Raw genomic sequence first — 46,930 nt, 5'->3', positions numbered from 1 at the left:
CAGCTTCGTGCCCGCGGGGCGGTGGTGTGTCCGGGTGGCTCCGGCACCTACGGCTTGGGCGCCTGGGGGTCCGGCGGTGTCGGCGTCGGCTTCGACGGGGTCGGGGTCGGCGTCGGCTTCGACGGGGTGGGGGTCGGCTTCGACGGCGTCGGGGTCGGCTTCGACGGGGTCGGAGTCGGGGACGACGGCGTGTTGCCGGACGGCGGCGCCGGGGTGGTCGCGGACTGGCTCGGCGTGTTCGACGGGGAGATGCTGGCGCTCGGCGACTGGACCTTGCCCATGTCGGCCTCGTCCAGGTCGAAGGAGCCGGTCTTGCCGCCCTTGAGCGCGTCGAGGGTGTACTGCTTCCAGATCGACGCCGGGAAGCTGGAACCGCCCGCGCGGCCGCCGCCGGCGGTACCGGTCAGGCTGGTCTGCTTGTGGGTGCCGGGCTCGTCGCCGAACATCGCGACGACGGTGACGAGTTCGGGCGTGAAGCCGGTGAACCAGGCGGAGAAGTTGTTCTCGGAGGTGCCGGTCTTGCCCGCGGCCTCGTAGGCCGAGCTCTTCACGGCCTTGCCGGAGCCGTCCTCGACGACGCCGGTGAGCACCTTGGTGACGGTGTCGGCGGTCTTGCGGCTGATGGCCGTGTCGCCGACGGCGCGGACCGGCTTGTACTCGCGGTCCGCGTGCTTGGCGGATTTGATGATGCTCGGCGTGACCTTCTTGCCGTGGCTGTCGAAGGTGGCGTAGACGCCGGCCATCTCGACGGTGTCGGCTGTCATGGTGCCGAGCGACATGGCGGGCTTGTCCTCGGGCCAGCCGTCGCGGTCGACCATGCCGAGCTGCAGGGCGGTCTTCTTCACGTTCCTCGGCTTGACGTCCACGATCATCTGGGCGTACACGGAGTTCACCGAGGAGTTCGTGGCGGACTGCACCGTCATCATCGGGTCGCCGTAGTTGCGGTCGTCCTGGTTCTGCGGGTTGAACGGGACGTCGCTGCCGACCACGGGGCGCTTGCTCGTGCCGTCGTAGAGGGTGTTGGGCGTGATCGGCTTCCCGTCCTGCGTGCTCGCCTTGCCCTCCAGGGCGGAGGCGAGCACGACCGGCTTGAAGGTCGAGCCCGGCTGGAAGTCCTTGCGCAGGGCGTTGCTGGCCCACTGCTCGCTCTGCCCGGTGCCGCCGTACATCGCGACGATCGCGCCGGTCTTCGGGTCCACGGAGGTGGCACCGGCCTGCACGGCGGCGTCGACGGGGCGGCCCTTGCGGTCGAGCTTGGACTCCAGCTCGTCCTGGACGGCCTTCTCCAGCGCCGCCTGCTTCTTCGGGTCGATGGAGAGGGTGATCTCCCAGCCGCCGGCCTTGAGCTGGCCGTCGTTCATGCCGGTCTGGCGCTTGAGCTCCTCGTCGGCGGCCTGGATCAGGTAGCCCTTCTGGCCTTCCATGCCGCTGGGCGCCTTGGGCTTGATCGGCTCCTGGAACTTCATTTCCTTGCGCTTGGCCGGGTCCAGCTTGCCCATCTCGACCATGTTGTCGAGGACGGCGTTGAAGCGGATCATGACCAGGTTCTTGCCGTTCGGGCCGGCGGTCGCCCAGTCGTACTGGCTGGGGGCCTGGAGGACGGCGGCGAGGTACGCACCCTGCTCCAGGGTCAGCTTGTCGGCGTCGACCCCGTAGTAGGCCTGGGCCGCGGCCTGGATGCCGTAGGCGTTGCGGCCGTAGAAGTTGGTGTTCAGGTAACCCGCGAGGATCTGGGGCTTCTCCATCTCCTGGTCGACCTTGAGGGAGATGATCAGCTCCTTCAGCTTGCGGGTCGCCGTCTGGTCCTGCGTCAGGTAGAAGTTCTTGACGTACTGCTGGGTGATCGTCGAACCGCCGGCCTTGCCCTTGCCGGTGACGGTGTTGAACACGCCTCGGGCGATGCCCTTGAGGTCGACGCCCCGGTCGCTGTAGAAGGACTTGTTCTCGATGGCGATGAAGGCCGTCTGCACGTCCTGCGGGATCTTGTCGATCGACACGATCTGGCGGTTCGTGGTGCCGACGCGGGCCATGACCGTGCCGTCGGAGAGCTTGTAGACGTTGTTCTGCGTCAGCGCCTCGGCGTTGGGGTCCGGCGGTTCCACGTAGAAGTAGAGGCCGATCAGGGCCGCCATGCCGAGCAGCACCGCCCCGAAGAAGGTGCCGAGCACCTTCCTCCAGGTGAAGAAGCGGCGTATGCCGGTCGGCTTGCCGCCCGAGGTCCCGCCCTTGCCCTTGACGCGCCCGCGCGGCGCGCGTCGCGCACCGCGCTGCTGCTGCGCCTTTCGCGCTTCTGCTCGGCCCATCGCTCCCGCTCCGCTCGATAACCCCCCGACGTCAGCTCAGAAAGCTAACACCGCAGGCTGTGACAAAAACCGGCCAACGGGCTCTCATACCGGGCAATTCGGACGTGACAATGAGCACCCATCCCACAGGAACCGACGCAGCCGGAGCCCCGGAGGTTGCCGGGCCCCGCACCGCTTTCCCGCCACCTGCCCCGATCCCGCTCCCATCCCGCCGTCACCCGGCTCCCGTTCGCCCCAAAAAAGTGATATCACTTTGCTAAGCGGCTCGACCGGCCGTCACTGAACGAAACGGGGCACATGATGACGAACACCACGGGTGGCACCGAAGCCGGCGTACGGGAGTTCCCCGCGCGGAGCGTGGGCGGCGGGCTCGCGCTGCTGCTCGGCCTGGCGGGAGTGGCCGCCGGGGCGGGCCTGATCGCGCTCGGCGCGGTGTCCGGGAGCGACGGAGCCAAGGCGGGCCTGATCGCGGCGGGCGTCCTCCTGACCATCACCGCCGTCGTCGCCATGAGCGGCCTGAACACGGTCGCGCCGGGCGAGGCCCGCGTGGTCCAGCTGTTCGGCCGCTACCGCGGCACCGTCCGCACCGACGGGCTGCGCTGGGTCAACCCGCTGACCTCCCGCCGCCCCCTGTCCACCCGGGTCCGGAACCACGAGACGGCCGTCATGAAGGTCAACGACGCGTACGGCAACCCGATCGAGCTGGCGGCCGTGGTGGTGTGGCGGGTCGAGGACACCGCGCGGGCCGTCTTCGAGGTCGAGGACTTCACCGAGTTCGTCGAGACCCAGACCGAGGCGGCCGTCCGGCACATCGCGATCGAGTACCCCTACGACGCCCACGAGGACGGCGGCCTGTCGCTGCGCGGCAACGCCGAGGAGATCACCGAGAAGCTCGCCGCCGAACTGTCCACCCGCGTCGAGGCCGCCGGCGTCCACATCATCGAGTCCCGCTTCACCCACCTCGCGTACGCCCCGGAGATCGCCTCCGCGATGCTCCAGCGCCAGCAGGCGGGTGCGATCGTCGCGGCGCGCAAACAGATCGTCGAGGGCGCGGTCGGTATGGTCGAGCTCGCCCTGACCCGCCTCGCGGAGCAGGAGATCGTGGACCTCGACCCGGAACGGAAGGCGGCGATGGTGTCCAACCTGATGGTGGTCCTGTGCGGCGACCGCGCGGCCCAGCCGGTGGTCAACACGGGCACCCTCTACCAGTGAGCCCCGACGAAGGCACGGACTCCCCCGCCGACCGGGCCTCCGGCGACCGGGCCTCCGGCGGCCCGGCCGAGGGACCGGCGGCGGCCCCCAAGGCCGCTCGGCAGGCCCGCAAGCAGGTGCTGCTGCGGCTCGACCCGCAGGTGCACGACGCGCTCGCGCGGTGGGCGGGGGAGGAACTCCGCAGCGCCAACGCGCAGATCGAGTTCCTGCTCCGCCGCGCCCTGTCCGAAGCCGGCCGCCTTCCCGGCGGGGCGGGCCCCATCCCTCCCCGGGGCCGCCCCCGTAACGCACCGGATTCCTGAGGGGTTTCCGCCTGAATTGCACGGCGTGTGCCGCACGCCCGCCTTCGTACGACTGGATACGCTCACCGCGTCATATACGGCCGCTCACCGAATTCGAGGCTCGTATGAATCTGACCAGTGGGACAAAATCCGGCGGACGACGGGCGGGCCGGAAAGCGGCCATCGCGATCGCGGTGGTCGCCACGTGTTCCGGACTCACGTGGACGGCGCTCTCCCTCACCGGTGGCCTCACGGATTCCAAACCGCCCGTCACGTGCGCCTACACGCCCTCCGACAGCGGAAACAAGGCCGCCGCCCCGGGATTCGACGCCGTGGCGGCGGCCCGGCCGTACACGGTGAGAATCGACACCGAGGAGGGCCCCGTCACCATCGAGGCCCTCACCAAGGACGCGCCGTGCACCACCAACTCGTTCTCCTTCCTGGCCGGAAGGAAATACTTCGACGGCAGCAAATGCCACCGGGTCACAACTCGGGGGATTTTCGTATTGGAATGCGGCGACCCCACCGGGGAGGGTAATTCGGACCCCGGGTACTGGTTCAAGGATGAAAATCTGGCCGGCGCCGCCTATCCGGCGGGCACCGTCGCCATGTCCAAGGCCGAGCCCGGAAAGAACGGCAGCCAGTTCTTCATCAGTTACGCCGATCCCACCTTCCGCATGCCGCCCAGCTGGACCCCCTTCGGGAAGGTCGTCGGCGGGCTGGACGCGGTGGCGAAGATCGCCGCCAAGGGGACGGCGGACGGATCGACCGACGGAAGGCCCAAGGAGCCCGTCGTCATCAAGTCGGTCACGGTGCAGCGCCCGGTCAAGTGACCCCGGCCAAGTGACCCCGGTCCAGTGACCCCGGCCAAATGACGGTGGGCGACTGACCACCGCGAACAGCCGCGTGGGGCGCCGGCGGCTACCCCGTGCGACTCAGCAGGACGAAGCCGTCCCTGTCGTCCACCGTGTGGTACCCCCGGGCCCGGGCCTCGTCCAGGGAGATCTGCTCCTGGATGACCGACATCGGCCACCGCAGATGCGGCTGCACTTGGGTGTCGACCATGATCCACTCGGGGTTGGGGCGGCTGTCCCCCCATCCGTAGAGGCTCACGCTGGTGCGGTCGGCGAGGTGGGGCACGAGATAGTGCGATGCCTGGACCGTGGCGTCGTCCGGGATCTCGTCCATCACGCTGTGGGCCACCGCGATGCGGGGATCCTTCACCCAGGTCTCCGGCCGGGTCAGCTGCCAGAGCGGATAGTGCGGCAGCAGCAACAAGGTGACCGCCGCGGAGCCCGCCAGGTAGCGGTACAGGCTGCGGCCGCTCGCCCCCCGTCGCTGCAGGGTGTCGACGAAAGCCACGAAGACGACCGGCATGACCAGCAGCGAGTAGTGGTAGCCGGTGCCCCAGTGGGGCGGGTAGTTCGAGGCGAGGCGCCACAGCACGGACGGCAGTGCGATCAGCGCGAGTGGCGAGCGCAGGGCCAGGAAGAGGGTGGGGGCCAGGATGAGGAGGAGGGTGGTGACCTTCTCCTGCGGGGTGATCAGACCGAGCGTCAGCTGGTGGAGGAGTTCCAGCACGCCGCCCTGCGTTTCCCCCACCAGCGCGCCGCCCGAGCCGCCCGAGCCGCCACCGGGGTTGTGGGAGACGAGATAGCCGTCGAACCCGCCCGGATGGAAGGAGGCCAGCACCAGCAGGGCCAGCCCGGTCCCGGCCACCCCGGCCGCTGCCGTGAGGAGCCCCGGCCTGCGCCCGCCGCGCCCGCCCCGCCAGGCGATGACCAGGCCGATCGCGGCCACCGTGAGACCGAGGTCCTCCTTCACCAGCAGGAGCGGCAACGCCCAGTACGCGGCGGCGCGCAGCCGGCCGCTGCCGAGGGCCGTCAGGGAGAGGGTGAGCAGCGGAAGAGCGAAGGCCCACTCGTGGAAGTCGGAGGAGACCCCGCTCGCGATGCCCCACGAGACCCCGTAACAGGTGCCGATGACCGCGGCGGCCGCGGAGCCCAGCGTCCGGCGGGCCCAGAAGGCCAGCGGCAGCACGCTCCCGGCGACCAGCGCGGCCTGCGCCACGAGCAGCACCTTCACCGACGGCCACAGCCAGTACAGGGGTGCCAGCAGGGCCAGGATCGGGGAGAAGTGGTCTCCCAGGACCGGGAAGTCGGGCCCCTTGACCTCGGAGACGGGCAGGTGCCCCGATGCGTAGGAACGCACGACCTGTACGAAGATCCCCAGATCGAAGCTGCGGGAGAGCAGGCGTTCGTGGATCCGCAGGGACAGGGCCATGTAGGCGAAGAACAGCGCCCCCGCCATGCCCCAGATCCACCAGTCGGCTTGGGGACGGCTTTCCGCGGACGGCGTCGGCGCCGTCCGTTCCTCGACGCCCGTCTGCTGCGGTGGGAGGGCGGCGGTATTGCCGGTGGGTGCTCGCATGAACCTTCAAGATGCCAGCAACGTCCCGGCCGGGCCCGGAGCCGCCTCCTCCGTGGGCGGATTCCCTTCGAATGGCGGACTCCGCCAGCTATGCACTCCACGTATACATCGAGCGTATACACCGTGTGTATAGTCGTCGACATGTCCATCAGTCACGCACTCCTCGGCCTCCTGGAGGCCGGCCCCCGTCACGGCTACGACCTCAAGCGGACCTTCGACGAGAGATTCGGCCACGACAAGCCCCTCGCCTACGGCCAGGTCTACTCGACCATGTCCCGGCTGCTGAAGAACGGTCTCGTCGAGGTCGACGGCGTGGAGAGCGGCGGCGGTCCCGAGCGCAAGCGGTACGCGATCACCGAGGCGGGCGTCACCGACGTCGAGGGCTGGCTCACCCAGCCCGAGAAGCCCGAGCCGTACCTCCATTCGACCCTCTACACGAAGGTCGTCCTCGCCCTGCTGACCGGCCGCAGCGCCCAGGAGCTGCTGGACACCCAGCGCTCCGAGCACCTGCGCCTGATGCGCATCCTCACCCAGCGCAAGCGCAAGGGGGACCTCGCCGACCAGTTGGTCTGCGACCACGCCCTGTTCCACCTCGAAGCGGATCTGCGGTGGCTCGAACTCACCGCCGCCCGTCTCGACCAGCTCGCCCAGGAGATACAGCGATGACCCCGGCCGGCACTCTGCTCAGCGCCACGGACCTCCGCAAGACCTACGGCACCACCCACGCCCTCGACGGCGCCGAATTCTCCATCCACGCCGGCGAGATCGTCGCCATCATGGGTCCGTCCGGGTCCGGCAAGTCGACCTTGCTGCACTGCCTCGCCGGGATCGTCACCCCCGACTCCGGCACCATCACCTACGCCGGACGCGAGCTCTCCGCCATGAACGACGGCGAGCGCAGCGCCCTGCGCCGCGGCGAGTTCGGCTTCGTCTTCCAGTTCGGCCAGCTCGTCCCCGAGCTCACCTGCGTCGAGAACGTCGCCCTGCCGCTCCGCCTCACCGGCGCGAAGCGCAAGCAGGCCGAACGGACCGCCCTGGAATGGATGGAGCGGCTCCAGGTCGACGACCTCGGCCGCAAGCGCCCCGGCGAGGTCTCCGGCGGCCAGGGGCAGCGCGTCGCCGTCGCCCGCGCCCTCGTCACCAACCCCCGGCTGATCTTCGCCGACGAGCCCACCGGCGCCCTCGACTCCCTCAACGGCGAGCTCGTCATGCAGCTGCTCACCGAGGCCGCCCGGTCCACGAACGCCGCCGTCGTCCTCGTCACGCACGAGACCCGCGTCGCCGCCTACTCCGACCGCGAGATCGTCGTGCGCGACGGCAAGTCCCGCGACATGGAGCGCGCGGTATGAGTCTCGGAACCGCCGGCAAGCACGGCAAGCAGGGCGGGCGCAGCCCTCAGGGCCGGCGCAGCGGACACGACGGCCCCGGCGCCCCGGGCGCGGAGCGCGCGTTCCGCGTCTGGCTGCGCGACCTCGGGCTCGGCGCCCGCTTCGCCTTCGGCGGCGGCCGCGAGGGCTGGACCCGTACCCTCCTGACCGGTGTCGGCGTGGGCCTCGGTGTGGCCCTGCTGCTCATCACCAGCGCCGTCCCGAGCGCCATGGCCGCCCGCGACGCGCGCGGCGACGCACGCATGACGTTCACCTCGCCCACCGCCGAGCAGCCCGGCCGCGACACGCTGCTGATCGCCGAAGTGGACCAGTCCTACCGCTCCTACGGGGTCGACGGACGGCTCGTACAGCCCGAGGGGCCGGACGCCCCGCTGCCGCCCGGCGTGAAGAAGTTCCCCGGCGCCGGTGAACTGGTCGTCTCCCCCGCCCTCGACCGGCTGATGAAGACCGGTGAGGGCAGGCTGCTGCGCGACCGCCTTGACGGGAAGATCGTCGCGACCATTGGCGACGCGGGCCTGGTGGGCCCCGGCGACCTCTACTTCTACGCGGGCAGCGACCGGCTCACGGAACTCCAGAAGACCTTGCCCGACGAGGTCAAGCGGATCACGGCCTTCGCGAACACCATCGAGAAGCAGGCGCTCGATCCCGTCCTCACGCTCCTCGTGGTGCTGACGTTCGTCGCCCTGCTGATGCCGGTCGCCGTGTTCATCGGCGCCGCCGTCCGCTTCGGCGGAGACCGGCGCGACCGCCGGCTCGCCGCACTGCGCCTGGTCGGCGCCGACGGCCGGATGGTCCGCCGGATCGCGGCGGGCGAGGCGGCCGCCGGATCGCTGATCGGCCTGGCCCTGGGCACCGGGTTCTTCCTGGCCGCCCGGCAACTCGCCCCGGCCATGGACCTCGACCAGCGCAGCGTCTTCCCCGCCGACCTCAACCCGGCGCCCTGGCTGGCCGCGCTCATCGCGGTCGCCGTGCCCGCCGCGGCCGTCGCCGTGACCCTGTTCGCCCTGCGCGGCGTGGTCATCGAGCCGCTCGGTGTGGTCCGTACGACGACCCCGCGCAAGCGCCGGATCTGGTGGCGACTGCTGCTCCCGCTGGCCGGACTCGGCCTGCTGGCCCCGTTGATCGGCAAGGGCAACGACAGCGGGCAGTTCAACCAGTGGCAGGTCTCGGGCGGCGTGGTCCTGCTCCTCGTCGGCATCACCGTCCTGCTCCCCTGGGTGCTGGAACGGGTCGTCGGCCGGATCGGCGGCGCCGGATCGGTCTCCTGGCAGCTCGCCGCCCGCCGGCTCCAGCTCACCAGCGGCAGCGCCGCCCGGCTGGTCAACGGCATCGCGGTGGCGGTCGCCGGAGCGATCGCCCTGCAGATGCTCTTCGCCGGCACCTCGGACTCGTACACCGAGGACACCGGCCAGGACCCCACCCGCGCCTCGATCTCCGTCATGTCGCGCTCCCCCGCCGGGGGCGAGCCCCTGGCCCGGGCCCTGGACGGGGCCAAGGGCGTCACGCAGGCCGTGGCCCTCGGCTCCACCTTCGCCGGGCGCAGCACGGGCATGGAGTACGAGGACGCCACGAGCATGGTGACGATGGGCACCTGCGCCGCCCTCGCGGAGGTGGCGCAGCTGCCCTCCTGCAAGGACGGCGACGTCTTCGTCATCGCCGGCGCCGACGCGAACCGCACCATGGGCGGCGACGCCGCCCGGCCCGGCGACGCACTGTTCACGGGCAACATCTACGGCGGCGAGGGCGGCGCCCCGGTCCCGTGGACCGTGCCCGCCGACGCCCGGACCGTCACGGCCCGCCAGGACCCCGTCGGCAGAACGGCCACCGGCCTGCTCGCCACCCCGGCCGCCGCCCCGAAGGGCATGGGCAGGTACCAGTCCACGCAGGTGTTCGTGAAGCTGGACCCGAAGATGCCCGACGCGGTGGAGCTGGCCCGGAACGCCGTCTTCAAGGCCGATCCGCTGGCCGTCCCGCTGACCCTGCGGGCCACCGAGGTCAACGACCGCTACTCCTCCATCCGCACCGGCCTGTTCGTGGGCTCCGCCCTCGTGCTGATGCTGATCGGCGCCAGCCTGCTGGTCTCCCAGCTGGAGCAGCTGCGCGAGCGCAAGAAGCTGCTGTCCGCGCTGGTCGCCTTCGGCACGAAGCGCTCCACGCTCAGCCTGTCCGTGCTGTGGCAGACCGCCCTGCCGATCGGCCTGGGCCTGGCCTTGGCCACGGTGGTCGGGCTCGCGCTCGGCACGGTGCTGATGCAGATGGCGTCCGTTCCCTTCCGGATCGACTGGGCCTCGGTCCTGTCGATGATCGGCATCGGCGCGGGCGTGGCCGTCCTGGTCACCCTGCTCAGCCTGCCGCCCCTGCTGCGGCTGATGCGCCCGGACGGGCTGCGCACGGAGTAACCGCGCGCACGCAGTAACCGCCGCACGCAGCCCCGTACGCCCGCTAGTCCGTCAGCCAGACGGGGAGCGGGCGTACGGCTTCGCGCAGTGCGTCGGCGACGGCGCGGAACTCCTCCTCGCGGGCCGTTCCCGTCCGCATGGCCAGCGCGATCCGCCGCGAGGGCGCCGGTTCGGCGAAGTAGCCGGTGGCCAGGTGCTCGTTGCGGGCGGTCTCCAGGCGCAGCGCGGTGCGCGGCAGCAGCGTGACGCCGAGCCCGCCGGCGACCAGTTGGACGAGGGTGGACAGGCCGGCGGCCGTCGTGGTGACGTCCGCCCCGGCGGTGCGTCCCGCGTCGTGGCAGATGTCGAGGGCCTGGTCGCGCAGGCAGTGCCCCTCGTCGAGGAGGAGCAGCCGCAGCCCGCGCAGTTCCTCGCGCGGGATGTCCTTGCGGCCGGCGAGCGGGTGATCGCGCGGCGCGAGCAGGACGAAGTCCTCGTCGAAGAGCGGCAGTTCGGTGACCCCGGGCACCCCGAGCGGTACGGCGAGCAGCAGCAGGTCGAGCCGGCCGCCGGCCAGACCTTCCAGCAGCGAGGCCGTCTGCTCCTCGTGCACCTGGAGGTCGAGCCGGGGGTAGCGCCGGTGGAAGAGCCCGAGCACGGTCGGCAGCAGGTACGGGGCCACGGTGGGGATCACCCCGAGCCGCAGCGCCCCGGTGAAGGGGGCCCGTACGGCCTCGGCCTCCTCCAGCAGCCCGTCCATCGCGTCGAGCACGGCCCGCGCGCGGCCCGCGATCCGCTCCCCGGCGGGCGTGAGCAGCACCTTGCGCGTGGTCCGCTCCAGCAGCCGCACCCCGAGCGCCTCCTCCAGCACGGACACGGCCCCGGAGAGCGCGGGCTGGCTCATCCCGATGGCGGCGGCCGCGTCCCGGAAGTGCAGCTGCTCGGCGACGGCGGCGAAGGCCCGCAGCTGCGCGAGCGTCGCCTGTTTCGGTCCTCTATGACCCACAGCCACTGATAGGCACCTCCGATCACTGCGCACCAGGCTAGCTATTTCTGCAATCAATGCGGCTATGTCAGCATGTGAGATACGTCCAACCCCCCGGAAAGCCCCCAAAAGGGTCACTTTCCTTTGCGCAAGGAGAGCACGTGCTCACTGTCGGCGACCAGTTCCCCACCTACGACCTGACCGCTTGCGTCTCGCTGGAGGCCGGAGCCGAGTTCGCGCAGATCGACCACAAGACCTACGAGGGCAAGTGGAAGATCATGTTCTCGTGGCCGCTCGACTTCACCTTCGTGTGCCCGACGGAGATCGCCGCCTTCGGCAAGCTGAACGACGAGTTCGCCGATCGTGACGCCCAGATCCTCGGCTTCTCGCTCGACTCCGAGTACGTCCACCACGCCTGGCGCAAGGACCACGCCGACCTGCGCGACCTGCCCTTCCCGATGATGTCCGACATCAAGCGCGAGCTCTGCGCCGACCTCGGCATCCTCGGCTCGGACGGTCTCCCGATGCGCGCCGTCTTCATCGTGGACCCGAACAACGAGATCCAGTTCTCCATGGTGACCGCCGGTTCCGTCGGCCGGAACCCCAAGGAGGTCCTGCGGGTGCTCGACGCCCTGCAGACCGACGAGCTGTGCCCCTGCAACTGGAACAAGGGCGAGAGCACCATCGACGCCGGCGCGCTGCTGGCCGGTGAGTGAGCGATGTCCCTCGACGCGCTCAAGTCCGCCCTGCCGGACTTCGCCAAGGACCTGAAGCTGAACCTCGGCTCGGTCATCGGCAATCAGGACACCCTGACGCAGCAGCAGCTGTGGGGCACGGTCCTGTCCTGCGCCATCGCCGCCCGTTCCCCGCGCGTCCTGCGTGAGCTGGAGCCGGAGGCCAAGGCGGCCCTGTCGCCCGAGGCGTACACCGCCGCCAAGGCGGCCGCCGCGGTCATGGCGATGAACAACGTCTTCTACCGCACCCGCCACCTGCTCTCCGACCCGGAGTACGGCAACCTGCGCGCGGGCCTGCGGATGAACGTCATCGGCAACCCCGGCGTGGAGAAGGTCGACTTCGAGCTGTGGTCGCTCGCCGTCTCCGCGATCAACGGCTGCGGCCAGTGCCTGGACTCGCACGAGCAGGTCCTGCGCAAGGCCGGCGTGGACCGCGAGGCGGTCCAGGAGGCCTTCAAGATCGCCGCGGTGATCCAGGCCGTCGCCGTCACCCTCGACTCCGAGGCCGCGCTCGCGGGCGAGTGACACCCCGCCATACCCACCGCAGGGCCCCGCGACTCCGGTCGCGGGGCCCTGCGTGCGTACACGTCCGCGGCTACCGCTCCAGCTTCGCCATCAGCGCCCGCATGTCCTCGATCATCGCCGCGTCCATCGCGTTCTCGTCGATGCCGGCGGGCTCTTCGTCGCGCGCGTTGAACCACTGCACGGTGAGGGTGAAGACCGCCCCTCCGTCGAGCACCATGAGCCGCGATCCGCCGTGCGCGTAGTACCGGTCGAGCACCGCCCGGTCGCCGAGGCCCTGCACCTCTTGGCGCTCGTCGAGGTCCAGCCGGGTCGCCGGGTCCGTCCCGGCGCCGGTGGCGAACTCCGCCTCCGGGTCGCCCTTCTTGTGCAGCTCGACCAGCAGCTGGGCGCCGTACATCATGGTCCCCTCCACGTACTGCGTGGAGACCGTGCAGTACGACCAGTCCTGCGCGAGGTGCACGCCCTCGGCGCTCTGGCGTCCCTCGAACTTCCGGCCGGCGGCCTGGCCGATCGTCTTGAGCTCGAACTCCTTGCACAGGTCGGAAGAGTGCCGGTAGTCGAGCCGCGGAACATCAGGGAAGCGTTCCTGCACGGCCAGCGTGCCCGCCCACACCGCCGAGGCCGCCACCATCCCGCCCAGCGCCCACAGCCACGGTCTCCGCGCGCCCCGTACGCCCTCTCGCCCGGGCTCGCCCGGAAGGGCCTCCGCGGCCCCCTCCGCCCCGCTCGCCGTGGCCCAGCCCCCGTCGATCTCGGGCTCGCCGATCATCCCCGTGTCCCCCGTCCCCCGCGCCCCGGCACCTACCGCGCCTACCTGCGCAGCGCCTTCATCAGGCCGTGCATGTCGTCGATCATCGCAGCCTGGACCGCGTCGGAATCGGGCTTCGGCGGATCCTCCGGGACGACCTCGCCGGTGCTCGGCTCGCCCTCGCCCCCCGACCACACCGCCACGTCCATGGTGAACACCGCGCCCCCGTCGAGCACGGTCAGCCGCCACCCGCTCCCGTACTCCGTCTCGGAGATCAGCGCCCGCTCCCCGAGCCCGGGCACCGAGCGGAGGTCCGGTTTGCCCAGGCCGATCCAGCCCACCGCTCCGGGATCCGCCCCGAACTCGGGCGCGGGGTCGGTGCGCTTGTGCAGCTCCATCGAGACCTGGGCCTCGTACGCGAGCCAGCGCCGGGGCCCCTCCGAATCGACCGGCGGTGTGCGCAGCATGCACATCGCCCGGTCCACGCCCGGGTGCTCCCACAGCCGCGGGGTGTGGTCCCACCCGATGACCTCCGCCAGCCGGGCGATCCCCGGCAGCTTCGCCGAGTCGCACAGGCTCAGGGGCAGCGCGTACCGCAGCGGCGGGCTGTGGTCCTGCGGGGTCGCGGCCCACCAGGCGCCCGCCCACAGCGCGGAGGCGAGGAGGGCCCCGCCGAGCGCCCACCGCCAGGGTCGGCGGCCCTGCGGCGGGGAGCCGCCGTAGCCCTCCCGCCCCTGCGGCCCCTCTGGCCCCTCCAGTGCCTCCGGGCCCTCAAGGCCCTCCGGCCCCGGCAGACCGGACGAGCCGCCGTCGAACTCAGGCTCCGTTATCACCCGTACGTGTCTCCTCCGCCTCGGATGCCGTCTGACCCAGGGCCGTCGCACCGTGCGGCCCGGGGCCGACCGGGGAGAGTCCGTGGTGGAGCTGTTCGCGCGAGTAGGCCCGCAGGTAGCCGACCACGGTGTTGGTGACGGCGACCAACGGAACGGCGACCACCGCTCCGCCGATGCCGGCGACCAGGCCGCCGGCCGCCACGGAGAGCACCACCGCGAGCGGGTGGACCCGTACCGCCCGGCCCAGGATGAAGGGCTGGAGCACGTGGCCCTCGATCTGCTGCACGGCCAGCACCACCAGCAGCACCATCAGCGCCGTGAACGGCCCCTGCGTCACCAGGGCCACGACCACGGCGAGGGCGCCGGAGATCACGGCGCCGACGAGCGGGATGAAGGCGAACAGGAAGATGAAGACGGCGAGCGGGACGGCCATCGTCACGTCGAGGAAGTAGAGGCCGAGGCCGATGAACACGGCATCGATGAGGGCCACGAGGACCGTGCCGCGCACGTACGCGGTCAGGGTGCGCCAGGCGCGCGGACCGGCGCCGGCGACGCCGGGGCGGGCGGCGGCCGGGAGCAGGCCCGTCGCCCAGGTCCAGATCCGCTTGCCGTCGTAGAGCAGGAAGAGCGTGGAGAACATCGCGAGCAGCATGCCCGTCAGCACTTCGACCAGGACGGTGACGCCTTGCAGGCCGGCGGAGGTGATCTGCTCGGTGTTGGTGCCGATGGTCTCGCTGAGGTTCTTGGCGATCTCGTTGATCTGCTTCTCGGTCACGTGGAACGGACTGTCCAGCGCGGCGAGTTTGAGGTCGTTGATGCCTTCGCGCAGCCGGGCCGAGAGATCGTCGAGGTTGTCCATGACCTGCCAGACCACGAACCAGCCGACCAGCCCGATGACCACGAACCCGAGGATCGCGGTGACGGCCGTGGCCAGGCCGCGGGGCATCCCGAGCCGGCGCAACCGGACCACGAAGGGCTGGAGCAGTGCGGTGACCAGGAGGGCGGCGGCGAAGGCGAGGACGACCAGGCGGACTTCGCTGATGACCCGCATCAGGACCCAGAGCATCCCGGCGAGCAGCAGCAGCCGCCAGCTCGCCTCGGCGGCGACGCGCACCCCCCACGGGATGACGGATACCGGGTCGGGGCGCAGCGGGGTGGCGTAGCCGGCGTGTTCGGCGCCCGGGTGCGCAGAGGGTGCAGAGGGCGGGGAGGAGGGCGCCGGGGAAGCAGCCGGGGACGCGGTGGCGCCGGGCCCTGCGGCCGGCAGGTTGCCGGAGGTCTCGGCCTCGACCTCGGCGCGCCGCTCCGCGAGCCGGGCCTCCACGTCGCTCAGGCTCTTGCCGAGCCGGCCGAGCCAGCCTGTCTTCGCCATGTCGTTCCCTTCCCCCCGCCCTGGACCGCGCACCGGGGCACGCCTCGAAAGACCGTACACGCGAGGAGCCCCGCACCGTAGGACGGTGCGGGGCTCCTCGGGGTTGAGGCGCGCGGGCGCGCTCTCGTCCCGGTGTCCGGTGTGCCTAGTACCAGTTGTTGGCCTGGTGGAAGTTCCAGGCTCCGCACGGGCTGCCGTAGCGGGAGTTCATGTAGTTCAGACCCCACTCGATCTGGGTGGCGGGGTTGGTGCGCCAGTCGGCGCCCGCCGAGGCCATCTTCGAACCGGGCAGGGCCTGGACGAGGCCGTAGGCGCCCGAGGACTTGTTCACGGCCTGGTAGTTCCAGGTGGATTCCTGGTTGATGATCTTGGAGAAGCACTGGAACTGCCCCGCCGGGACCATCTGCTGGGCGATCGCCTTGACCTGGGCGACCGTGTAGGAGGCCTGGGGAGCGAAGGAGGATCCGTCGCGGGAGGCGGAACGGCTGGCGACCTGGTCCTTCTCCTCGCGCTCCTTCTTCGCCTTGTCGTCGGCGGCCTTCTGCGCTTCGGCCTTCTTCGACTTGGCGTCCTGGGCGGCCTGGATGCGGGCCGCCTCCTCCGCCGAGCGCTTGGCGTCGACGTCGGCGGCGTGCGCGATGGAGTCGGCCTGCTGCGTCAGGGACGCGTTCTGAACCTGCGCCTGCTCGCCGACCGGGATGTCAGTGAGGAGAGTCGTCCCGGACGCGGTCGTCTCGAGATCGTTCGAGGCGGGGTCGCCAGTGGCAACACCCACGACGGCGCCGACGGTGGTGACAGCGGTGGCCGAAGCCACTGCGAATCCCCGAACCGAGATCCGGCTCACACGGTTTCCTTCCAGCAGCGTCCGCAGTGACTGCGCGGGCGCAATAGTGCCCTTGACGCTGGCCTCCATGATGGTGCGGTCACTGGAGGCGCGGGCCCGTGGGCAACTCCCTTGCGGGAGTGCCGCGTGATGCTCCGGGCGGCATACGGCGATCGATTGTGGAGTTAGCGGTACTGCGCGCATCTCACGGGAGATACAGGTGTGCCGTATGCGGGGCCTGACGGAAAACAGACTCTGCCGGACCTCGATGCCGCAGGGCAATTCTCCGTTGCGTGGGAAAGGTCACACCTGGCATGTCACCCCTGCTTCTTGCAAACCCCTGTGCGCGAGGGCGCCGCCCGGCTAGGCTCTCTGGCCTTTGCCGGGCGGCGCCAACTCACCTTCCCGCTATGCGCGTTTTACCTGTTTTGCGGCCCGTACGGGCCGTCGGCCGGCCCTACAGGTTCTCCAGCATCTCGGTGACCAGCGCGGCGATCGGGGAGCGCTCGGAACGGGTCAGCGTGATGTGCGCGAAGAGCGGATGCCCCTTCAGCTTCTCGACCACGGCGACGACTCCGTCGTACCGGCCGACCCGCAGGTTGTCCCGCTGGGCCACGTCGTGGGTGAGAACCACCCGCGAATTGGCCCCGATACGGGACAGAACGGTCAGCAGGACATTGCGCTCCAGCGACTGGGCCTCGTCCACGATCACGAACGCGTCGTGCAGCGAGCGGCCGCGGATGTGCGTGAGCGGCAGGACCTCCAGCATCCCGCGGTTCAGCACCTCCTCGATGACCGCGCGCCCGGCGACCGCCGAGAGGGTGTCGAACACCGCCTGGGCCCAGGGGCTCATCTTCTCGTTGGCGTCCCCGGGGAGGTAGCCCAGGTCCTGGCCGCCGACCGCGTACAGCGGCCGGAAGACCATCACCTTCTGATGCTGCCTCCGCTCCAGTACGGCCTCCAGCCCCGCGCACAGCGCCAGCGCCGACTTTCCGGTGCCGGCCCGGCCACCCATCGAGATGATCCCGATCTCGGGGTCGAGCAGGAGGTCGAGCGCGATCCGCTGCTCGGCGCTGCGGCCGTGCAGCCCGAAGGCCTCGCGGTCGCCCCGTACGAGCTTCACGTTGCCGTCGGCCGTGACCCGACCGAGTGCCTTGCCGCGCTCCGACTGGAGGACCAGACCGGTGTGCACGGGAAGTTCCGCGGCCTCCGGTACGTAGAGCCGCTCCTCGGAGAAGAGGAGGTCCACCTGTTCCCCGGAGAGCGCCAGCTCCGTCATGCCGGTCCAGCCGGCATCGGTGATGGCGAGCTCCGCGCGGTACTCCTCTGCCATCAGCCCCACGGAGGAGGCCTTGATGCGCAGGGGGAGGTCCTTCGAGACGACCGTGACGTCGTAGCCCTCGGCCTGGAGGTTGCGTGCGACCGCGAGGATCCGCGAATCGTTGTCCCCCAGCCGGAAGCCCGCGGGCAGGACGCTCTGGTCGGAGTGGTTGAGCTCGACGCGCAGGGTGCCGCCCAGATCGCCCAGCGGGATGGGTGCGTCGAGGCGACCGTGGAGCACCCGGAACTCGTCGAGCAGCCGCAGGGCCTGACGGGCGAAGTAGCCGAGTTCGGGATGGTGCCTCTTTGCCTCCAGCTCGGTGATCACCACGATCGGGAGCACGACCTCGTGCTCGTCGAATCGGGAGATCGCGTTGGGGTCTGCCAGCAGGACGCTGGTGTCGAGGACGTAGGTCCGCCTGTCGGGCAGGCGGCTCTTTGTGCTGGTCACCACGGAAGGACGTACCCCCTCGGAAGAGGTCGGGCCATGAAGACCGGACCGGTCATCGGCACCCCTGCGCGGGCCGACTTCCGGCCCTCCACTCCGTCCGTGCGAACCGCACGTGCGTCCTGGTGCAAAGGGCCTCCCGGGCGGACGACCCCATGCCGTCCGCTGAGACTCGACACCCGTGGATCGGGCGTCGACCTGCAAGGGATATTCCCCGAATGGGTCCAGCCATGCCATGGCATATGACGGACGCTCGGTGAATCCCTGGTGAAGGCCTCGCGCGGAGGGTCCCGGGGGACGGGCAGGGCGTACGGGAACACGGGTACGGCGCGCCACGGAGGAGTCCGGGCGCGCCGCGAGGTGCCGAAGGGGCGTCAGAAAACCGCAGGTCAGGCGCCGTAAGGGGGCCTGCCGGGCGGAGTCAGCTGCCGTAGCGCCGGTGGCGGGCGGCGTAGTCGCGCAGGGCGCGCAGGAAGTCGACCTTGCGGAAGGCCGGCCAGAAGACCTCGCAGAAGTAGTACTCGGAGTGCGCGCTCTGCCACAGCATGAATCCGGACAGCCGCTGCTCTCCGCTGGTGCGGATCACCAGGTCCGGGTCGGGCTGGCCGCGCGTGTAGAGGTGCTCCGCGATGTGCTCGATGTCGAGGATCTCGGCGAGCTCCTCGAAGGAGGTGCCCTTCGAGGCGTGCTCCAGCAGGAGCGAGCGGACCGCGTCGGCGATCTCCTGGCGGCCGCCGTAGCCGACGGCGACGTTGACGAGTATCCCGTCGACGTCGCGGGTGGCCTCCTCGGCCTCCTTCAGGACGGTCTGGGTCCCGGCGGGCAGGATGTCGAGGTTGCCGACGTGGTGGACGCGCCAGCGGCCGTCGGCGGCGAGGCCCCGGACGGTGTTCTCGATGATGTTGAGCAACGGGCGGAGCTCGACCTCGGGCCGGTCCAGGTTGTCCGTGGAGAGCATCCACAGGGTGACGACCTCGACGTCCGTCTCGGTGCACCAGCCCAGCATCTCGGAGATCTTGTCGGCGCCGGCCTGGTGGCCCTGCACCGTCGTGCCTCCGGAGGCCTTGGCCCAGCGCCGGTTCCCGTCGAGAATCACACCGATGTGCTTGGGCGTCTCGTCATGGTCGATGCGGCCTTCCACCCGGCGTGCGTAGAGCCTGTACACAGGACGGCGTACCAGGTCGCGCAGCTTCACGATCTTCCAGCCCCTCCGAGCGATACCCCCGTGCGGAATGCGGTGGTCCCCCCCCAAGTCCACAGACCGCCACATTACTGCGCGACGGGATCCCGCATCCAACTCGGTCCTGTCACAAGTCCGTGATAGGGAGGACAACGTGACTGAAAACAATCCCTATCGGGCAGAGCCCTCGCGCTACGACTCCATGGAGTACCGGCGCACCGGCCGCAGCGGACTCAAGCTCCCCGCGATCTCCCTCGGCCTCTGGCACAACTTCGGCGACGACGCGTCCCTCGGGTCCCAGCGGGCGATCCTGCGCCGGGCCTTCGACCTCGGCGTCACCCACTTCGACCTGGCGAACAACTACGGCCCGCCCCCCGGCTCGGCCGAGCTGAACTTCGGCAAGATCTTCGCGCAGGACTTCGCGTCCCACCGCGAGGAGCTGGTCCTCTCCACCAAGGCCGGCTACCTCATGCACGAGGGGCCGTACGGCGAGTGGGGCAGCCGCAAGTACCTGCTCGGCTCGCTGGACGCCTCGCTGAAGCGGATGGGCGTCGACTACGTCGACATCTTCTACTCGCACCGCTTCGATCCGGACACGCCGCTCGAGGAGACCATGGGCGCGCTGGCGTCCGCGGTCCAGCAGGGCAAGGCGCTCTACGTGGGCGTGTCCTCGTACACCGCGGAGCAGACGGCCGAGGCGGCCCGGCTGCTGCGGGAGATGGGCGTGCGCCCCCTCATCCACCAGCCCTCGTACTCCATGATCAACCGCTGGACGGAGGAGGACGGCCTGCTCGACACCCTGGAGGAGGCCGGCATGGGCTGCATCTCCTTCGTGCCGCTCGCGCAGGGGCTGCTGACCGGGAAGTACCTCAAGGGCATCCCGGAGGGCTCACGGGCCACCCAGGGCAAGTCCCTCAACCCGGACCTGCTGTCGGACGAGGTCGTGCGCCGGCTGAACGGGCTGAACGAGATCGCTGCGCGGCGCGGGCAGACGCTGGCCCAGCTCGCACTGAACTGGGTGCTGCGGGACGAGCGGATGACCTCGGCGCTGATCGGCGCGTCGAGCGTGAAGCAGCTCGAGGAAAACGTGGCTTCCCTGTCCGGCGCACCGCTGTCGGAGCAGGAGCTGAAGGAGATCGACTCCTTCGCGGTGTCCACCCCCGGCGCCAACATCTGGGCCCAGCGGGGCTGACCTGCGCCTTTGCCCGGCACTGTGCGGGGACAAAAAACGGGCCGGTCCGTGGGGGGGATACGGACCGGCCCGAGGGGGGGGGTTCCACCATAACCCTTCGTAAAGCGTGCTGCGCGCATCACCGCGACACGATTACGCTCCGGAGCCGTCCGGGAGCACTGCGCAGAGCCGAAACGGCCCCACAGCCCTTGCGGGGCCCGGCGGGAGCCCGTACGGACCAACTTCCCACCGTCCCTCCCCAGGGGGACCCCGACGGGTGCGCCGGCTTGACGCCGAAGCCCGGACCGCGGGGTGGGTCGGACCCTAGGGTGGGCCGCATGGGGAACAGGGAACGGTGGCGGGACGGCGCGGCCACGCTCTACATGGAACGGGGGCCGGAGCCCCTGGAGGTGGCCGCGGAGGTGGCCGCGGGGGTGGCCGCGGAGGTGCCCGTGGAGGTGCCCCTGGAGGTGGCCGCCTCCTACCGGGCCCGCACGCGGGGCCTGCTCGGGCGGGACGGGATCGAGGGGGCGATGCTCCTGACCCCGGCCTCGAGCGTGCACACCTTCCGGATGCGCTTCGCCATCGACGTGGCCCACCTCGACCGCCGGCTCACCGTCATCGCGCTGACCACCATGGTCCCGGGCCGGCTCGGCCTCCCCCGGCTGCGCGCCCGCCACGTCCTGGAGGCCGAGGCCGGAGCCATGGCCGCCTGGGGCCTGCGCGTCGGCTCCCCGCTCCGGGTCCGTCTCACCACCGGCTAGGCGCCACCCTGCACCGGCGGTAGGTTGGGGCGGTTGAGCTGGGGTGGCAGGGGAGCGGCATGACCGAGAACGCGCGCATCAAAGCGCTGGAGCAGATCATGCCGGCGACCCACGGAGCCGACGAGGACATCGACTGGCAGGCGGCCGAGGCCGTCTGGGGCAGCCGTTTCCCCGCCGATTTCATCGCCTTCATGGGCCGCTTCGGCGCGGGCTCGATCAACGGCGAGGCGAGCGTGCTGCTGCCGCTGCCCAAGCCCGGGCTCCAGTGGGACCCGGCCCAGATGGCGGAGGAGACGGCCAACGCCCGCCAGGTCTGGGAGGCGGAGGGCGGCCGGGCCGCCTTCGACGTGGACCCGGAGTCGATCCTCGCCTGGGGCGTCACCGGCGGCTCCGACATCCTCTGCTGGCTGACGACCGACCCCGACCCCGACCGCTGGCCCGTTCTGGTGGTCGGCCGGCACACCGCCGACTCCTTCGCGGTGTACCCGTACGGCATGGCCGAGTTCCTCTACCTGCTGTGCAACGACGAGTTCGACGTGAGCCCGGTCAGCATCACCTTCTGGGACGGCGGCCACCTCAGCTTCGTGCACTGGCAGAAGGCCCAGCGCCGCTGGCAGGAGGGGCGCAACCCCGAAACGGGCGAGCCCGATCCGTACGCGGGCGACTTCGCGGACTGAGAACCGCCCGCTCGCGCCCCGACCCCCCTCCCACCCGTTTCCACCCGTTCCGCGCCACTCCATGGCCGGAAACGGGCGTTTCGGCATGTCTACGCGCGTCCGAATTGTTGATCACATATCGGAAAACACCATTCCGAAATGCCGCAGTTGGAGCATTGACCACAAGTGCCGCCCCAATGGAACCAACCACCCTTCCTCAGGAGAGAATTCCGGCCAACGGGCCACTGAGGGACACCACAGCCCGGAGTAACTCATAAGTAATAACGGGACTCAAAAGAAAATCAGAGGAATCCACCCGTGCGACGAAGAATCTTCAGCGCGGCCGCCACCACGGTCGTGCTCGGTCTGCTGATACCGCTGGCCGGCTGCGGCAGCTCCGGCGGAAGCGCTGATGACGGCGGTACCCTCCGCCTCGTCGCCGCCGAATACGGGGACAACCCGGCAACCAGTTCCAAGGCTTTCTGGGACAAGGTGACGGCTGATTTCACCGCCGCGAACCCCGACATCAAGGTCCAGGTCCAGCTCCTGCCGTGGGCCGACATCGACCGCGAAGTCTCCCGCATGGTCAAGTCCGGCAACGCCCCGGACATGGCGCTCATGGGCGGCTACTCGGACTTCGCGGCGCAGGGCAAGCTCTATTCCGCGCCCGAGCTCCTCTCGGTCACCGCCGAGGCGAACTTCCTCCAGCCCCTCTCCGACGCCGGTTCCGTCCACAACACCCTCTACGGCCTGCCCTTCGTGGCGAGCAGCCGCCTCCTCTTCTACAACGAGGAGCTGCTCACCGCCGCCGGGGTCATCCCGAAGGACGCCAAGAACGGCTGGCAGCCCAAGACCTGGTCGGACCTGAAGGCCGCGGCCACGGCGCTCAAGGCCAAGGGCGTGAAGACCCCGCTCGCCCTGCCCCTGGGCCCGGAAGAGGCGCACGCCGAGGCGATGATCTGGGAGCTCAGCAACGGCGGTGGCTACGCCGACAGCAGCGGCAACTACAGCCTGGCCTCCGACCAGAACATCGCGACCTTCAAGTGGATCAAGCAGCACCTGGTCGATCCCGGTCTGCTCGGCCCCACTCCCCCGTCGCAGCTCAACCGCGCCGACGCCTTCGGCGCTTTCACCCGCGGCGAGGTCGGCATGCTCAACGGCTACCCGCAGCTCGCGCACGAGGCGCGCGCCAAGGGGATCACGGTCGGCGCCGTCGCGATGCCCGTCTCGGACACACTGGGCTCCGGGGAGGTCCCGCCGAACGTGGGCGTGGCCGACTGGATGATGGCCTTCAAGCAGAACGGCCACCGCGACGAGATCGGCAAGTTCCTCGACTTCGTCTACCGGGACAAGAACCTGGCGGACTTCGCCGGCCGCTACCACCTGCTGCCGTCCACCGTCTCGGCTTCCCGCACGCTGGCCGGGTCCTCGGGCATGGACAAGAACGACCAGCAGTTCCTGAACGCCCTGCGCGGCGCGCAGCTGTACCCGGTCAACGACCCGTCCTGGGTGGTGATCAGCGACACCATCAAGCGCAACATCGGCCGCGCCGTGGACCCTTCCGGCGACCCGAAGACCGTCCTGGAGGAGATCGCCGCCAAGGCGAACGACGCCAAGAAGGGGCGCTGACACAGCGCTCTGGCGACACGGTGCCCTGCCGACACGGCGCCCTGCCGACGCAGCGCCCTGCTGACGCCGAAGGACCCCCGAACGCCCCTGTCGAAAGGGACCTTCGCCCCCTGCCGCACCCCACCCCGGGCGGCATCATGGCTGGTACGGCTTTGATCCAAGGCCGAGGCCCAGTCGCCCGCGAGCGCCCACAAGGCGCGCGGGGCGGCCGGCCCACCTCCTCCGGGAGGCCCCACTCGGCTCGATCAGCTCGCGCCCTGATTCTTCGGCGTGAACGCCGTGCGGTACTGCTCGCAGCTGGAGTCCCACGGCAGGGACCCGGTGAGGGTGCCGTAGCCGGTGCGGGTGACCGACCATTCCACCGTGTAAGTACCGGTGTCACACTTGATGCGCTTGCCGCCCGGAACCTTCGTACGGCCCGTCGCGGGCCGGTTCTCGAGCTCCTGGTGCACCCGCGCCACCTCGGAGCGCCGGGCATCGCGCAGAACGGCGTGCAGGACGAGCGCCTGCTTGCCGTCCTTCGTCGTCAGCACCTTCTTGACCCCCTGCGAATCCGCCACGGACCACGCGAACTCGTACCCGGGCTCCCAGGCCAGGGTCTTGGGGTCGCCGACCTTGCGCTCGTACTCCTCGGCGCCCTTGGGGCCGGGGCGGGTGATCGTCTTGTACTGGATGGAGGGGTGGAAGCGGAACTGCGCCTCCACCTTGTGCATGTCGTCCTTGGTCCACATCGACTTCATCGACTTCTCCCCTCCGCTCGGATCCTGGAGGTACGCCGCGCCGTCCGCGGCGGTGGCCGCGCCCGAGAGGGCCGGGGCGAGGGCCGCCGCGGCGGCGGCGAGGACGAGGGCGGCGGTGCGGGTGCGGTTCATGCCCGGACCAACGGGACCCTCCGGCGGGCCGGAACGACGCCGGGCGCCCTTTCACCCGTACGGGATCCGGCCGGGCGGTGGTGGACGAGTGTTACGCCTGACCGGTTTCGAAGCGGCTGATGCGGCCGCCGCCGGGGGCGATGACGAACCGCCAGGAGGTGCGCATCTCGCCCCAGGTGTCGTTGCGGTAGCCGACGGTCAGGGTGCGGCCGCCGTCGGACTCGGACTGGACGTCCATGGGGCCGCCGGAGTCGAAGATCTCCCGGTCGATCCACTCGTGGAGGTCGCGCTCCGTTCCGTCGTCGGACGGCGTGTCAGGCGCTGGGGCCGGTGACCACCGGGAAGCCGGTGGGCCGGCCCTGTTCCTTCAGCCAGGCGAGGACCTGGTCGAGGGCTTCGACGCTCTGGGTGCGGTCGCCGCCGCCGTCGTGGAAGAGGACGGTCGGACCGTTGCCGATCTCGGCCTTGACCGTGCCCACGATCGCGGCCGCGCCGGGCTTGCTGAAGTCCTTGGTGTCGATGTTCCAGCCGAGCGGGCGCATGCCGTTGGCGGCGGCCAGGGCCCGGCTCTCGGGGGTGAACGCGCCGCCGGGGGCCCGGTAGTACTCCACCTTGGCGCCGCCGCCCGCGGCGTCCTCGATCTGCTTCTTCGCGTCGAGGATCTGCTGCTGCTGGTAGGCCAGGGGCTTCTTGTCCATCCCCGTGTTGTGGTCCATGGTGTGGTCGCAGAGCCGGTGGCCGCCGGCGACGACCTTCTTGACCACGTCGGGGTGGTCCTTGGCCTGCGGTCCGATCATGCAGAAGACCGCCTTCACGTCGTACTTCTTCAGTACGTCCAGCACCTTCGGGGTCCACTGGGGGTCGGGCCCGTCGTCGATGGTGATGTTGACCGCGTTGCCGCCGCTCTCCGACGCGTGGGCTATGCCGTCGGGGACCTGCCCGCCCGGCTTCCCCGGCGCCTGGGGCTCGGCATCCCCCTTCGCGGGGTCGTCGGTCTGCCGGGAGACGTTCTGGTGGTTGGTGTCGTGGCCCGGGTCGACGAGCGCCGTCACCCCCCATGCGGTCGCGGCCACCGCCGCCACCGCTCCAACGACGGCGATCCGTGCCTTCGTACCCCGCATCTGCGTGCGCGTCATGAACCCCATCTGGTGTCTCAACTCCCCATATCCACGTCCGCCGTGTGACCTCGCACTGGTCAGGACGTCGGGCGGGGATGCGGGGTTCCAGCCGAATGGCCCATAAATTCCGGGTTGTAGGACTTTGGTCCTTCATCGTCCCGAATTCCGTCCCGACCGAAACCGAGGACGATCGGACCTGCCTCATACCGGACATCTCGACCCCAAGGCCCGGGCTCGAGCCGGAGGTTCGCCTACTCATGCGCAAGGCGGCAAGCACTTCCTGATCGCCCCGTCGGTGACGGCATGCCGGAGCGGTTGGGCAAGGCCCCGCGCAGCGGCCCACCGCCCGGCCGCAGCCGACCCCCCGCGTGTCCCGCCCAGGGCGTGCAGATGGGCCCGGCCCGGAGGATCCGTAGATCCACCGAGCCGGGCCCACCACACCCACGCGCGAGCAACTCAGTGCACGACGGCCGCCTCCGGCGCCACCTCGGACTTCGCCGATCCGCCGCCACCGGACGCCCCGGCCGGCCCGGCGCCCCGCAGGGGGACCTCCTTGACGAACCAGGCGGCCGCGAAGCCCAGTACCGCGATGCCCGCACCCAGCAGGAACGCCGAGTGCGTACCGGCGGCCACCGCGTGCTGGTAGGCGTCCCGGACGACCTCCGGAAGCTTCGCCAGGCTCGCCGCGTCGAGCTGGGCCGAGCCCGCCTTGGCCGCCGCCTCCGGACCGAGCCGGTCGGTCATGGTGCTGGTGACCTGGCTGGTGAACAGGGAGCCCATCAGGGCCACGCCGAAGGAGCCGCCGAGCGTACGGAACAGGGTCGCCGAGGAGGACGCGACGCCCATGTCCTTCATCTCGACGCTGTTCTGCGCGACCAGCATCGTGATCTGCATCAGGAAGCCGAGACCGGCGCCGAGGACGGCCATGTACACACCGGACATCAGGCGGCTCGTCCCGGTGTCCATGGTGGCGAGCAGGAAGAGCCCGACGACCATGAGCCCGCCGCCGATGATCGGGAAGATCTTGTACTTGCCGCTGCTGGTGGTGATCCGGCCCGCGACGAGCGAGACGACCATCATCGAGAGCAGCATCGGCAGGAGCAGCAGGCCGGAGTTGGTGGCCGAGGCGCCCTGGACCGACTGCTGGAAGAGCGGCAGGTACAGCACGCCGCCGAACATCGCGAAGCCGACCAGGAAGCCGATCACGGACATGAGGGCGAAGTTGCGGCTGCGGAAGATGTGCAGCGGCATGACCGGGTCGGCGGCCTTGGTCTCGGCGTAGAGGAACCCGGCGATGGAGGCGATGCCGACGGCGATCAGGCCGATGATCTCGGCGGAGCTCCAGGCGTACTCGGTGCCGCCCCAGGTGGTGACCAGGACGGTGGAGGTGATTCCGATGGTCAGCAGTGCCGCGCCGAGGTAGTCGATCTTGGGGCGTTCCCCGTGGGTCTTCTTCGGGAGGTGCAGCACCGCGGTGACCATGGCCAGGGCCACGGCGCCGAGCGGGAGGTTGATGTAGAAGGACCAGCGCCAGCCCATGTGGTCGGTGATGGTGCCGCCGACCAGCGGGCCGCCGATCATGGCGAGGGCCATCACGCCGGCCATCATGCCCTGGTACTTGCCGCGCTCGCGGGGCGGGATCAGGTCGCCGATGATCGCCATGACGCCGACCATCAGACCACCGGCGCCGAGGCCCTGGATCGCGCGGAAGCCGATGAGCTGGCCCATGTCCTGGGCCATGCCGCTGAGCGCGGAGCCGACCAGGAAGATGACGATCGAGGTGAGGAAGGAGCCCTTCCGCCCGTACATGTCGCCGATCTTGCCCCAGATGGGAGTGGAGGCGGCGGTGGCCAGGGTGTAGGCGGTGACGACCCACGAGAGGTGTTCCAGGCCGCCGAGCTCGCCGACGATCGTGGGCATGGCCGTGCCGATGATCATGTTGTCGAGCATGGCCAGCAGCATCGCGATCATGAGCGCCATCAAGACGACCCGCACGCTGCGCGGCTTCACCTCCTCCGAGGTGTCCGTCTTGATCTTGTTCTCCACCATGTTCCACTCCCCTGGCGCATGCGCACCGGCCCTGGGACTTACTTGCCGACCGGCTAGTTCACTACACTGGGGAAGGTAGACCCGTAACTAGCCGGGCGTCAAGTAAGTAAGTCAGGGGAGAGTCATGTCCAGCAGCAGTCCGCAGCAGCGCCGCGGCGATACGCGGCAGCGCATCCAGGACGTCGCACTGGAACTCTTCGCCGAGCAGGGGTACGAGAAGACGTCGCTGCGGGAGATCGCGGAGCGGCTCGGGGTCACGAAGGCGGCGCTGTACTACCACTTCAAGACCAAGGAAGACATCATCATCAGCCTGTTCGAGGACCTGACGCGGCCCATCGACGAGCTGATCCAGTGGGCGGAGGAGCAGCCGCGCACGCTGGAGATGAAGCGTGAGGTCCTGCGCCGCTACAGCGAGGCGATGGCCGGCGGCGCCTCGCTGTACCGCTTCATGCAGGAGAACCAGGCCTCACTGCGGGAACTGACCATCGGCGAGACGGTGAAGAAGCGGCTCTTCGCCCTGGTGGAACTGCTCCGGACCGGCCAGGAGGACGCCCCACTGGCCGATCAAGTGCGGTGCGTGAGCGCCCTGTTCACGCTGCACGCGGGAATGATGTTCCTCCAGCACGTGGAGGGCGACCCGGAGGAGACCCGCCAGGCCGCCCTGGAGGTCGCGACGGACCTGATCACCCAGGCCCACGGGCAGGCGTAGCCCCTCCCCCGGGCCACCTCGGACCCGCCTCGGACCCACCTCAGCCCCCCTCGGCCCCTTCCCGGGCCCCTTCGTTCACTCGATCGAACGAATGCAACCCCGGATGGTTACTCTCCGTAGTCATGTCGGCTACTTTTGGTGATGCGCGCTGCGGAACGACCGTGGCGCCCGAGCCGAAGGGACCGCCGTCATGATGCGTCTCGCCCTCACCACCGTCGCCGCCGCGGCAGCCGTCTTCGCCACCGCGCTCGCGCCGCAGGCGCCCGCCCCGGCCGCTCCTCTCTCCTACGTCGCCCTCGGGGACTCGTACAGCGCCGCCTCCTTCGTGCGCCCCTGGAACACCGACGGATGCGGCCGCTCCGAGCAGGACTATCCGCACCAGGCCGCGCGGCGGCTGAAGGTGAAGCTCACCGATGTCACCTGCTCCGCCGCGGAGGTCAGAGCGGGTCTACTGGGCCCGCAGTCCGAGCTGAAGGGGCCACCATCCGTGCCGCCACCGGGCGGATGGGCCGCCAAACCGGCGCAGATCAAGGCCGTTACGGCAGCCGCCGATCTGGTCACGGTCGGCGCCGGCGGCAACTCCGTGGGCTTCGCCGAGATCGTCGAGGCCTGCGTGAAGCGGGGCCTGGCCACTTTCGGTACGGGCTCCCCGTGCGCCGATCACTACGCGCGGGGCAGGGGCGCCGCGGGGCTCGACGCCCGGTTCACCGCGCTGGAAGCCGATTTCGCGGCCCTGTTGAAGGAGATTCGCACGCGCGCACCGCGCGCCGGGGTGGCGGTCGTCGGGTATCCGGCCGTCGTGGACAGCTCCGCGGGCTGCGGGTGGGGGTCCTGGCACCAGCTCGGAACCGTCGCCAAGGGAGACATGCCCTGGCTCGACTCCGTGGAGCGCCGGCTCAACACCCTCCTACGGGAACAGGCCCGCCGGAGCGGCGCGGTGTACGTGGACACGTACTCCTCCAGCACCGGGCACGGGGTGTGCGCGGGCGCCGAGCAGCGCTGGATGTACGGGATCAAGGACAGTCTGACCGGGCCGGGCGAGCAGAGCGATCCGCCCTCCGAGCTCTGCCGCTCCATCCCTGCCCGGGGCGAGGCCTGCACCGTGCTGCACCCGAACCTCCGCGGAGCCACCCACCAGGCGGACCGCGTCACCGAGGCCCTCACCGCGCTGGGGGCGTCCAGGACCTGACATTCAAAACCCGACATTCAGTACGCTGGCCGACATGTTGCTCACCGGAAAGACCGCCGTCGTCACCGGGGCCAAGCAGGGGCTCGGACTTGCCATCGCGGAGCGCTTCGCGAAGGAGGGGGCGCGCGTCGTCCTCGCGGACGTCCTGGACGCGACGCGGGAGGCGGCGGAGCTCGGCGGGTGTTTCGTCCGCACCGATGTGAGCGAGGAGACCGAGGTCGCCGCCCTGATCGCGCACACCGTCGCGGAGCACGGCGGGGTGGACGTCCTGGTCAACAATGCCGGGATCGAGTTCGCCAAGACCATCCTCGACACCACCGTCGAGGAGTGGGACCGGCTGATGTCGGTGAACATGCGCGGGGTGTTCCTCTGCTCCAAGCACGCCGTCCCGGCCATGACCGCCGGGGGCGGCGGGGTCATCGTCAATCTGGCGTCCGAGCTCGGTGTGGTCGGTGACGCGGGCGTGGCGGCGTACTGCGCCTCCAAGGGCGGGGTGATCCAGCTGACCAAGGCGACGGCCATCGACCACGCGAAGGCCGGCATCCGCATCAACGCTCTCTGCCCGGGACCGATTTCGACGGAGCTGCTGGAGGGGGTCTTCCTCTCCAGCCCGGACCCGGAGGCCATGCGCGCGGACTTCGAGGCACGCACCCTCCTCGGACGGCTCGGCCGCCCGGACGAGGTGGCCTCCGCGGCCCTGTTCCTGGCCTCGGACATGTCCTCCAACATGACCGGTGCCAGCCTCGTCCTCGACGGCGGCTGGACCACCCGCTGACGGCGGGCCGGATCGGGCTCAGGAGCCCGCCGCGGCCGCGGCCCGCGCTTCCAGCCCGTCTGCCCGGCCCGTCAGCTCGGTCGCGTCGGCGTCCCAGGTCGGGCCGTATGCGTAGAGGCGCGGTGGAACCGATCCACCGGCATCCCGTACGGTCGGTCCGTGATGATCACATCGGGCGAACCGCGCAACCTCGGCCGTCCCGCCCCCGAGGCGCGGTTGCGCTTCGGGACGGAACTGCATGAGCTCGGCGGCGGGCCGCGGCGCCGCTTGCTCATGGTCGACGACGAGCCTGCCTTCGAGCTCAGCTTCTACTGCGGAACGTGCCCGTTCCTGTTCCGCCGGTTGGAGACCGCGGGCGAGAAGTTGTCCCTGGAGAGCGTGCAGGAACGGCTCACCGGCGCACTGGACGATCCGGACGACGGCGGCGTGATCGAGGCGTTCGGTGCGTTGCTGCCGGAGGGCGAGTACCTTCCGCTGCTCTTGAGCGTGGAACCACGGCTGATCATCCCCGGTGGGGAAGGTGACTACTTCAGCGGCGAACAGGTCACCTCGTGGGGGATCAATCAGTTCTGGGGCCTCCCCGAATACCCGCACACCCCGTACTACCGGACCTTCGAGACCGCCGTCGACGCGGACGCCCACCTCTACGAGTTCGTCGTGCCCATGGTTCCCCCGACGTTGAACGACAGGGAGCGCGTCGAGGAGTACGTCGCGCTCATGGAGCAGGGAACGGTCCCCACGGCGGTGGCGATCTCCACGCTGGACGTGTGTCAGCCCGCCATCAGCTTCGGAGATGACCCCTCCGTGCACTGGGGCCTGACCCACTTCCTCCTCGACGGCCACCACAAACTGGAGGCTGCCGCCGCAGCCGGCCGGCCGGTGCGGCTCCTCTCGCTCCTGGCCCTGGGCGAGAGCCTGGCCGGAGCGGAGGACTCCGCCCGACTGCCGGCCCTGCGCGCCCGACCCCGCTCGGCCCGGATCAGCTCGCCTTCGGCGACGCGTTGATCCGGGGTGTCGCCCGGCTCGTTGGTCAGCGAACGAGCGGATCCTCCTGCAGAGCCTTCAAGGAGAGCGTGACCTGTCCGGAGCGCGTGTCGGCAATGATCACCTCAGCGGTGATCCGTCGGCCGGCTTCGGCCGCCTCGGAGGGGTGGCTGATCCAACCCCACGTCAGGTCCGGCACCCGGATGAAGCCGGTGCAGAGGCCGTCCGGTTCGCCGTCGACGTGGACGAAGACCCCGAAGTCGTGCACCGCGGACACCGTCCCGGTCACGACCTGCCCCGGTTCGAACGCGAGGAGGAAGGCCCGCAGGGCCGGGATCTCGCACGCCCTGGCGGAGAGGTGCAGCTGATCGCGCCAGCGTCCGGTCTCTTCGGCCTCGACCTCCTGGCCGACCTCGAACAGCTCGGAAGGATGCTCCGTCCAGCGCATCGACGCCTCGTGGTGAGGAATCCGCGCGATCTCGGCTTCTCCGTCTTCGACTCCAACGACCTGCACCAGGACGTCCGTTCCGTCGAACCCGGTGACCTTCACCGTCCTCACGACGCCCGTCCGGAGCTGGTCGATCAAGGACTGCATACGAGGATCACGGGTCGGCTCGGACATGGAGGTCAGGCTAGTCGGCGCCGGCCGCACGTCTTGGCTCGTTTCCTTACGGTTCGACCTCGCGCGACGCCCCGAGGGTCAGGTCGCGGTGGGGATGTGGCAGCTGACGGGACACAGCGCGCGCCCATGCTCCTCGTACAGCCTGGCGAGTCTGTCTTCTGACGGTGCTGCGCCCGTGTCGGCGGCTGTCGCTCCTGCCGCAGGCCGTGGGCGAACCAGCAGGGAAACGGCCTCGAAGGCGGTTGGTGATCCGCTCGCCTTACGTCCGAGGTAATCGTCTCGGCGTGCCCACGCCGGCAAGGTTGGTGATCTCTTCGCGTCGCAGGACGCGGACCAAGACGGAGAGGTCAGCCATGTCCCTAGCCACACCTCCGAACACGCTCACTGTGGTTGAGGAGTTGCTGCGCAGAATCGGCGCGGGCAACCCCGAGCGCATCGCCGAGCTGTACGCCGAGCAGGGTGATTGGAAGCTCGACTGGCCGGAGGCCGAGCACGGCCGTACTGCCACGCCGTGGATCCGTCACCGGTCCACCCGGGCCGACGCGGTCGCCCACTATCGCGAGCTTGCCGAGCACCACGTGCCGGAGCACGTGGCGACCGAGGTCGAGCGCATCCTCGTCGACGGAAACGACGCGGTCGTGCTGGGTGAGATTCGTCAGACCGCCCGGCCCACCGGACGGGCCTACAAGGCGCGGTTCGCTCTGCATCTCACCGTCGTGGACGGCCTTGTCACCCGGCACCACGTCTACGAGGACAGCCTGGCCGTCGCCCAAGCATTCGAAGCGCAGGAAGCGCAGGAAGCGAAGGACGCCAAGGATCAGTGAGCCCGAGATCATTCATTGCTCGAGATCCGCTTCGATGCACGGCCTAGCGGGGCTCCCGGGACTCCCGCCAGCGGGTGAGTTCGGCTTCTACGTCGAATTCCTTGAGGTTCAGCGGAGGGCCGGGCGGGGGCCTGCGCAGGGTCGCGCGGATCTTGTCGTTGATCTCCGTGAGGAGGGCGCGGACCTGGCGTTCGGTGCGGGCGGCCTTGACCGCCTCCCGGGCGTCCTCCGCCTCCTTGCGCAGCGCGAGCGCCGGCGGGAGGACCGCGAAGCCCTCGCGGTGCAGTTTGCCCTTGATCCACCACAGCTCGTCGTACGGGGCGTCGAGCGAGGCCAGCGGCTTGCCGAAGCCGGGCAGTTCCGCGAAGTCCCCGCGCTCCCCCGCCTGTCTGATCTGGCGGTCCACGAAGGATTCGAAGCTGACACCAGGCGGTTTGCGCTCGGTCACGTTGCCTCCCAAGGGGTCCCCGCCAGCATAACTCCGGCCTGACATCGGCCTCAGAGACGGCGGTCCGACTCCTTGATCGGGATGTCGTTGATGCTGGCCTCGCGGCGGCGCATCAGGCCCGCGGCGTCGAACTCCCACTGCTCGTTGCCGTGGCTGCGCCACCACTGGCCGCTCGCGTCGTGCCACTCGTACTCGAAGCGCACGGAGATGCGGTTGTCGGTGTACGCCCACAGCTCCTTGCGCAGCCGGTACTCCAGCTCGCGCTCCCACTTGTCGGCGAGGAAGGCGCGGATTTCGTCGCGCCCGTTCAGGAAGCGGTCGCGGTTCCGCCAGGCGGAGTCCTCGGTGTAGGCGAGGGCGACGCGTTCGGGGTCGCGGCTGTTCCAGGCGTCCTCGGCGGCCTGCACCTTGGCGCGGGCGGACTCCTCAGTGAAGGGCGGCAACGGCGGTCGCAGGGAGGAAGGAGAGGAAGGAGAGGAAGGAGCGGCAGTCACGAGGGCACCTCTCGGCGTCAGCTGGACGTGGATGAGAACGGCCGTTCTCATCGCTGCCTCGAGAGTAGAGAACGGCCGTTCTCGACGCAAGGGATTCTGGTCTACGCTGCTGTCATGCCCACAGCCCCCGCCCCGATGAACGACGAAGAGGCCCGCACGCGCCTGCTGGACGCCGCGGAGGCGCTGTTCTACGCCGAAGGCATCCAGGCCGTGGGCATGGACCGCATCCGCACCGAGTCGGGCATCCCGCTCAAGCGGCTCTACCGCCTCTACCCGTCCAAGGAATCCCTGGTCACCGCCTATCTGGAGCGCCGCGACCGGCGCTGGATGGCGAGCCTGAGCGCAGCGGTCGCCGCAGGGCGGGCCGACCCGGTCGGGGCGGTCTTCGAGTGGCTCGCGCAGTGGTTCTCGGAGCCGGACTTCCGCGGCTGCGCGTTCCTGAACGCGTACGGGGAGCTGGGCGCGGGTCCCGCCGGAGTGCTGGACGTCGTACGCCGTCACAAGGCGGAGCTACGGGCGCTGCTGGCCGGCATCGCCGGGCCGGGCCGGGAGGGTCTGGCGGAGCAGTTGCTGCTGCTGGTCGAGGGGGCGACGGTGGTCGCGGCCCTGGAACCGGGCCCGGGGGCGGCGGTGCGGGCGCGCGAGGCGGCGTACGTCCTGATGCAGGTGGGCGGAGGGATTCACGCGGCTGCCGAGTGACCGGTTACGCGTCGTACACAACCAGGTTGCATTGTCAGCTTTTAACTGGTGTTGGGACTTTTGTCCACCGGAAGACCGCATTCGGCGGTCGCCCTCCGGTTCCGTCGCTTTTCCTCGCGGAGGAAACACCCTTGTCTGCTTCCCGCTGCACGTCGGCCGCCCTGGTCGTCGCGGCCGTCACCGCGACCTGCCTGCTGCCGGCCGTGCCGGCTTTCGCCGCCGGCTCGCCGCACATCCGGTTCTCCCAGCCGTACGTCCCCTCGATCGCCGCCGGAAAGACCGGCCGTGTGGTGATCGTGGCGGAGACCAGCGGCGATCCGGCACACAGCAGCAGCTTCCGGATCACCGCGCCGGAGCGGACGACCTTCCCCGAGGCCCGCTTCTACTGGAACGGCGACCGCGCGGGCGCGCCCTGCACCCTCTCGGGCAACGCCCGCCAGCTGACCTGTGACGCCGGGACCCGGGCGGGCTTCGCCTTCCCGGCGCAGAGCGACACCCGGCTGGGCGTACTCGTACGGGTGGACGCGGACGCTCCCGAGGGAACGACCCTCGACGGCGGCGAGTGGGCGGCGGCCGGTGCCTCGCCCGGTCTGTACGCGGTGTCCACCCCGGTGACCGGGCCCAAGGGCGACGACGGGCACGACGGGCACGACGGGCACGACGGGAAGCCGGGCCACGACGGGAAGCCCGGCCACCACGGCCGCCCCGGCCCCAAGGGCGACAAGGGTGACCAGGGCGAGCGCGGCGAGAAGGGCGAGCGCGGGGACCGCGGCGACCGCGGCGAGAAGGGGGACCGCGGCGAGAAGGGCGACCACGGGCCGAAGGGTCCGCAGGGACCCAAGGGCGACAGGGGCCCCAAGGGCGACACCGGCCCCGCGGGCCCGAAGGGCGACCAGGGACCGGCCGGAGGCCCCCAGGGCCCGAAGGGCGACACCGGCCCCGCAGGCCCGAAGGGCGACCAGGGCAACGAGGGCCCGACGGGACCGGCCGGCGTACCCGGACCGGGCGGAGCGCAGGGCCCCAAGGGCGACACCGGCCCGGCCGGCGGACCCAAGGGCGACAAGGGCGACAAGGGCGACCGCGGTGACCGCGGCCCGGCCGGACCGACGGGAGCGCGCGGACCGGGCGGACCGAGGGGCGAGCAGGGCCCGAAGGGCGACCGCGGCCCCGGCGGACCGAAGGGCGAGCACGGCCCGAAGGGCCAGCAGGGTCCGAAGGGCGAGCGCGGACCGGGCGGACCCAGGGGCGAGCAGGGTCCGAAGGGCCCGAAGGGCGACCAGGGCAAGCCCGGAACGTGCAAGTGCGGCAAGGACCACGGCGGCAAGGACCACGGCGGTAAGGACCACGGCGGCAAGGGCGACAAGCCCGGCAAGCCGAAGGCCCGCATCGTCAGCGACAAGCTGCACGTCCGCACCGGCCCCGGCACCCAGTACAAGAAGACCGGCGTGATCAAGCACGGCACCGAGGTCCAGGTGCAGTGCAAGACCAACGGCACCGAGGTCGACGGCAACGCCATTTGGTACAAGCTCGCCGACGGCCGCGGCTGGATCGCCGCCCGCTACGCCGCGAACCTGAACCGCATCCCCACCTGCTGACCCGGCACCACCCACCCTTCGGTGCGCATCGAGGCCCCCGAGCCCCGATGCGCACCGAAGTCGTTTCCGCCCCCGTGGGAGACAGCTGCACGGACAACGAAATCCGCACCACCGATCCATTCGGACCGTCAATCCCCACCCTCAACAGGTAGTTGAACAAAAGAAACCGAAGAGTAGCCCTTGTGCCCCCACCGCCCCCGCGGGCAAGATCTAGCCCTTGTACGCGGTTCAGAAGGGCACAGCCAGTGGTGAGCAAAAGGGCCGGCAGCGACGGAGGCGGCCTGCGCGCCGGCACCCTGGGGACGTTCGACTCCATCGTGATGGCGGTCGCGGGCTGCGGGCCGGCGTACACCGTCGCCGCGACGATCCCGGCGCTCATCGCCACCGTCGGGGTCGCGAGTCCCGCCGTGCTCCTCTACTGCGCGATACCGATGATCGGCATCGCGCTGGCCTTCCGTCATCTGGGACGTCTCGACGTCAACGCCGGGGCGAGCTACGCCTGGGTGGCGCGCACCCTGCATCCCTTCCTCGGTTTCCTCAGCGGCTGGGCCCTGGTCGTCGCCGCGACGGCCTTCCTCGTGTCGGCCACCCTCCCGGCCGGCAGTGCCACGCTCGCCCTCTTCAGCCCGGACCTGGCCGCGGACACCGGCCTGGCCACGGCCGTCGGCGCCGGCTGGTTCCTGCTCATGGCGGGCGTGGTGGCGCTGGGCGCCCGGATCAGCCCGTACACCCGCCGCATCCTCACCGGCGTCCAGCTCGTGCTGCTCCTGGCCTTCGCCGTCGCCGCGCTGGCCAAGGACGGGAACGCGGCGGACTTCTCGCTCTCCTGGTTCGGCTTCGGCCACTTCGACGCCTCGCACAGCTTCGTCGCCGGTGCGCTGATCGCGGGCGTCAGCTACTGGGGCTGGGACGTCTCCAGCAATCTCAACGAGGAGACCCGCACCAGTCGCCGTTCCTTCGGCTTGGGCGGCCTGATCGGAGTCGCGCTGTCGTTCGCGGTCTTCGTCGTCTTCACCATCGCCACCAACATCCTCATCGGCGCGGACGCGGTACGGAACAACCCCGACGGCTTCCTCTCCGTGCTCGGCGACGCCGTCTGGCCGGGCTGGGGCGGCCGGCTGCTCGTCCTCGCCGTCGTGCTGTCCATGGTCGCCACCCTGGAGACGAGCCTGCTCCAGGCGACCCGCACGCTCTTCGCCATGGGCCGCGACCGCACCGTGCCCGCCGCGTTCGGCCGCATCCACCGCGACTGGCAGACGCCCTCCGTCGCCACCGCCACCGTGGCGGCCGTGGCGCTGCTCCTCGTCGCCGTCTCCGCCACGGCCGGCTCCGGCACGCAGTTCGTACGGGACGCCGTCAGCGCCATCGGCCTGCACATCGCCTTCTACTACGCCCTCGCCGGCCTGGCGGCCGTGGTGGCCCATCGCAAGGTGCTGTTCAGGTCCGTGGGCACCTTCGTCTTCGTCGGGGTGTGGCCGCTCGGCGGAGCCCTGTTCATGATCTGGATCTTCGCCATGTCGGTTCCGGAACTGACCGGCAGCGCCCTCGCCATCGGCCTCGGGGCGCTCGCACTGGGGCTGATCCCGATGACCTTCTCCCGGCTGCAGGGGGTCTCGTACTTCAGGCCCAGGCCGCTGGATCCCGAACAGGACGCCTTCTACGAGGAACAGGGCTCCGGACCGGTCCCCGGACCGGGCCTCGCGGCGGCCGAACGGCGGGACGACGTGCTCACCGACTTCTGACGCCACGCCGAGCACCGGCAGCGGCGCCTGCTGGTGCACGTGCACGCCGGCACCCGCGTCGTCGTCCACCCCCACCGATCCGAGGAAAGTCCATGGCACCCTGGCCGCGCCGCCGCCGTTCCGGAGCACCGGTCTACGACCAGGCGTTCGGCGACCGAAGCCTGGAGCAGTGCCGCCAGGACATGGTGATGGGCCGCTGGGAAGGGGCCCGCGACCTCCTGGCCGAGCACCCCCGCGACGACTGGGACCGGCGCGCGCACCGCATCCGGCTGCTCGCGGACGCGGCGGCGAGTCGGCGCACCGTGGACGTCTGGTACGCCGCCGACCCCAGCAGTCCGGACGCGGCCGTCCTGCGCGCGGAGACCGAGGTGATGCGGACGTTCGCCGCGGCGCGCAGCGGGGCGATGCCCGCGAACGACAGCCTGGACCAGGTGGCCGGCCTCTGTCTGCGGGCCGCCGAACTGGCACCCGAGGACCCGTACCCGTACGTCTCCCTCGTGACGCTGGCCAGGCTGTACGACCGCGGCGACCCGAACATGGGCCACTGGTGGAAGGAGCTCCGCGCCCGCGACCCCTACCACCGGGAAGGCCACCACCAGGCGCTGCGCTACCTGTCCCCGCGCTGGCACGGATCGAACGGCGAGGCCAACAACTTCGCCTGGGACGTGGCCGTCTACGCCCCGCCCGGTACACCGCTCGTGGTGCTGCCGCAGGTGGCGCGGGCGGAGCAGTACCGGCACCAGATGGAGGCGGAGGGGCGCACCGCGATCGGCCTGGCCTACCACTGGAGCGGGGACCGGGCGCGCTGGGACCTGCGCAACGCGCTCGACCATTGGATCGCCCACCGCACGGTCTCGTACGCCCAGGACGTCGCCGACCTGAACCACCTGGCCCACGGTCTGGTCCACGCGGGCATGGAGGCGCAGGCGCCGGCCGTCTTCGCCCTGCTGGACAACCGGGCCACGCGGGTCCCGTGGTCGTACAGCGGCGACGCGGAGAGCCTCTTCGTCCGCTGGCGGGACAAGGTGCTGGACCAGCGGTAGAAAAGATCTTGAAAGTTCTCGGCGGGGGATGTCGAGAACCCGTGCCCTGCTCCGTCTCCTCAGTGGAAGCGGCCAGAATGGGCCGCACGGCACGGAGGAGACCATCATGGCCAAGTACCTGCTTCTCAAGCACTACCGCGGCGCCCCGGCTGCCGCCAACGACGTCCCCATGAGCGAGTGGACGCCGGAGGAGATCACGGCCCACATCCAGTACATGCGCGACTTCGCGGACCGGCTGGAGGGCACCGGCGAGTTCGTCGACGGTCAGGCGCTCGCCCCCGAGGGGACCTGGGTCCGCTACGACGGCGAGGGCCGCCCGCCGGTCACCGACGGCCCCTTCGCCGAGACCAAGGACCTGATCGCCGGCTGGATGGTGATCGACGTGGACAGCTACGAGCGCGCCCTCGAGCTGGCCGGGGAGCTGTCGGCGGCCCCCGGTGCGGGCGGCAAGCCGATCCACGAGTGGCTGGAGCTGCGCCCGTTCCTGGCCGCGCCGCCGACCGTCCCCGAGTGCCACTGACGTGGACGAGGCCCTGCTCCGGAGCCTCACCCCGCACGTCCTCGGAATCCTCGTCCGCCGCGGAGCAGACTTCGCGGCGGCCGAGGACGCCTTCCAGGAGGCACTGCTCGAAGCGGTGCGCGTCTGGCCCGAGGAACCGCCGCGGGATCCGAAGGCCTGGCTGATCACCGTGGCCTGGCGCCGGTTCCTCGACGCGACGCGGGCGGACACCGCCCGCCGCCGGCGCGAGGACCGGGTGGAGGAGGAACCGGCGCCGGGCCCCGCGCCCGCGGTGGACGACACGCTCCAGCTGTACTTCCTGTGCGCGCACCCCTCCCTGACCCCCTCCTCCGCCGTCGCGCTCACACTGCGCGCGGTCGGCGGACTCACGACGCGCCAGATCGCCGCGGCCTACCTCGTCCCCGAGGCCACGATGGCGCAGCGCATCAGCCGCGCCAAGCGCACCGTCTCCGACGTCCGCTTCGACCGCCCCGGTGACGTCGGCACCGTCTTGCGCGTCCTCTACCTGGTCTTCAACGAGGGCTACTCCGGCGACGTGGACCTCGCGGCCGAGGCCATCCGCCTCACCCGCGGCCTGGCGGCCTCGATCGACCACCCCGAGGTGTCGGGGCTCCTCGCCCTGATGCTGATCCACCATGCGCGGCGCGCCACGCGCACCACCCCCGACGGCACGCTGATCCCGCTCGCCGAGCAGGACCGCAGCCGCTGGGACCGGACGCTGATCGCCGAGGGCATCGGCATCCTGCATGCCGCTCTCGCCCGCGACCGACTGGGCGAGTTCCAGGCGCAGGCCGCCATCGCGGCGCTGCATGCCGACGCGCAGACCACCGAGGAGACCGACTGGGTGCAGATCGTGGAGTGGTACGACGAGCTCGTCCGCCTGACCGACAGCCCGATCGCCCGCCTCAACCGCGCCGTGGCGGTCGGCGAGGCCGACGGCCCGCGCGCCGGCCTGGCGGCGTTGGCAGAGCTCGACGCCACGCTCCCCCGCCACACCGCGGTCGCCGCGTACCTCCACGAGCGCGACGGCGACCTGACCGCGGCGGCCCGCCTGTACGCCGAGGCGGCCCACCGGGCCCCCAACCTCGCGGAACGCGACCACCTGACCCGCCAGGCGGCCCGCCTGAACTCCGCCCGCCGCGACTGATCCACCGCGCACCGGGGACTGCTCCGTGCATCAGTCGGCGGCGTCGCCCGGCCCGTGGTCGTAGCCGCCGCGATGCGTGAGGACCTCTTCCATGTGGCCCTCCGCCCAGGCCTTGATCCCCTTCATGAGTCCCTGGAGCGAGCGGCCGAGATCGGTCAGCTCGTAGCTGACGGTGACGGGCACCGTGGGGGTCACGGTCCTGGTCACCATCCCGTCGCGCTCCAGTGCGCGCAGCGTCTGCGTCAACATCTTCTGACTCACGCCCGAGATCCGGCGTTGCAGCTCGGAGAAGCGCATGGGCTGCGGCTCGTCGCCGGGGGTGGTCCCCGGGCCGTCCCCGCCCAGGGCGGCGAGCACGAGGGCGACCCACTTGTCGGAGATGCGCTCCAGGAGTTGGCGGCTGGGACATTGCGCGAAGAACGCGTCGTACTCCGCTTTGGCTGCGGCCCGCCGCTGGGATGCGGTCGTGGTCGGCATAACTCGCCTCTCCGCTCGGTCACTTAGGCACTTCCAGGTGCCTACTTCCTGCCGGGAAGCAGGTTCCTCCATGGTGGTGACACATCCAAGCGATGACAAGAACTCCTCACCAGGCATCCACGAAGGAGCAGTTGACCATGCAGAAGATGACGTCCCGGCGGGCCGTGGTCCGCGTCCCGTCCGGCCCCCGGTCGATCGAGACCGTCACCGTCCCACTGGCCGAGCCGGGGCCGGAGCAGATCCGGGTCACGGTCGCCGCCGCGGCGGTCAACCCGGTGGACCTGGGGGTGGCCGGGGGTGTCTTCCACCGGCTCGGCCTGGTCGACCAGCCTCGGCACACCGGGCTCGGCTGGGACTTCGCCGGCACGGTCGATGCCGTCGGACCGGGCGTCGAGCTGCGGGTCGGCACGCGGGTCGCCGGGTTCCTCGACGGATTCAACCGCGACCACGGATCCCATGCCGAACACCTCCTGGTCTCCGCCACGAAGGTCGCCGTCGTACCGGACACCCTGGACCTGGTCGAGGCGGCCGTGGTGCCGCTCAACGCCACCGCCGCGGCCCAGCTCGTCGACCTCCTCGGCGAGGCGCCCGGCGAGGGCCGTCGCCTGCTGGTGACCGGCGCGGCCGGTGCGGTGGGCGCGCATGTCGCCGTACTGGCCCAGGACCGCGGCTGGCAGGTGACCGGGATGGCCCGAGCGGCCGACGAGCCGTTCGTACGGGGCCTCGGCGCCGACTTCGCCACCGGGGTCGGGCAGGGCTGGGACGCCGTCGCCGACGCCGGAGCCCTTCAGGAGGACGCCCTGCGGGCGGTGCGCGACGGTGGCCGTTTCGTAGGCGTACAGCCCGCGTTCCGGCTTCCCGAGGAGCGCGGCATCGCCGTCGAGGTCCTGTTCGCCCGCCCCGACGGCCCGCTCCTCGCCCGCCTGCTCGAGCGGGCGGCGACGGGGGAACTGCCGACTCGCGTCCACGCCGTCACCCCGCTCGCCGAAGCGGCCGACGCCTACGAGGCGATGGCCAAGGGCGGCGTACGCGGCCGGATCGTCCTCGTCCCCTGACCACCCCTACGTCCACAACGCTTCCCTCACCGAACAGGACAGCCGATGCTCACCACCCTTGCCACCGTTCTCGCCGGCCTGCTCGGCGCGGCCCTCATCGTCATGGGCACGATGGCCATCACGATGCCGCAGAACGCCAGCGGCTTCGGCATTCCCGATACACCGGTCGACGACCCCGCCTTCCGGTCCTGGCTGCAGGTGAAGGGTGCGCGCGAGATCGTGTGCGGGATCTTCATGTTCGTACTGATGCTCGTCGCGCCGACGTCGGTGCTGGGTTGGTACCTGCTGACGTTCGCGGTGATGCCGGTCGCGGACGCGGTGATCGTGCTGCGCAGCGGCGGGCCGAAGGCCACCGCCTACGGCGTCCACGCCGCGACGGCGGCGGTCATGGTGGCAACCGCCATCGGCCTCCTGCTCTGACCCCGCCATGGCAGGGTGTGGCCCATGGAGCCGTTGAGAGTCGTAGAGATGCTGTGGGACCGGATCCAGGCGCGGGACTGGGACGCCGTCGCCCAACTGGTCGCGCAGGACGCGGTCGTGGAGTGGCCGGTCAGCGGCGAACGCATCGTGGGCAGCAAGAACTACGTCGCGGTGAACCGTGAGTATCCGGAGGGCTGGACCATCCGCGTGCTGCGGATCGTCGCCGCCGGCGACCAGGTCGTCTCCGAGGTGGAGGTCCCGCACGAAGGCCTCGGGGTGTTCCGTGCGGCATCGTTCTGGACCGGCCGCGACGGACGGATCGTCCGGGGGACGGAGTACTGGACGAGCCTGGGCGCCGACCCGCGCCCGGAGTGGCGGGCCGCTTTGGTCGAACCCCTGCAGACGGACACCGCGGGCTGAGATCGAGCAGCACCACCTGACGGAGCCGGTGCCTGTGCCGGTCAGGACGCGGGCGCGCCCTGCTTCGGCTTCCGCTTCACCCCGGCCACGTCCGTCTCCTCCGTCTCCAGAGCCCCGAACGCTTCGACGGTGACGCCGCTGCCGGTTCCCGTGACTTCCAGGGCCAGCCGGCCTCCCATCATGCGCAGGTCGACCCGCGCCCGGGGCGCGCCCGCGTGGTCCGGCATCCGGTGGATGCGTGCCGCCGGGTAGCCGAGCTCCGTCAGCTTCTTGTGCATCGCCTCGTAGCCGGCCGCCTTCGTGTTCTTGAACGCCTCGCTGACGCGCTGCGCCTCCTCGCCGCCGAAGCACTCCTCATGAGCGTTCAAGGGCACCTCCTCTTCCGGGTTGGGCGGAGTGAAGTCGGGGTCCGGCTCCGGCGGCGCGGGAGCATCCGGCAGGGGGACCGGCGTACGTCCGCCCGCGTTCGGAGCACCGGGCGAAGTCTCGCCCGGCCCGTCCATCCGCTCCGGAGCGCCGGGCTCCCAACCCGGCAGGTCCTCGGACTCGGGCGTGATCCCCCCGGAGGGCAGCTCCTTGGGGAGCGGGCCCTTGTCGTTCGCGACGTACTGCTCGCAGCGCGGCACGTCCCGGGTCAGCAGCTTCATGAACCGCAGCTCCTGATCCTCGTCGCTCGCCGCAGCATCCGGCACGGTTGCTGCCGCCTGGACGCCGCTGCCCGCGAGGGCCTGATCGGTGGTGGCGCTCCGGGTACCGCAGCCGGACAGCACGACGCAGCCGAGTACGGCCAGCAGCAGGGACTTCGGGAGGAGGAGTGATCGCATGCCCGCATCATGCGGGGCCCGGTTCACCGGCCACATGAGTACGCCTACTCACCTCACCCCGAGCAGGTGGGGGCGAGGCACCCGGCGGCCCCCGCCACCGGCAGGCTCGCCCAGGTCCGCGTCCCGCCACCGGGTTCCCGGGACTCCCCGAACCCCCAGGCCCCGCCGCCCGAGTTGCCAAACAACCCTGTCGTAACGAAGACGCGTCTAGGACACAGCCGTGACCACGGAGCTCCTGCGGGGTACAGCCTTCTCCCGTCGGCAGGCCTCACCAGTGCGGATGGCGCCCTCGTCCGACTGGTGATCGAGAGTCCTGGCCATTTACGTGTGGAGGTACTCGCTCATGTGCCTACCGGTGGGATCGGGCCGCCGCGTTCTTTTCCCCCGCTCCCACTGTTCTCTCAGGGTGGGCGGGGTCGCCTTCCTCATACTCCATCGTCATCGGCCAGCGGCGGAAGAGACTGGAGGAGCGATGTGAGCCTGCGGACTGCCTCGTCCGCATCCGCCCGGTAATCCTCCGGAAGGTCATCGGCCACGCCACGGTCGAGCGCGATTGCGTAGAGGACCTCCAGCTCGTTTACCTCGGCTTGGAAGCTGCCCAGCCATTCCTGCGGGACCATCCACAACTCTACCGAGAGAGCCTGAAGGTCTCGGATAAGATCTTCCAAGGTGGAAGCGCCACGGCCATGTGTCGCGAGTGCTTGCTCAATTAATTGGCGCTGCCTTGTCTCTCGTTCGGTTGCTTCGCTCATTGCTTCACAAACCCCCAGACTGCTGTGATCACTCGCCCTGACGATGTATCCGTGATGATCGTCAAGTCGTTGACGAGAGAGTAATACGCCGAGGTACCTGAGCGCTTACCTACCATGAACTGCCCATGTTGGATGGCGTCTTCGACCGCAGATGGGTAGATGCCTCGGCTCTGCATCTGGTCCAAGGCATGCCCCGTGTAGTCGCGTCCCGAGATGGTGGCCGGCACGTTAAGAGCGGTCCGGCCTCCGGGCGATACAACGTTCAAGTTGCGGCCACGGCCACCCACCGGGGTTCGAGCTGCGGTGGCGCCCGGCCTCGCGGACATACCCACGGCATCGAATGCGGGTCCGACAAGACTGCTGCTGGCGCCGCCGGCTGCGCCGAGGAGAAGGTCCCAGGGGTCGGTTGGGCGGCAGTTGGCCTTGTTGACAGCGTATGAGAACCCCGCGCCAACGCCAGCGTTGACGGCTGCGGATGCGGCGAGGGCGCGTCCGCCGGTGAGGCCGGCGCCGCGGGCGACGAGGTTGCCTGCGCCGGGCATGAGGGCACCGGAGAGGCCGCCGATTACGGCACCGCGGCCTGCGGCTTTGGCGAGGCCGCCGAGGCTAAAGCCTTCGTCGCGGTGCTGCCAGGAGTAGATGCCGCCTTCGACGGCAGCGCCGATGACGGCGCCGACGCCGATGCTGACGCAGAGGGGACAGGCGCCAGAGGGGTCGGACTGGTTGACGGGGTCGTTGTTGGAGTACGCGTAGGTGGATGAGTTGGTCGAGGTCGCGGTGTCGGGTCGGGGGTCGGGGCTGGTGAAGCGGCCCGACTTGGTGTCGTAGGAGCGGGCCGGCAGCTGCAGCCGGGTGCTGAAGACGGAGTCCTTGACTGCGCCGTTGAAGCCGAAGGAGCTCTGCTGCTTGGTACCCGCTCCGACGGTGCCTGTGGGAGCACCCCAGGTGCTGTAGGCGTACCGGTAGGTCTGGATGCCCGTCAGGTCCCTGACCGATGTGACCGAGTCTTGCCGGTTGTGGAGGAAGTAGAAGCTGGAAGCGGTGGTGTCCAGCGCCTGGGGCTCACCGCTGGGGCCGTAGTGGTAGTCGCCGGTGAGCGTGCCGGTGCCGCTTCGTTCGGTGGCCAGCCTGGGGATGCTCGCGTTGACGTCCCACTGGGAGCTGCGCATCAGGACGGTGTTCTTCTTGACGGAGGTGCGGTTGCCGTCGGCGTCGTAGCCGAAGGTGTAGGCGTCGGCGCCGATGTTGGCCGACTTCACACGGCCCAGGGCGTCGTAGGCGTAGGTGCCGGTCCCGTCCTTGGTCTGGTTGCCGTCGGCGTCGTAGGTGAGGGTCGTGACCGTGCTGCCGGTGGTGCTCTTGGTCAGCTGGTGGGCGGCGTCGTAGGTGTTCGTGGTGGTCGTCGTGCCGGAGACGGCTGTCAGGCGGTTGCCGACCTTGTCGTAGGTGTAGCGCTCGCCGCTGGTGCCGGGCAGGCACGGCTGGGTGGCGGTGGCGTCCGTGCATACGCGTGTGAGGCGTCCGGCGACGTCGTAGTCGAATCGCTTGGGCAGGCTGGCCGTTGTGCCCGTCTTCAACGCTTCTGTCGTGACGCGTCCGGAGGCGTCACGCGTGAAGCTGCGTACGCCTGCGCCCTCGGTGATCGAGGCGAGCCGTCCGGCCCGGTCGTAGGTCCGCTTCTCCGAGATGGCCGGTGTGGTGGGGAGGGTTGTGGAGAGCAGATTGCCTGAGGCGTCCCAGGTGTATGCGGTGGAGCGGTTGTTCTGCTTCTGGGCCGTCATCCGGCCATCGGCGTCGTAGGTGTACGAGGTGGCGCGGCCGTCGGGGTAGGTGCGCGTGCTGAGCACGCCGTCGGCCTGGTAGGTGTACTTGAAGGGAGCCGTCGAGCCGGGCGCGGTGATGCTCGTGGGCCTGCCGGCGGCGTCGTAGACGATGCTCCTGGTCCCTGAACCGTCGGTGACCGCGGTCAGCCGCCTGGCGGCGTCGTGGGTGTAGGTGAGTTTGGGCGTGCCGTCGGAGGAGGTGGTGGACGTCAGGAGGTTGCGGTTGTCGTAGACGTTGGTGAGGGTCAGCCCCCGCGCATTGACGATCTTGGTGGGGTTGCCCTCCGGGTCGTATCCGTACTGGACGCTTCGGGCGAGGGGATCGGTGACCTTGGTGCGCCGACCGGCCGCGTCGTACTCGAACTTCGTGACGCGCTGGTTGGCGTCGGTCTGGGAGGTGACGTTACCGGCGGTGTCGAAGGCCGCCTTTGCCACGCTGCCATCGGGTGAGGCGGTCTGGATCAGCCGGTTGAGGGCGTCGTAGCTGTAGGTGGTCTTCTTGCCCTGGGTATCGGTGGCGGAGGTCAGGTTGCCCAGGGCGTTGTAGGTCCGGGTGGTCTTGTTGCCCAGCGGGTCCGTCTCACTGATGACGTTGCCGGCTATGTCATAGGCCGTGGTCCAGGTGAACTGGGCAGGTGTGGCTCCGGCCGTGTTGCCGCGAGGTTCGGTCTTGGAAGTCCGGCGGCCGTCCGCGTCGTAGGTGTAGGTGGTCTTGAAGCCCAGGGGCGTCGTCTCGGAGGTCCGGTTGCCGTCCGCGTCGTACGTGTACGTCAGAGTCTTGCCGTTGGGGTCCTTCACCGCGGTCTGCCGACCGGCGGCATCGTAGGTGTAGGAGGTGGTCTTCCCCAGCGGGTCGGTGGTCGTGATCGTGTTGCCGGCCTTGTCGTAGGCCGTCTTGGTGACGTTGCCGAGGGGGTCGGTGACCGAGATGGGCCGGTACGCCGCGTCGTAGACGGTTTTGGCGGTCCGTCCGGCGGGGTCCGTGTCGCTGGTCTGGTTCCCCACCTTGTCGTAGCCGTACTTCGTGGTGTGCTTGGCGGGGTCGCCGCCAGCGGCGTTGCCTCTGGCGGACGTCGTGGAGAGGACTCGACCGGCCTTGTCGTAGGTGTAGGTGGTCTTGGCCCCGGAGGCGTCGGTGCGGGTGGTGAC

At 70.3% G+C, this 46,930-nt stretch carries 45 protein-coding genes and 1 pseudogene (1 of these 46 running past the window's edge); 26 read left to right on the top strand and 20 right to left on the bottom strand.

Annotated elements, in window-relative coordinates; genetic code table 11:
- Positions 1–47: 47 nt before the first annotated feature.
- A complete protein-coding gene (locus ACFVX6_RS14695; RefSeq protein ID WP_389691338.1) occupies positions 48–2,303 on the bottom strand; it encodes a transglycosylase domain-containing protein in 2,256 nt (751 codons plus the stop codon).
- Between the two features lie 297 nt (positions 2,304–2,600).
- Between ACFVX6_RS14695 and ACFVX6_RS14690 the strand changes: the two genes are divergently transcribed.
- From ACFVX6_RS14690 to ACFVX6_RS14680, 3 genes are all read left to right on the top strand, one after another.
- Positions 2,601–3,515, top strand: a complete 915-nt coding sequence (locus ACFVX6_RS14690; protein WP_389691336.1) for an SPFH domain-containing protein — start codon at positions 2,601–2,603, stop codon at positions 3,513–3,515.
- Positions 3,512–3,817, top strand: a complete 306-nt coding sequence (locus ACFVX6_RS14685) for a hypothetical protein (protein WP_389691334.1) — start codon at positions 3,512–3,514, stop codon at positions 3,815–3,817. The genes ACFVX6_RS14690 and ACFVX6_RS14685 overlap by 4 nt, the downstream gene beginning before the upstream one ends.
- Positions 3,818–3,921: 104 nt before the next feature.
- On the top strand, positions 3,922–4,629 hold the full coding sequence (locus tag ACFVX6_RS14680; protein ID WP_389691332.1) for a peptidylprolyl isomerase: 708 nt from the start codon (positions 3,922–3,924) through the stop codon (positions 4,627–4,629).
- Positions 4,630–4,717: 88 nt separating this feature from the next.
- Here the strand turns inward: ACFVX6_RS14680 and ACFVX6_RS14675 are convergent, their stop codons facing one another.
- A complete protein-coding gene (locus ACFVX6_RS14675) occupies positions 4,718–6,226 on the bottom strand; it encodes a DUF2079 domain-containing protein (protein ID WP_389691330.1) in 1,509 nt (502 codons plus the stop codon).
- A gap of 141 nt (positions 6,227–6,367) precedes the next feature.
- On the opposite strand from ACFVX6_RS14675, the gene ACFVX6_RS14670 reads away from it, so the two are divergent.
- From ACFVX6_RS14670 to ACFVX6_RS14660, 3 genes are read left to right on the top strand one after another with little or no spacing between them, the layout of a single operon-like run.
- Positions 6,368–6,892 carry a PadR family transcriptional regulator gene (locus ACFVX6_RS14670; RefSeq protein WP_389691328.1) on the top strand — a complete coding sequence of 175 codons (525 nt, stop codon included), beginning with the start codon at positions 6,368–6,370 and terminating at the stop codon, positions 6,890–6,892.
- Positions 6,889–7,575, top strand: a complete 687-nt coding sequence (locus ACFVX6_RS14665) for an ABC transporter ATP-binding protein (RefSeq protein ID WP_389691326.1) — start codon at positions 6,889–6,891, stop codon at positions 7,573–7,575. Before ACFVX6_RS14670 ends, ACFVX6_RS14665 begins: the two co-directional genes overlap by 4 nt.
- Complete coding sequence (locus tag ACFVX6_RS14660) at positions 7,572–10,013, top strand: ABC transporter permease (RefSeq protein WP_389691324.1); 2,442 nt, start codon at positions 7,572–7,574, stop codon at positions 10,011–10,013. The genes ACFVX6_RS14665 and ACFVX6_RS14660 overlap by 4 nt, the downstream gene beginning before the upstream one ends.
- 43 nt (positions 10,014–10,056) lie before the next feature.
- Here ACFVX6_RS14660 and ACFVX6_RS14655 read toward each other — a convergent pair whose 3' ends face one another.
- The gene (locus ACFVX6_RS14655) at positions 10,057–11,004 is read right to left on the bottom strand and encodes a LysR substrate-binding domain-containing protein (protein WP_389691322.1); all 948 of its coding nucleotides are present in this window, start codon (positions 11,002–11,004) and stop codon (positions 10,057–10,059) included.
- Between the two features lie 134 nt (positions 11,005–11,138).
- Here ACFVX6_RS14655 and ACFVX6_RS14650 point away from each other — a divergent pair, with 134 nt between their 5' ends.
- Both ACFVX6_RS14650 and ACFVX6_RS14645 read left to right on the top strand, forming a co-directional pair.
- A complete protein-coding gene (locus ACFVX6_RS14650) occupies positions 11,139–11,693 on the top strand; it encodes a peroxiredoxin (RefSeq protein WP_243335739.1) in 555 nt (184 codons plus the stop codon).
- Between the two features lie 3 nt (positions 11,694–11,696).
- Positions 11,697–12,236: an alkyl hydroperoxide reductase gene (locus tag ACFVX6_RS14645; RefSeq protein ID WP_389691320.1), complete on the top strand. Its 540-nt coding sequence runs from the start codon at positions 11,697–11,699 to the stop codon at positions 12,234–12,236.
- Between the two features lie 70 nt (positions 12,237–12,306).
- Here the strand turns inward: ACFVX6_RS14645 and ACFVX6_RS14640 are convergent, their stop codons facing one another.
- From ACFVX6_RS14640 to ACFVX6_RS14615, 6 genes are all read right to left on the bottom strand, one after another.
- On the bottom strand, positions 12,307–13,005 hold the full coding sequence (locus ACFVX6_RS14640) for a hypothetical protein (protein WP_389691318.1): 699 nt from the start codon (positions 13,003–13,005) through the stop codon (positions 12,307–12,309).
- Positions 13,006–13,046: 41 nt separating this feature from the next.
- On the bottom strand, positions 13,047–13,817 hold the full coding sequence (locus ACFVX6_RS14635) for a hypothetical protein (protein ID WP_389691316.1): 771 nt from the start codon (positions 13,815–13,817) through the stop codon (positions 13,047–13,049).
- The gene (locus ACFVX6_RS14630) at positions 13,801–15,189 is read right to left on the bottom strand and encodes an AI-2E family transporter (protein ID WP_389691314.1); all 1,389 of its coding nucleotides are present in this window, start codon (positions 15,187–15,189) and stop codon (positions 13,801–13,803) included. Before ACFVX6_RS14630 ends, ACFVX6_RS14635 begins: the two co-directional genes overlap by 17 nt.
- A 145-nt stretch (positions 15,190–15,334) precedes the next feature.
- Entirely contained in the window at positions 15,335–16,033 is a 699-nt protein-coding gene (locus ACFVX6_RS14625; RefSeq protein ID WP_389691312.1) for a transglycosylase SLT domain-containing protein, read from the bottom strand.
- Between the two features lie 436 nt (positions 16,034–16,469).
- Positions 16,470–17,786 carry a PhoH family protein gene (locus ACFVX6_RS14620; RefSeq protein ID WP_266880864.1) on the bottom strand — a complete coding sequence of 439 codons (1,317 nt, stop codon included), beginning with the start codon at positions 17,784–17,786 and terminating at the stop codon, positions 16,470–16,472.
- A 415-nt stretch (positions 17,787–18,201) separates the two neighbouring features.
- Complete coding sequence (locus tag ACFVX6_RS14615; RefSeq protein WP_389691310.1) at positions 18,202–18,975, bottom strand: isoprenyl transferase; 774 nt, start codon at positions 18,973–18,975, stop codon at positions 18,202–18,204.
- Positions 18,976–19,114: 139 nt separating this feature from the next.
- Here ACFVX6_RS14615 and mgrA point away from each other — a divergent pair, with 139 nt between their 5' ends.
- The 4 genes from mgrA (at position 19,115) to ACFVX6_RS14595 (ending at position 23,180) form a co-directional block, all read left to right on the top strand.
- Complete coding sequence (gene mgrA, locus ACFVX6_RS14610; protein ID WP_389691308.1) at positions 19,115–20,152, top strand: L-glyceraldehyde 3-phosphate reductase; 1,038 nt, start codon at positions 19,115–19,117, stop codon at positions 20,150–20,152.
- A gap of 317 nt (positions 20,153–20,469) precedes the next feature.
- Entirely contained in the window at positions 20,470–20,895 is a 426-nt protein-coding gene (locus ACFVX6_RS14605) for a DUF192 domain-containing protein (protein WP_389691306.1), read from the top strand.
- A gap of 59 nt (positions 20,896–20,954) precedes the next feature.
- Positions 20,955–21,572 carry an SMI1/KNR4 family protein gene (locus ACFVX6_RS14600; protein WP_389691304.1) on the top strand — a complete coding sequence of 206 codons (618 nt, stop codon included), beginning with the start codon at positions 20,955–20,957 and terminating at the stop codon, positions 21,570–21,572.
- A 297-nt stretch (positions 21,573–21,869) separates the two neighbouring features.
- Positions 21,870–23,180 carry an extracellular solute-binding protein gene (locus tag ACFVX6_RS14595; RefSeq protein ID WP_389691302.1) on the top strand — a complete coding sequence of 437 codons (1,311 nt, stop codon included), beginning with the start codon at positions 21,870–21,872 and terminating at the stop codon, positions 23,178–23,180.
- 245 nt (positions 23,181–23,425) lie between these two features.
- Here the strand turns inward: ACFVX6_RS14595 and ACFVX6_RS14590 are convergent, their stop codons facing one another.
- The 4 genes and pseudogenes from ACFVX6_RS14590 to ACFVX6_RS14575 all read right to left on the bottom strand — a co-directional run bounded on the left by ACFVX6_RS14590 (position 23,426) and on the right by ACFVX6_RS14575 (position 27,219).
- Positions 23,426–24,052, bottom strand: coding sequence for a hypothetical protein (locus ACFVX6_RS14590; protein ID WP_389691300.1), 627 nt, complete (start codon positions 24,050–24,052; stop codon positions 23,426–23,428).
- A gap of 91 nt (positions 24,053–24,143) precedes the next feature.
- A pseudogene (locus tag ACFVX6_RS14585) lies at positions 24,144–24,365 on the bottom strand (nuclear transport factor 2 family protein); the annotation flags it as partial.
- 1 nt (position 24,366) lies between these two features.
- Positions 24,367–25,188: a polysaccharide deacetylase family protein gene (locus ACFVX6_RS14580; protein WP_389691298.1), complete on the bottom strand. Its 822-nt coding sequence runs from the start codon at positions 25,186–25,188 to the stop codon at positions 24,367–24,369.
- A gap of 438 nt (positions 25,189–25,626) precedes the next feature.
- Positions 25,627–27,219: an MDR family MFS transporter gene (locus ACFVX6_RS14575; protein ID WP_389691296.1), complete on the bottom strand. Its 1,593-nt coding sequence runs from the start codon at positions 27,217–27,219 to the stop codon at positions 25,627–25,629.
- Positions 27,220–27,343: 124 nt separating this feature from the next.
- On the opposite strand from ACFVX6_RS14575, the gene ACFVX6_RS14570 reads away from it, so the two are divergent.
- The 4 genes from ACFVX6_RS14570 (at position 27,344) to ACFVX6_RS14555 (ending at position 30,897) form a co-directional block, all read left to right on the top strand.
- Positions 27,344–27,928, top strand: coding sequence for a TetR/AcrR family transcriptional regulator (locus ACFVX6_RS14570; RefSeq protein WP_267038404.1), 585 nt, complete (start codon positions 27,344–27,346; stop codon positions 27,926–27,928).
- Positions 27,929–28,118: 190 nt separating this feature from the next.
- A complete protein-coding gene (locus ACFVX6_RS14565) occupies positions 28,119–29,117 on the top strand; it encodes an SGNH/GDSL hydrolase family protein (RefSeq protein ID WP_389691294.1) in 999 nt (332 codons plus the stop codon).
- A 34-nt stretch (positions 29,118–29,151) separates the two neighbouring features.
- On the top strand, positions 29,152–29,892 hold the full coding sequence (locus ACFVX6_RS14560) for an SDR family NAD(P)-dependent oxidoreductase (protein WP_389691292.1): 741 nt from the start codon (positions 29,152–29,154) through the stop codon (positions 29,890–29,892).
- Between the two features lie 162 nt (positions 29,893–30,054).
- Positions 30,055–30,897: a hypothetical protein gene (locus ACFVX6_RS14555; protein WP_389691352.1), complete on the top strand. Its 843-nt coding sequence runs from the start codon at positions 30,055–30,057 to the stop codon at positions 30,895–30,897.
- Positions 30,898–30,922: 25 nt separating this feature from the next.
- Here the strand turns inward: ACFVX6_RS14555 and ACFVX6_RS14550 are convergent, their stop codons facing one another.
- Positions 30,923–31,498 (bottom strand): S1 RNA-binding domain-containing protein, encoded by a 576-nt coding sequence (locus ACFVX6_RS14550; RefSeq protein WP_389691290.1) that lies wholly within the window; start codon positions 31,496–31,498, stop codon positions 30,923–30,925.
- Positions 31,499–31,851: 353 nt separating this feature from the next.
- On the opposite strand from ACFVX6_RS14550, the gene ACFVX6_RS14545 reads away from it, so the two are divergent.
- Entirely contained in the window at positions 31,852–32,322 is a 471-nt protein-coding gene (locus ACFVX6_RS14545) for a nuclear transport factor 2 family protein (protein WP_389691288.1), read from the top strand.
- Positions 32,323–32,365: 43 nt separating this feature from the next.
- Here the strand turns inward: ACFVX6_RS14545 and ACFVX6_RS14540 are convergent, their stop codons facing one another.
- Entirely contained in the window at positions 32,366–32,770 is a 405-nt protein-coding gene (locus ACFVX6_RS14540; RefSeq protein WP_389691286.1) for a DUF1992 domain-containing protein, read from the bottom strand.
- 50 nt (positions 32,771–32,820) lie between these two features.
- A complete protein-coding gene (locus ACFVX6_RS14535; RefSeq protein ID WP_389691284.1) occupies positions 32,821–33,213 on the bottom strand; it encodes a nuclear transport factor 2 family protein in 393 nt (130 codons plus the stop codon).
- A 165-nt stretch (positions 33,214–33,378) separates the two neighbouring features.
- Here ACFVX6_RS14535 and ACFVX6_RS14530 point away from each other — a divergent pair, with 165 nt between their 5' ends.
- The 6 genes from ACFVX6_RS14530 to ACFVX6_RS14505 all read left to right on the top strand — a co-directional run bounded on the left by ACFVX6_RS14530 (position 33,379) and on the right by ACFVX6_RS14505 (position 40,010).
- The gene (locus tag ACFVX6_RS14530) at positions 33,379–33,963 is read left to right on the top strand and encodes a TetR/AcrR family transcriptional regulator (RefSeq protein ID WP_389691282.1); all 585 of its coding nucleotides are present in this window, start codon (positions 33,379–33,381) and stop codon (positions 33,961–33,963) included.
- Positions 33,964–34,094: 131 nt separating this feature from the next.
- Positions 34,095–35,558 (top strand): SH3 domain-containing protein, encoded by a 1,464-nt coding sequence (locus tag ACFVX6_RS14525; protein ID WP_389691280.1) that lies wholly within the window; start codon positions 34,095–34,097, stop codon positions 35,556–35,558.
- Positions 35,559–35,806: 248 nt separating this feature from the next.
- Complete coding sequence (locus ACFVX6_RS14520; protein ID WP_389691278.1) at positions 35,807–37,300, top strand: APC family permease; 1,494 nt, start codon at positions 35,807–35,809, stop codon at positions 37,298–37,300.
- Between the two features lie 92 nt (positions 37,301–37,392).
- Complete coding sequence (locus ACFVX6_RS14515; RefSeq protein ID WP_389691276.1) at positions 37,393–38,343, top strand: hypothetical protein; 951 nt, start codon at positions 37,393–37,395, stop codon at positions 38,341–38,343.
- A 106-nt stretch (positions 38,344–38,449) separates the two neighbouring features.
- Positions 38,450–38,863 (top strand): YciI family protein, encoded by a 414-nt coding sequence (locus ACFVX6_RS14510; protein ID WP_389691274.1) that lies wholly within the window; start codon positions 38,450–38,452, stop codon positions 38,861–38,863.
- Position 38,864: 1 nt separating this feature from the next.
- On the top strand, positions 38,865–40,010 hold the full coding sequence (locus ACFVX6_RS14505) for an RNA polymerase sigma factor (RefSeq protein ID WP_389691272.1): 1,146 nt from the start codon (positions 38,865–38,867) through the stop codon (positions 40,008–40,010).
- A gap of 30 nt (positions 40,011–40,040) precedes the next feature.
- Here the strand turns inward: ACFVX6_RS14505 and ACFVX6_RS14500 are convergent, their stop codons facing one another.
- Positions 40,041–40,487, bottom strand: coding sequence for a winged helix-turn-helix transcriptional regulator (locus ACFVX6_RS14500; RefSeq protein ID WP_389691270.1), 447 nt, complete (start codon positions 40,485–40,487; stop codon positions 40,041–40,043).
- Between the two features lie 137 nt (positions 40,488–40,624).
- Here ACFVX6_RS14500 and ACFVX6_RS14495 point away from each other — a divergent pair, with 137 nt between their 5' ends.
- Genes ACFVX6_RS14495 through ACFVX6_RS14485 form a run of 3 tightly spaced genes read left to right on the top strand, consistent with a single transcriptional unit; the run spans position 40,625 to position 42,382 of the window.
- Positions 40,625–41,542 (top strand): NADP-dependent oxidoreductase, encoded by a 918-nt coding sequence (locus ACFVX6_RS14495; protein WP_389691268.1) that lies wholly within the window; start codon positions 40,625–40,627, stop codon positions 41,540–41,542.
- Positions 41,543–41,587: 45 nt separating this feature from the next.
- Entirely contained in the window at positions 41,588–41,962 is a 375-nt protein-coding gene (locus ACFVX6_RS14490) for a DUF4267 domain-containing protein (RefSeq protein ID WP_389691266.1), read from the top strand.
- 24 nt (positions 41,963–41,986) lie between these two features.
- Positions 41,987–42,382 (top strand): nuclear transport factor 2 family protein, encoded by a 396-nt coding sequence (locus ACFVX6_RS14485; protein WP_389691264.1) that lies wholly within the window; start codon positions 41,987–41,989, stop codon positions 42,380–42,382.
- A gap of 41 nt (positions 42,383–42,423) precedes the next feature.
- Here ACFVX6_RS14485 and ACFVX6_RS14480 read toward each other — a convergent pair whose 3' ends face one another.
- From ACFVX6_RS14480 to ACFVX6_RS14470, 3 genes are all read right to left on the bottom strand, one after another.
- Entirely contained in the window at positions 42,424–43,206 is a 783-nt protein-coding gene (locus ACFVX6_RS14480; RefSeq protein ID WP_389691262.1) for a hypothetical protein, read from the bottom strand.
- Between the two features lie 425 nt (positions 43,207–43,631).
- Positions 43,632–43,958 carry a hypothetical protein gene (locus ACFVX6_RS14475; protein ID WP_389691260.1) on the bottom strand — a complete coding sequence of 109 codons (327 nt, stop codon included), beginning with the start codon at positions 43,956–43,958 and terminating at the stop codon, positions 43,632–43,634.
- Positions 43,955–46,930, bottom strand: partial view of an RHS repeat-associated core domain-containing protein gene (locus tag ACFVX6_RS14470; protein WP_389691258.1) — the 3' portion only. 1,779 nt of this gene lie beyond the right edge of the window; only the last 2,976 of its 4,755 coding nucleotides appear in the window; its start codon lies beyond the right edge, outside the window — the gene reads right to left on this strand; it ends in the stop codon at positions 43,955–43,957. Before ACFVX6_RS14470 ends, ACFVX6_RS14475 begins: the two co-directional genes overlap by 4 nt.

Origin of the sequence: Streptomyces sp. NPDC058289 (genome assembly GCF_042880975.1) — a bacterium.
In the GTDB taxonomy this organism is placed as follows: Bacteria; Actinomycetota; Actinomycetes; order Streptomycetales; family Streptomycetaceae; genus Streptomyces; species Streptomyces stoeckheimensis.
Note: the sequence above shows the minus strand (reverse complement) of the source record. Positions and strands in the feature narration are given on the sequence as shown.

What these genes read in the sequence shown, in the direction of transcription:
- ACFVX6_RS14600 (WP_389691304.1), top strand. Translation starts at nt 20,955, where the DNA reads ATGACCGAGAACGCGCGCATCAAAGCGCTGGAGCAGATCATGCCGGCG.
- ACFVX6_RS14695 (WP_389691338.1), bottom strand. Translation starts at nt 2,303, where the DNA reads ATGGGCCGAGCAGAAGCGCGAAAGGCGCAGCAGCAGCGCGGTGCGCGA.
- ACFVX6_RS14550 (WP_389691290.1), bottom strand. Translation starts at nt 31,498, where the DNA reads ATGTCCGAGCCGACCCGTGATCCTCGTATGCAGTCCTTGATCGACCAG.
- ACFVX6_RS14605 (WP_389691306.1), top strand. Translation starts at nt 20,470, where the DNA reads ATGGGGAACAGGGAACGGTGGCGGGACGGCGCGGCCACGCTCTACATG.
- ACFVX6_RS14500 (WP_389691270.1), bottom strand. Translation starts at nt 40,487, where the DNA reads ATGCCGACCACGACCGCATCCCAGCGGCGGGCCGCAGCCAAAGCGGAG.
- ACFVX6_RS14545 (WP_389691288.1), top strand. Translation starts at nt 31,852, where the DNA reads ATGTCCCTAGCCACACCTCCGAACACGCTCACTGTGGTTGAGGAGTTG.
- ACFVX6_RS14530 (WP_389691282.1), top strand. Translation starts at nt 33,379, where the DNA reads ATGCCCACAGCCCCCGCCCCGATGAACGACGAAGAGGCCCGCACGCGC.
- ACFVX6_RS14570 (WP_267038404.1), top strand. Translation starts at nt 27,344, where the DNA reads ATGTCCAGCAGCAGTCCGCAGCAGCGCCGCGGCGATACGCGGCAGCGC.
- ACFVX6_RS14665 (WP_389691326.1), top strand. Translation starts at nt 6,889, where the DNA reads ATGACCCCGGCCGGCACTCTGCTCAGCGCCACGGACCTCCGCAAGACC.
- ACFVX6_RS14475 (WP_389691260.1), bottom strand. Translation starts at nt 43,958, where the DNA reads ATGAGCGAAGCAACCGAACGAGAGACAAGGCAGCGCCAATTAATTGAG.
- ACFVX6_RS14680 (WP_389691332.1), top strand. Translation starts at nt 3,922, where the DNA reads ATGAATCTGACCAGTGGGACAAAATCCGGCGGACGACGGGCGGGCCGG.
- ACFVX6_RS14640 (WP_389691318.1), bottom strand. Translation starts at nt 13,005, where the DNA reads ATGATCGGCGAGCCCGAGATCGACGGGGGCTGGGCCACGGCGAGCGGG.
- ACFVX6_RS14645 (WP_389691320.1), top strand. Translation starts at nt 11,697, where the DNA reads ATGTCCCTCGACGCGCTCAAGTCCGCCCTGCCGGACTTCGCCAAGGAC.
- ACFVX6_RS14555 (WP_389691352.1), top strand. Translation starts at nt 30,055, where the DNA reads ATGATCACATCGGGCGAACCGCGCAACCTCGGCCGTCCCGCCCCCGAG.
- ACFVX6_RS14670 (WP_389691328.1), top strand. Translation starts at nt 6,368, where the DNA reads ATGTCCATCAGTCACGCACTCCTCGGCCTCCTGGAGGCCGGCCCCCGT.
- ACFVX6_RS14675 (WP_389691330.1), bottom strand. Translation starts at nt 6,226, where the DNA reads ATGCGAGCACCCACCGGCAATACCGCCGCCCTCCCACCGCAGCAGACG.
- ACFVX6_RS14580 (WP_389691298.1), bottom strand. Translation starts at nt 25,188, where the DNA reads ATGACGCGCACGCAGATGCGGGGTACGAAGGCACGGATCGCCGTCGTT.
- ACFVX6_RS14660 (WP_389691324.1), top strand. Translation starts at nt 7,572, where the DNA reads ATGAGTCTCGGAACCGCCGGCAAGCACGGCAAGCAGGGCGGGCGCAGC.
- ACFVX6_RS14495 (WP_389691268.1), top strand. Translation starts at nt 40,625, where the DNA reads ATGCAGAAGATGACGTCCCGGCGGGCCGTGGTCCGCGTCCCGTCCGGC.
- ACFVX6_RS14630 (WP_389691314.1), bottom strand. Translation starts at nt 15,189, where the DNA reads ATGGCGAAGACAGGCTGGCTCGGCCGGCTCGGCAAGAGCCTGAGCGAC.
- ACFVX6_RS14490 (WP_389691266.1), top strand. Translation starts at nt 41,588, where the DNA reads ATGCTCACCACCCTTGCCACCGTTCTCGCCGGCCTGCTCGGCGCGGCC.
- ACFVX6_RS14560 (WP_389691292.1), top strand. Translation starts at nt 29,152, where the DNA reads ATGTTGCTCACCGGAAAGACCGCCGTCGTCACCGGGGCCAAGCAGGGG.
- ACFVX6_RS14480 (WP_389691262.1), bottom strand. Translation starts at nt 43,206, where the DNA reads ATGCGATCACTCCTCCTCCCGAAGTCCCTGCTGCTGGCCGTACTCGGC.
- ACFVX6_RS14690 (WP_389691336.1), top strand. Translation starts at nt 2,601, where the DNA reads ATGATGACGAACACCACGGGTGGCACCGAAGCCGGCGTACGGGAGTTC.
- ACFVX6_RS14590 (WP_389691300.1), bottom strand. Translation starts at nt 24,052, where the DNA reads ATGAACCGCACCCGCACCGCCGCCCTCGTCCTCGCCGCCGCCGCGGCG.
- ACFVX6_RS14510 (WP_389691274.1), top strand. Translation starts at nt 38,450, where the DNA reads ATGGCCAAGTACCTGCTTCTCAAGCACTACCGCGGCGCCCCGGCTGCC.
- ACFVX6_RS14515 (WP_389691276.1), top strand. Translation starts at nt 37,393, where the DNA reads ATGGCACCCTGGCCGCGCCGCCGCCGTTCCGGAGCACCGGTCTACGAC.
- ACFVX6_RS14565 (WP_389691294.1), top strand. Translation starts at nt 28,119, where the DNA reads ATGATGCGTCTCGCCCTCACCACCGTCGCCGCCGCGGCAGCCGTCTTC.
- ACFVX6_RS14575 (WP_389691296.1), bottom strand. Translation starts at nt 27,219, where the DNA reads ATGGTGGAGAACAAGATCAAGACGGACACCTCGGAGGAGGTGAAGCCG.
- ACFVX6_RS14485 (WP_389691264.1), top strand. Translation starts at nt 41,987, where the DNA reads ATGGAGCCGTTGAGAGTCGTAGAGATGCTGTGGGACCGGATCCAGGCG.